Raw genomic sequence first — 52181 nt, 5'->3', positions numbered from 1 at the left:
ACCTTGAGTTCCCTGAAGGGCCGTCGAAGACTACGACGTTGATAGGTTGGGTGTGTAAGCGCTGTGAGGCGTTGAGCTAACCAATACTAATTGCCCGTGAGGCTTGACCATATAACACCCAAGCAATTTGAGTCGAAAGGCCAGATTGCGGTGTGTGAAGACGCAATGAACCGAAAGTTCGACGTTCACAAAACACCGAAAGCTGTCACATACCCAATTTGCTGAAGCGAGGCCTCTGGTCACGACTCAGTACCCGAATTTCTTGACGACCATAGAGCGTTGGAACCACCTGATCCCATCCCGAACTCAGAAGTGAAACGATGCATCGCCGATGGTAGTGTGGGGTTTCCCCATGTGAGAGTAGGTCATCGTCAAGATTAAATTCCGAAACCCCAATTGCGAAAGCAGTTGGGGTTTTGTTTTGCCCGAAGGAAAGTTTTTGCTCGCGTCAGCGAGCCCGTTGATGTTTACCATGAGCCTCCGTTCGGCAGGAGGCAGGCCATGCAACTCAAGTTCAGTCACGTCGATGTACTCGTCAACAACCTCGAAGAGGCCTGTGCGTATTACGCGAAGATTTTAAAGGCGAGAATCTCCAGGACGCTGGTGTGGGAGCGGGGCGGCCTGCATGTGCGTTATGCGATTGCGTTGATCGGGCAGGAGCGTTTCATGCTGGTTCAGCCATTGGCCGGGAATCTGCGGGAGCTCCTGGATAGCGCAGGCGAGGGCATGATCTACCGTCACTGCTATTCGACCCCCGACATCGAAAAAGCCTACGACGAACTGGTCGCCGAAGGCGTGCAGCCAGAAGATGAAAACGGTAAACCGCTGGCCCGCGAACACCTGCAATCGCCGTCAGGGGCGCGCATCATCTGGCTGCCCAAACGCTTTGGCCACTTCTCGATCGAAATCCTCGAAGAAAAAACGCTGGAGGCGTTTATCGAGGAGGCGTTTGCCTGACGTTTTTCCTCTTGTGATACGCCACGACTACCCCGTATAAGAGCGACTTTCACTTCCGATATAAGAAAAGGGTGCACGCATGAGCAATGCCTGGAACGAGGGATATTTCACGGACGAAGGCTACACCTACGGGTATAGCCGGGAAATCAATCCGGTTTTCCAGCGTTATTGTCTGCTGTTGCGCGGTTTCGCCACGCTGGAGAGCACCGACGGTTACCACTGTGAACTGGGCTTTGGTCAGGGCGTTTCGATCAACATCCATGCCGCAGGCAATCCGGGTTCTTATGTCGGCACCGACTTTCACCCGGGTCAGGCGTCCCATGCCATCGCACTGGCTAAAGACTGGGGCAGCGATGCGCGACTGTATGACGACAGCTTCGAGCAGTTGTTGGCCCGCCATGACTTACCTCAGTTCGACAGCATCAGCCTGCATGGCATCTGGACCTGGGTCAGCCGCGACAACCACAAGTTGATCGTCGAGTTCGTCCGTCGTCATCTCAAGCCTGGTGGTCTGCTCTACGTCAGCTACAACTGCTTCCCGGGCTGGTCGCCTCAGGCACCGTTGCGCCAGCTGTTTAGCCTGCACGACCGTTTCGCCAGTCAGGCCTCTGCGCGTCCTGATCAGCGTATTGACGCCGCGTTGCAATTTTCCGAAGCGCTGCTGGCTGCAAATCCTAAATATGCCAACTCCGCACCGAGTCTGGACGCCAAGCTCCAGAGCATCAAGGGTCAGGACCGCCAGTACGTCGCCCATGAGTATTTCAACCGCGACTGGAACTGCATGTATTTCACCGACGTGGTTGATGCCCTGGCACCCGCCAAGCTCGATTACGCCACGACAGCCGTGCCGCTGGACTCCGTCGACCCCCTCAACCTGAGCGCGGAAGGCATGGACTTTTTGGAAGGTATCGACCATCCCGTCATGCGCGAGCAGGCGCGTGACTACTTTGTGAACCAGAGTTTCCGTCGGGACCTCTATGTGCGTGGCGCCAACAGGCTGTCGGCCTCCGAGCACCGCGAGCGCATGCTCAGCACGCGCTTCGTCCTGTTGCAGGCGGCTGAAAGCGTGCCGGCCAATGTCACCGGTCCGGCAGGCGCAGCCACGTTGCAGGCAGAGATCTATGGCCCGGTGCTTGCGGGATTGGCGGATGACGCCTATGTGTCGAAGACCTTGCGGCACTTGCTGGATCTCGTGCCCTCGTTGACCTATGGCGATGTGGAGCAAGCCCTCAACGTGCTGATCGGCATGGGCGTCGTGGCGCCCTGTCAGAGCGAGGCGGCCGAAAAGCTCGTGCAGGCCCGCTGCAATACCCTCAACCTGCAGCTGTGCAAGCGTTCGTTGTATGGCAACAAGATTCAGACCCTGGCGAGTCCGGTGACCGGTGGTGGCGTGACGGTCAGCCGCTTCCAGCAGTTGTTCCTGATATCGATCAAGCAAGGCAAAAAGCACCCGGCTGAATGGGCGCAACTGGCATGGGGCATCATCGGCGGCCAGGGCGAAGGTCTCCTCAAGGATGGCAAGGCCTTGACCACCGCGGAAGAAAACCTTGCCGAACTGACCGTGCAGGCCCAAGCGTTTGCCGAGAGTACGCTGGTGATTCTCAAGGCTTTGAAAATCGTCTAGTCGAGACGAGGGACGGCGCAGCGGTCGTGGCGCAAATAATCCTGAAACGCTTGGCGCAAGAGCCTATCGCTCACCGGACCAGTCCATTCGACCGAGTGAGTGTGAGCATCGGCATTGCGGCCGCCACAGGGTCGCAACTGGACACGGTACAAGGCCTGATCGCTGCGGCAGATCAGGCGCTGTATCAAGCCAAAGGGGCGGTCCGGAACGGGCTTGCAAAAAGTGTTGGCAACGAAAGCTACTCTGCGTACACCGGGTAATTCACATAGCCTTCGGCATCACCGCCATACACCGTAGCCGGGTTCAGCGAATTCAGCGGCCAGTCATTGGCGATGCGCGCGGGCAGGTCCGGATTGGCCATGAACGGACGACCGAAAGCCACGAGATCCGCCAGTCCTGATTCCAGCAAGCGTGCACCGCTTTCGGCGTTGTAGCGACCCGCGTAAATGATCGCGCCGCCGAAGGTGTCGCGCACCGCTCGACGGAAGGTTTGCGGCATCACTGGCGCGTCGTCCCAGTCGGCTTCTGCAATAGACAGGTAAGCAATGCCGACGTCTTGCAGCACCTTGATCGCTTCGATGTAAGTGGTGTGCGGATCTTCCTCGACCATGCCCAGGTAAGTCCGCGCTTCATCGGTGGTGGTGAACAGCGGCGCGAAGCGCACACCGACTTTTTCCTTGCCGATGCACTTGGCGACCCCGGCGACTACTTCGCGCAGAAAACGCAGGCGATTGTGCAACGAACCGCCGTACTGATCGGTGCGCAGGTTGCTGTGGGCGGAGATGAACTGGTTTACCAGATAACCATTGGCGCAGTGCAGTTCGATACCGTCAAAACCGGCGTCCATGGCATTGCGCGCCGCCTGGATGTATAGCTGAACCAGTTCCTGGACTTCATCGGTGGTCAGCGCTCGAGGCGCGGACGGCGGAACCAGAGCGCCCACACCGGGCGCGGTTTCGATGAACACACTGACCCGGTCGGTGGCGATGGCGGAGGCCGACACCGGTGCGTCACCATTGGGTTGCAGGGCAGTATGGGATACGCGACCGACATGCCATAGCTGCGCGAAAATCACGCCGTCACTGGCGTGGACAGCCTCGGTGACCTTGCGCCACCCGACGATTTGTTCGGGTGTATGAATGCCTGGAGTCCAGGCGTATCCCTGCCCACGAGGCTCGATCTGGGTGCCTTCAGTCACCAGCAAACCGGCACCGGCACGTTGCTGGTAATACTCGGCCATCAATTCATTGGCGACATTGCCCGGTTGGGTGCTGCGCTGGCGGGTGAGGGGTGGCAGGACTATGCGGTTTTTGAGGATGTGGCGGCCCAGGGTGACGGGTGTAAAGAAACTGCTGTGGTTCATGGAAATACCTTGTTCATGGTCTTATTAGACCAGTCGACTATTAAAATGGCGAAAAAAGAACACCGTGCAACGCACACACGGTGTCCGAATCAGTTGTTCGAGGATGTAGCGGAAAGCTCTAGCCCAGCAGCTTCAGCAGTTTTTCGGCGACAGCTGCCGAACTGGCAGGATTCTGGCCGGTCACCAGTTTTCCATCTGTCACTACATGAACCTGCCAGTCGGCAACTTTGGAATAGCGACCGCCAAGACGCTGAAACTCGTCTTCGATCAGGAAAGGTACGACATCCGTCAAACCGACGGCCGCCTCTTCGGAATTGGTGAAACCGGTCACTTCGCGATGCTGGATCAGCGGTTTACCGTCTGCGTCGACGACATGACGCAGCACCCCCGGCGCATGGCAGACGAAGCCATGGGGCTTGTTGCTGCGTGCGAAGGCTTCGATCAGGGCAATCGAATGCTTGTCTTCGGCCAGGTCCCAGAGCGGGCCATGGCCACCTGGATAAAACACGGCATCGAAATCTTCGGCGCGGACGTCGGCCAGGCGGCCGGTGCTCGCGAGTGCCTGTTGGGCCGCAGGGTCCTGGCGGAAGCGATCGGTTTCAGCCGTCTGAGCGTCGGGCTCGTCGCTCTTCGGATCAAGCGGCGGCTGGCCGCCAGCGGGCGAAACCAGTGTGACGTCGGCACCGGCGTCCTTGAAGGCGTAGTAGGGGGCGGCGAACTCTTCGAGCCAGAAGCCGGTTTTCTTGCCGGTGTTGCCGAGTTGATCGTGGGAAGTCAAAACCATCAAGATTTTCATAGAGCACCCTGGGTTGGTCTGGCGGCGTTCATGAGCAAGGGATTCGCACAGGATCGACACCGGGAAAAGGTTTGTCGGGGCGCAGCATAGTTTCCAATTAGACCAGTCGTCTAGTAATTTTTTCTTCGAAGGTTTTTCATGGACAGGTGTGGCAAACTCGCGTTCCTTTGAGATAAACGACTGGTCTATTGCCTGGTAATTCGTGCCCCATGAAACCGACCTACGACGACACCCGCCAACATTTGCTCGACACCGGCCACCGGATGATGGCCGAGAAAGGCTTCACCAGTGTCGGCCTGAACGAGATCCTGCAGACCGCCGGCGTGCCCAAGGGCTCGTTCTATCACTACTTCAAATCCAAGGAACTGTACGGCCAGGCCTTGCTCGAGGATTACTTCGTCGACTATCTGGCCGACATGGAGCGACGCCTGACGCTGCCCGGCCTGAGCGCCCATGAACGGCTGATGGATTATTGGCAAGGCTGGCAGGATCGCTGCACCCTGGAAGGCCATGGCGACGAATGCCTGGTGGTGAAACTCAGTGCCGAGGTGGCTGACCTTTCCGAAACCATGCGCCTGACCTTGCGTGATGGTGCAGAGCGAGTGGTGGCGCGCATCAGCGAGTGCATCGAACAGGGCCAGGTCGAAAAAAGCCTGCCACAGGGCGATGCCCGAGAACTGGCCGAAACCCTGTATCAGCTGTGGCTGGGGGCCAGTTTGCTGAACAAACTGCAACGCACAGGACAGTCGTTGAGTACGTCAATGGCGACCACGAAACGCCTGTTGAGCGTGTGAGAAAGCGATAGACGCAAGAGGTTGAGAGTCAGCTGCACAAACGAATGGGAATGCCTATCAATTGCGCGGCGGGTGGTATACCATCCGCCGCGTTTTGCTGGCAGTTACCCCCTTCGTTCTGGCCTATCTGTAAGGTTCTCCCCTCATGCGTCGAACTCTGCTGTCCATCTGTGTGTTGCAAACGTTGTCTCCCTTTGCGTGGGCCGAGCCATCCGATTCAACGGTGTCAGCGCTGGAGCTGGAGGCAACCGATGTGGTCGGTACCGCGGATTACGAAAGAGCGGACGGTCCAGTACACGGATATCGCGCGACCCGTTCGGCCAGTGCCACGCGGACCGACACCTCGATCCATGAAACCCCGCAGTCGATCAGTGTCGTCACCAAAGACGCGGTCGAAGACCTCGGTGCTACCCGGCTGCAGGACGCGCTGGATTACGCGGGCGGCGTAGGGCGAGCCAACAATTTCGGCGGCCAGGGACTGACCACGTTCACCGTGCGCGGATTTACCACCGGCGAGTTCTACCGTAATGGTTTCCCGATCAACCGCGGTTATCCGAACATGCCGGATGCCAACACCATCGAGCGTCTGGAAGTCCTGCGCGGGCCGGCGACCATGCTCTACGGCCGTGGTGATCCGGGCGGTACTTTCAATGTCGTATCCAAACAACCGTTGCCCGAGCGCACGGTCACACTCGGCAGCCAGCTGAATGAACAAGGCATGCGCCGCGGTACCCTGGATGCTTCCGGTCCGCTCGATGAAGAGGGGCGTCTGGCCTATCGCCTGAACGTGGTGGGCGAGGGCGGCGATACCTTCCGCGATCACGTCGAAACCGAACGCTACGGCGTGACCCCCGTGCTGACCTGGCAAGCCAGCGATGACACCCGAGTGATCTTCGAGGGTGACTTCATGCGCAACAATCATCCGCTGGACCGGGGCGCGACGCGTTATCCCCGGCAGATCGGCACTGCCTCCCGTGACACCTTCTTCGGTGAACCGGACGCTGGCAAATTGCACAACGACAACAACATGGCGCAATTGCGCTTCGAGCATGTGCTCAATGAGGACTGGACGCTCGGCGGTGGCTTCCAGTGGCTCGACGGTACCTTGCAGGGCAATGCCATTGAAGCCAACGGCATTGCCGCCGACGGCCGGACCCTGGGACGAAATTTCAACTACCGCAAGCTGGAGTGGACCGACAAGGACACTCAGCTCAACCTGACCGGTCACTTCTCCACCGGCGGCCTGCAACACACATTGCTGACCGGTATCGAATACGAAGATTACGACTACCAGTCGATCATCCAGCGCTCCAGCGGCGCGGTGAGTGCCTATCCGATCGATATCTTCAATCCGGTCTATGGGCAGCCCCGTCCGGCACTGACGCGCACCCCGACCCACGACAAGGAAAATCTCAAGACCTACGCCGCGTTCGTACAGGACCAGGTAGCGCTTACCGATCGGTTGAAAGTGCTGGCCGGCGCACGTTTCGAACGCTTCGAACACGACTACGAAACCTACGTGCCCGGCGGCAAGAACTGGCAGGCCAGTGACAATGCCGTCACGCCCCGCGTCGGTGTGACCTACGACCTGACTGACACCCTCGCGATTTACGCGGACACCGCGCGTTCCTTCAAGCCCAATACCGGCGCAAGCCGACAGGGCGGCGGCTTTGAACCGGAGAAAGGCAAGTCCTGGGAGATGGGCGTCAAATGGGAAGCGCTGGATCATCAGTTGAGCGTTGACGCGGCGATCTATCAGATTGAAAAGCGCAATGTCCTGACCACTGATCCGGTGGACTCGACTTTCAGCGTGGCTGCCGGGGAAGTGCGCAGCCGGGGATTTGACCTCAATGTCGCCGGCAACCTGACTCCCGAGTGGCGTGTCATCGGGGGTTACGCCTACGTCGATGCCGAGGTGACCAAGGACAACGTGATCCGCTCCGGCACGCGACTGATGAACATCCCGAAAAACAGCTTCAGCCTGCTCAACGTCTATGAGTTCCAGGACGGTGCCCTCAGTGGTCTGGGTCTGGGGACAGGCGTCAAATATGTCGATGAGCGCGCGGGGCAAACGGCGAACACCGCGTTTTCGATGGGGAGCTATACCGTTGTCGATCTGCTCAGCTACTACAAGGTCAATGACAAGGTACGTCTTAATCTCGACCTGAAGAACCTGTTTGACCGGGACTACGACGAGGGCGCATTCGGTAACGTCTACGCCTATCCAGGGGCACCGAGAACGGTGCAGGTCGGCATTTCCTACACGTTGTAATCCGATCGGGTCTGAAATCCATCATCGGGGGCAGCGGCCCCCGATGACTGTGAGGCTCAGCCGCTCACACATCCTTGCGGAGTCTTTCCGGCGAAACTGTCCACCAGGCTCGCCACTACCATCTCGCCCATGCGGGTGCGGGTCTGCAGGGTCGCGCTGGCGCGATGCGGTTGCAGCACCACTTGTTCCTGGGCAAACAAGGCTTCAGGCACGTTAGGCTCGTCGACGAAAACATCCAGTGCCGCACCCGCGATCTCGCCAGCCGTCAGGGCCGCCACCAGATCGGTTTCGTTGACCAGTTTTCCTCGGGCGACGTTGATCAGGTAGCCGCCCTTGCCCAGAGCCTGCAGCACGGAGGCATCGATGATGGCCTCGGCCTTGTCGGCGGCTGCCGCGAGAATCAGGGCATCACTGTCGCGGGCCAGTTGCTTGAGGTCGGCAATGAAGGTGTGGCTGACATCGCTCATCGGTTGCAGATCGGTGTAGCTGATCGGACAGCCAAACGCGGCTGCCCGGGTGGCGACCGCTCGGCCGACCCGGCCCATGCCCACGATGCCGATACGCATGCCGGACACTTGCCGCGCCAAAGGCAGCGGTGCCAATGGGGTCGGGCTTTGTGGCCACTGGCCCGAGCGAACGTAACGGTCACTGGTACACAGCCCACGACACACGGCGATCAGCAAACCGATGGCCAGGTCGGCCACGTCTTCGGTCAGTGCGCCGATGGTCGCGGTCACGCGGATTCCGCGATCCCTGGCGTAGGCCAGGTCGACCGCATCGGTGCCGACACCGTTGACCGCCACCACTTCCAGTTTGGGTAATTGCGCCATCAACGCCTGGCTGATCCCCGTGTGCCCACCCGTGATGACGCCGCGAATGTTTTCGCCGTGTTCCTGCAAATACGCCGCTTTGTCGGCCTGCTCGAAATAACGCCTGATCGTGAACAGTTCGCCGAGACGGGCATTGATTTGCGGAATCAGGATCGGGCTCAGCTGCAAGACTTCTGGCTTCATGTAAACCTCACTTACGCAATAAAAAAGCCGGCTCAACCGCGGCCGGCAAACGGCATGGCAGTGGCCATGACGGTCATGTTCAGGACGTTGGCCGACAGGGGCAGACCGGCGATGTAGCGCACGGCGTCGGCGACATGCTTGACGTCGACCATCGGCTCCACCGCGATGCTGCCATTGGCCTGGCGCACCCCTTTGGTCATGCGTACCGACATTTCGGTCAAGGCATTGCCGATATCGATCTGGCTGCAGGCGATATTGAATTCCCGACCATCCAGCGCCAGCGATTTGGTCAATCCCAGTACCGCGTGTTTGCTGGCGGTGTACGCGCTGCTGAAAGGACGTGGGGTGTGGGCCGAAATCGAACCGTTATTGATGATGCGGCCACCCTGTGGCTGTTGCCGGCGCATGAGCCCGAACGCGCCACGGGCACAGAGGAAAACCCCGTTGAGGTTGGTGTCGATCACGTTTCGCCACTGCTCGAACGTCAGTTCGTCCAGCGGCACGGCAGGGGCATTGACCCCGGCGTTGTTGAAGACCACGTCCAGGCGTCCGTAGACTTCGGCAATGGTTGCAAACAGCTGGTCGACACTGGTGGGGTCGCGTACATCGGTAGGCACCGCCAGGGCTTCGCGTCCTTCGCCGGCCGCCAGATCGACCAAGGCCTGCAGGGGTTCGGGCCGGCGCCCGGCCAGCACCAGGGTGTAACCGTCGGCCAGCAGGCCTAGGGCTACCGAACGGCCGATCCCGCTGCCGGCGCCGGTCACCAGGGCCACTTTCAAGGATTGAGTGTCAGACATTTTGTTGTTCTCCTTTTTTCCAATCACTTAAGGACAGACTCAAGGCCGGGGGCCGACGCGCATTTCGAGTTGGCCGATGCCGTCAATCCCGGCGCTGATGACGTCGCCGGGTTGCAAGACGTCAACGCCGGCGGGGCTGCCGGTCATGATCAGGTCGCCGGCCTTGAGTGTTACGGATTGCGAGATGCGGCTGATGACTTCACTCACCGACCAGATCTGGCTGTCGAGACGATCGCGCTGGCGTTCTTCACCGTTCACGCTCAACCATAATTCCCCTTCGAGCCGACCGGCCCGAGTGACCGGCACAATGGCGGTCATCGGTGCGGCGCCGTCAAACACCTTGGCACCTTCCCATGGCAAACCGTCGCGCTTGGCCAGGCGCTGTACGTCACGACGGGTCAGATCCAGCCCGGCGGCGTAGCCCCAGACATAGGCCAGCGCCTGGCTCTCGGGAATATGCGAGCCGCCTTCGCCGATGGCCACGACCAGTTCGATTTCATGGGCGAACTCTTCGGTCAGTGACGGGAAGATCACTTCGCCGGCAGCGTCGACGACACTGCTGGCCGGTTTCATGAAGAACACCGGTGGCTGACGCGGTTGGCCCAGCGTGTCCGGCCACGGGTAGATGCGGCCGACGCAAAACACGCGTCCGACGGGAAAGCGTTGCTCGCTGCCGACAACCGGCAAGGTCACTGGCAGATCCGGGGTAAAGACGTACTCGGTCATGTTCATCCTGGTGCAAGTCCTGTGTGAAAGGTCAGCGTACGGCGGCAATCGTTGGCGAAGTTGGACGAAAGCCGCCTCCTGTTGGAGAAAACGGTGATTCTTGCTTCAGCGTGTTTTCAACTCGATGCGGTACAGGCGGCCGAGCAGCAATGAATAGGAGAGGGTGCCGATCAGCGCCACGGCGCCGATGAACCAGAACGCATAGGCGAACGAGCCGGTGGCGTGGACGATAGCGCCAATCACGATCGGGGTGACGATCCCGCCAATGTTGGCAGCCAGGCTGGTAATCCCGCCGGTGAGTCCGATCAGTTCCTTGGGCGCGACCTCCGACACCGCCGCCCACGAAGACGACGCGATGCCCTGCGCGAAGAAGGCAATGGTCAGCACGGCGATGCAGATGACGTTCGAGTCGGTGAAGTTCACCAGCACGATCGACATGCCCAGCATCGATCCGACCACCAGCGGCAGTTTCCGGGCGAAGGACATTGAGTAGCCACGACGGATCAGCAGGTCGGACACGATGCCGGCGAGCAGGATGCCGACCGTTGCGCCCACGAAGGGCATCACGGCAAAGATCCCGGCCTTGATTGTGGTCAGATGGCGTTCTTCGATCAGGTAGGTGGGGAACCAGGTGAGGAAGAAGTACAGCGCCGATGTACTGGCGAACTTGCCGATACAAATGGCCCAGACCTGGCGATAGCTGAACAGCTCGGCGATCTGCCGCCAGTTGAAACGAGTGCGTTCCTGGCTGCTCTTGACCAGTCCGCCACCGGCCTCGATGTATTTCAACTCTTCTTTGCTGACCTTCTTGCAGTTCAGCGGATCGCGATACAGATACAGCCACAGCACACCGAAGACGATGCCGAGCGCGCCGGTGCTGTAGAAGACATGGCGCCAGTCAAAGGTTGTGGCCAGCCACAGCAGGGCACCGGTAAACAGTGCCGTTCCCAGGTACTGCCCGCAGACGTAAATGCTGCTGGCCAGTCCCCGTTCCCGCGCCGGAAACCATACGGTTACCGCACGGCTGTTGGCCGGAAATGCCGGCGCTTCCATCGCCCCGACGGCCAGGCGCAGGCCGAACAGCGAAGCGAAACCCGTGGCGAAGCCTTGAAACACCGTGACGGTCGACCAACTGATCAGTGAAACTCCGTAGGTAAAACGCGAACCGAAACGGTCGGCGATAAACCCGGCCGGCACCAGCGCCAGTGCGTACGTCCAGGCAAAGGCAGAGAAAATCAGCCCCATTTCGATCTTGTCCAGACCCAGGTCCTTGGCCATGAACGGGGCGGCGATCGAGATGTTCACCCGGTCGATGTAATTGATGATCGTCGCAATCAGCAGCAGCGAGAGCATGAACCAGCGTCGCCGCGTCGGCAGTCGCCGGGAAGAGACGGCGTCTCTGTCGCTGGCAATCAGCGGCGGGGCGGTGGTCGGGGAGGTGTGCGAATTCGACATGAGTGGACCTCGTTATTGTTAGAAGTGTCGAGTTGTTTGCGGACAGCCGACGCCGTTGCCCGCTGTCCGGGGGCAAGGCAATCGAAATTGAAACGAATGGCACAAACGGCCAGGGTCAGACGTTCAGTTACGTCTCCCGGCTGGCATCGTCGGTAAAGGCTGGGGAGGGGCGGCGGGGAGCAATAGCGGATTCATGACGTGCGCACCTTCTGTTGTTTTTGAAAGAGGTTGGGCGTGGGAAATACAGTGGTCGTACAACCTCTTGAAATCAATCAAGGTGTTAGATCATTTTTTCCGGAGAAGGCAGCGCCAGATAAACCTGTCCAAAAAAAACCACACAGTGGATTTTTAAGGTGCTCTCTGATTTGATTTCTATCTATCTGTTTTTAAATGGAAAAAACGATGGCTGTCCGGTCTGTTTTTTTGGACAGGCATCATTGGTAATGGAAGTGCAGAAAATCCACTGAGCTTGATGTCATCGTATGACTGCTTGAAGGGCTGGCGCCGAACCTTCAAGATGAGCAATGCCGATTGCTCGGCAACGCCAGGAAAACCTGCCCAAGTACCTGTCGAGGATGTTCAACAAATGACATCACAATGCCGTGTGCCCACCTACGTCATGCAGCAACGCAGCGAGATGATGGACTTCTATATTCGTGACAAAAAAGGTCGCCGCGCCGAGACCAGCCCGCATCGACACGAATACTTCCAGATCCAGATCAATCTCGGTGGCGACACGGTGCAGCACATTGGCAACGCGGTTCGTCCGTTTCCGCGTAACGCACTGGCATTCATCCTACCGCACCGTGTGCACGTGATCCCGCATCCGGCGGACAGCAATTTCATGGTGATCAACTTTTCCCAGACCTTTCTGTTGCCGCATTTGCAGTGCGACCCGATGGATCTGGAGGAGGTATCGATTCTCCTGGCGCCCGAACTGTCGCCTTTCCGCTTTCAGGAACATCTGGATTTCATTCTGGGGAATGAGGATTTCAACGAGGTCTGTGGCCTGATCGAACAGATGCGCAGCCTGGACGAGAATCGTCAGTTCGGTACACGCGAAGTGCTCAAGGGATTGCTGCTGCAACTGGTGGGCAAGGTGTGCGTCCTGTATGCCGAACCGCTCAAACGCCTGGCGGAAGAAAACGCAGCACAGGCCAGTCGACGGGATGCACTGAGCCGGATGTTCGAGTACCTGCGCAAGAATATTGCCGACCCCGATCTCAATCTGATCAAGGTGGCGGCGGCGACCTACCTGTCACCGACTTACCTCACGCACTGGCTGCGCAAGGAAATCGGCAAGACCTTCACCGAGCTGGTGCTGGAACGCAGAATGCACGCGGCGCGCAATTACCTGCTCAATGGAGCCCGGCCAGTGGGCGAGGTGGCGAGGCTGTGTGGTTTTGCGGATGAAGCTTATTTCTCCCGGCGCTTTCGCCAGATCCACGGCCAGCCACCTGGACAGTTCCGCCGTCGGCAACTGGACCCCGACACCCCGCAGTCACCTGTAGATGCCTGATCGACTAATGCGACGAAACATAAACCGAGGCCGACGTCGGCGCAGGCAACGCATACGTTGCCTTCATCCACTCGATCTCCGCCTGCGGCGTTCGGCCGAAGAACCGTTTGAACTCGCGGCTGAATTGCGAAGCGCTTTCATAGCCGACACTGAACGCCGCCGCTGACGCGGTCATGGCGTGGCGCAACATCAACAGTCGCGCCTGATGCAGGCGTGTCGACTTCAGGTATTGCATGGGCGAGGCGTCCGTCACGCTGCGAAAGTGCAGGTGAAAACTGGGCACGCTCATGCTCGCTTCGCGGGCCAGTTGCTCGACGTCCAGGCGCTCCTGATAGCTGCTGTGGATCTTGCGGATCGCCCGCGTCACCTTGCCAAAGTGTCCCTGTCGATTGAGTGCGGCGCGCATCGAGCCGCCTTGTTCGCCGGTCAGGATGCGGTAATAGATTTCCCGCAACAGTGACGGCCCCAATATCTGCGCTTCGCCCGCATTGCTCATGGCTTCGAGAAAACGTAGCGTCGATGTGTGCAGGCGGTCGTCCATCGGCGAGGCAAACATGCCCTTGGGTGGCGCATCACTCGGGCCGTGAACCTCATCCACCTGCTGCATCAACTCGCTGGCCACCTGGAAATCGAGCTGCATATAGATCGCGAGCATTGGCTCGTCTTCAGAGGCGTCGGTCTCCATGGTGAAGGGGATCGGAACCGACACCACCAGGTAATGCTGGGCGTCATAGACGTAGACGTCATCGCCCAGATACCCGCGTTTGCGGCCCTGACAGAGAATCACGATGCCGGGGTCGTACAGCACCGGCGTGCGGGTCAGTGGCCGGTTCGAGCGCAGAAAGCGCACGCCCTCCAGCGCGCTGAGGTTGTAGCCCTCCACCGGTGCCAGCGTCTCCATGAGCTGCACCATGCGCGAAGTGCTTGCGTCGGCCTGTTTCATTGCGTTCTCTCTGTGGGCCGTTCAATGGTCGGTGGAACGGGTCAGCGTTTCCCATTGGTCGATCTCGCTGGCGGCACGTTTCAGCTTGTCGCGCACCAGACTCAATGCATCGCTGCCCAGCAACAGATGCGCTGGCGGAGCAGGGCTGGCGATGATCTGCAACATCGCCTGCGCCGCTTTGCGCGGATCACCGAGCTGCTTGCCGCTCTTGTCTTCGCGCGCCTTGCGCACCGGATCGAAGCTGGCGTCATAGTCGGCGATGCTGCGCGGCGTGCGCTGCATCGAGCGACCGGCCCAGTCGGTCCGAAATGAACCCGGTGCGACGGCGGTCACGAAGATATTGAACGGCGCCAGTTCCTTGCTCAGGGTATCGGAGATGCCTTCGAGCGCAAACTTGCTGCCGCAGTAGTACGCGATACCCGGCATCGTGATCGTGCCGCCCATCGACGTGATATTGAGAATATGACCCGCCCGCCGCTGGCGAAAGAACGGCACAAACGCCTTGGTCACCGCGACCGCGCCGAACACATTCACGTCGAACTGGCGGCGCATGTCCTCCAGCGGCGATTCTTCGAAAATGCCTTCGTGCCCGTAACCGGCGTTGTTGACCAGCACATCGACCGGGCCGTGTGTCGCTTCGACGGTTGCCACGACGCTATCGATCCGGTCGAAGTCCGTGACATCCAGCAGCACGCCGTACGCGTTGTCGATGGACAACGCCTGAAAGGCTTGCAGGTCGGCTTCGCTACGCACGGTGCCGATGACGTGGTGTCCGGCGGCCAGTGCTTCCTTGGCCAGCGCGTGGCCGAAGCCGCTGCTGACGCCGGTGATGAAGAGGGTTTTGGTGTGGTGCATGACGTACTCCGCAAATCAGGTGTGCCGTCATGGTAGCCAGCGAGAAATCGTTCACCTATGCCGGTTTGTCTTCGAGCCTTGCCTAATCCTCTCAGCGGCGATCAGCCCCGCAGTTGTTATCGCGGGGCTGATCAAAGGACTCACGCCTGATCCATCGCCTCGGCCACGCCCTGATCCTCACCCAGAAACCCGCCACTCTGATGCTGCCACAGCCGCGCATAGGTGCCGTTTTTCGCCAGCAGTTCGGTGTGGGTGCCTTGCTCGATGATGCGCCCTTCATCCATGACGATCAGTCGATCCATCGCCGCAATCGTCGACAGTCGATGGGCGATGGCGATCACGGTCTTGCCCTGCATCATTTCATCAAGGCTTTCCTGAATGGCGACTTCGACTTCGGAATCCAGGGCGCTGGTAGCTTCGTCCAGTAGAAGGATCGGAGCGTTCTTGAGCATCACCCGGGCGATAGCGATGCGTTGGCGCTGGCCACCGGAAAGCTTGATGCCGCGTTCGCCTACCAGCGTGTCGTAGCCGGTGTGGCCCTGACGGTCGCTGAGCTGGTTGATGAAACCGTCGGCCTGGGCGTTGGCGGCAGCGCGCTGGATTTGTGCGTCAGTCGCGTCCGGTCGACCGTAGGCGATGTTGTCGCGAATCGACCGGTGCAGCAGGGACGTGTCCTGAGTGACCATGCCGATCGCGCTGCGCAGGCTGTCCTGTGTCACCTGCGCGATGTTTTGCCCGTCGATGCGAATCTCGCCGCGATCGACGTCGTAGAAGCGCAGCAGCAGGTTGATCAGCGTGGATTTACCGGCACCGGAACGGCCCACCAGACCGATTTTCTCCCCCGGCTGGATGCTCAGACTCAAGCCATCGAGCACCTGGCGTTCGCCGTTGTAGTTGAAGCTCACGTTGTCGAATTCCACGGCGCCGCCGGAAGGCACCAGCACGCCGGCGTCCGGCGCATCCTGCACCTTGGGGCCACGGGTCAGGGTGTCCATCCCGTCCTGCACGGTGCCGATGTTTTCGAACAGCGACGTCATCTGCCACATGATCCAGTGCGACATGCCATTGATGCGCAACGCCATCGCCGTGATCGCCGCCACCGCGCCGGTGCCGACTTCGCCCTGATGCCACAGCCACAGCGCGTAGCCGCCGGCGCCCATGATCAGCCCGACCACCAGCGCCTGATTGACGATTTCGAACTGGCTGACCAGACGCATCTGGCGGAAACCGGTCTGCTTGAAGTCCTCCATCGCCGCCCGCGCAAAGTGCGCTTCACGTTTGGAGTGGGAGAACAGTTTCACGGTGGTGATGTTGGTGTAGGCATCCGAAACCCGGCCCGTCATCGATGATCGCGCATGGGCCTGTTCCTGCCCGACCTGGCCCAGGCGTGGCACGAAATACAGCATCGCCAGCCCGAACAGCGCGACCCAGGCAATGAACGGCAGCATGAGTTTCAGTGCGAAACCGCCGGCCAGGGCGATGATCGCAATGAAATAAACGCCGATGCCCGGTGCGATTTCGATGACGGTGAACAGCACCTCGCGCACGGCCAGCGCTGTCTGCATCACCTTGGTCGTGACCCGGCCGGAGAACTCGTCGGAAAAGAACGAAAGGCTCTGCCGCAGCATCAGTCGATGGAAGTCCCAGCGCAGACGCAGCGGCAGATTGATCGCCAACACCTGGTGCTGAACCATAGTGCGCAGCGCCACCAGCCCGACGCTGGTCAGCAATACGATGCCGATGCCCCACAGCACGCGGCTCTCCTGGCCGTTCACATCGCCGCCGGCCTGCCAGGCCGAGAGCAGGTCCACGACCTGACCCAGAAAGGAAAACAACCAGGCTTCGTAGATCGACACACCGGCACTGAGCAGCGCGAGCGCGAGGATATAACCGCGAGCGCCGCGGGTGCAGGCCCACAGGAATCGCGCCAGACCGACCGGCGGTGGCGGCGCTTCGTCGGGCGGGAAGGGGTCGAGCCGTTGTTCAAACAGGCGAAGCATTGGGGGTCTCCGAATTCATCAGTTGCGGGGATTCTGCCACTTATCGATCACATTGAGGGGCTGCAGGTTCAGCGCATGATTTTTTGAGGGAAAACCCTCATTGTTGTAACGCTGACGCCTTACTAGCATGAACTCCGACATTGACCCACTCGATGGAGAGCACCATGGCTACCACGCAGACTGACGACAAGCGCCCAACCCCCGATCCTGCCGAGGACAACGCGTTTTTCCCCTCGCCGTACTCCCTCAGCCAGTTCACTTCGCCCAAATCCGATCTCAGTGATGCCGAGTACCCGAACCATTACAAGGGCGGGCGCTGGAAGATCCTGATGATCGGCGCGGACGAGCGCTATCTGTTGACCGACAACGGCACGATGTTCTCCACGGGCAATCACCCGGTTGAAACGCTGCTGCCGATGTATCACCTGGACAAGGCCGGTTTCGGCTTCGATGTCGCGACGCTGTCGGGCAATCCGGTCAAGTTCGAATTCTGGGCCATGCCCTCGGAAGACGCCGAAGTGAAAGGCTTCTACGAGCAATACCGCGATCAGTTCAAGCGCCCACTCAAGCTGTCCCAGGTGATCGAAGAAGCGCTGGGCGAGAACTCCGACTACATCGGCGTATTCATCCCCGGCGGCCACGGTGCGCTGATCGGCCTGCCGGAAAGCGAGGACGTGAAGAAGGTCCTGCAATGGGCCGTCGCCAAGGACAAATTCGTCATCACCCTGTGCCACGGCCCGGCGGCGTTGCTGGCGGCCGGCCTCGGTGAAACAAAGGAGTCGTGCATCTTCAACGGCTACCGGATCTGCGCGTTTCCCGATGCCCTGGACGCGACCACCCCTGACATCGGTTACATGCCCGGCCACCTGACCTGGAAGTTCGGCGAGCAGTTGCAGGCGCTCGGAGTGGAAATCACCAATCAGGGCATTTCCGGGGCGACGCTTCAGGATCGCAAACTGCTGACCGGTGACAGTCCGCTGGCGGGCAACGCGCTGGGCAAACTGGCGGCGGCCGCGCTCCTGAAAGAGGTCGCGTCGGGGTGAGCCCCGCACCTGCCGAAGCCCTCTTGCGCGCCGCCCTCGACATTGAGGCGGCGCCCACGCTGGAGGCGATCCAGAAGGCCGTCCGCAGTTTCGCCGGGGCCTATGGTTACGATCGATTCGTTCTGTTCTCCGCCACCTCGGCGTCGGAGGACGTGGTCGAGCGCATTTACTGGGTGGAAGGCGACTGGTTTGGCGACGGCATCGCTGTCGACGCCCAGACCTACGTTCAGCGCTGCCCCGTGACTCGCCACCTGCTGGACACCCGCGAATCGTTCTTCTGGAGCAAGGTGCAGGAGGAGAGCGGCGAACTGTATCGAGTGGTTCGCGTGCCGAGTGGCCCGGGCGTGCATGGCTTGCAGATTCCGGTCTTCGGCCCGCAGGGGCTTGAAGGCGCCATGAGTCTGGGGGGCGAACAGATCGATGCCTCGGCGCGGGTTCGTCTGGCACTGGGCATGCTCGCCACAGTGGCGTTTTCCTCTGCACGACGCTTGCTCGAAGCGCCGCTGGACGAGACGGCCGGAAAACTCTCGACCCGCGAGCGCGAAGTGCTGGCGTGGGTCGCTGCCGGTCGCCGGCAGGCCGACATCGCTGCCACCCTCGGTCTGTCCGGGCGCACGGTGGAAAATCACCTGCGTTCGGCCCGTCGGCATCTGGGCGTGGCAACCACCGCCCAGGCCATCAAGATTGCCATTCGCAAGGGTGAAATAAAGGGGTGAGGTTCTCAGTCTGCCGGTGCCGTGCTTGAACGGCGGTGCAAAACTCCTATGATGCAAAGGGCCTGCGCCGGCTGTCTGTAACCGGCGCCGCCCCCTACGTTTTTTAGAGAGATCGATCCTCGTGGAGTCTTTTCCGGACGCATTGCACGAATCCCTCACGACCCAATTCATTTTCGGTCCTTTCTGTGTCGTTCCAGGCAAACGGCTGCTGACCCGCAACGGGGTGGCGGTCGAGATCGGCGGGCGGGCGCTGGATCTGCTGATCGCCTTGCTCGAGCAACCGGGACGCGTGCTGTCCAAGTACGACCTGATCGACAAGGTGTGGCCCGACAGCGTGGTGGCCGAAGGCAGCCTGCGCTTTCATATGACTGGGCTGCGGCGGATTCTCGGGGATGGCGAGGAGCAGGCGCGTTACATCGCGACCCAGGTGGGCGTGGGCTATGCCTTCGTCGCGCCGCTGGAAAGAAAGCAGACCGCTGTTCAACCAGCGCCCATCTTGACCCGAGCCATCGAGGGCGTGTGCAGTCTGCCGCCCCGGGCCAAACTGATCGGCCGAGAAACCGATCTGCAACTGGTCATCGACCACATGCATCAACCGAGGCTGTTCACCATCGTCGGCCCCGGCGGCGTCGGCAAGACCAGCCTGGCCATTGAGGTGGCGCACCGCATCGCCGCGCAAGGCTACGAGCGCGTCAGCTTCGTCGATCTGGCGCAAGTGGAAGACTGCGCGCTGGTGCCGTCGGCACTGGCCCGATCACTGGATATCCCGGTGCAGGCGGAAGACCCGATGTTTGTCCTGCTCGCGCATTTGCGTGAACAGCGGTTGATGCTGGTGATCGACAACTGCGAACACCTGATCGACGCGGTATCGACCCTCCTGGAGCAGATCAGCGATACCGCGCCGGATGTCGGGGTTCTGGCGACCAGTCGCGAACCGCTGCGGGTACGTGGCGAATACGTGCACTGGCTCAATCCGCTGGAATTTCCCCGTGAGCCGCAACACCTTTCCGTTGAGGAACTGCTGGCATTCCCGGCCATCAAGCTGTTTGTCGAACGCGCGTCTTTGAGCAATGCTGCGTTGCTGCTGGAAGCGGACGGAGGGCAAATGATTGCGGACATTTGCCAGCGGCTGGAGGGCATGGCGCTGCCGATCGAACTGGCGGCGATGCGAGTCGCCAGCCACGGACTGAAGGCCACCCACGCGCTGCTCGGCGAGCGTTTCTCGCTGGGCTGGTCGGGGCGCAGGACGGCGGTGCCGCGCCATCAGACCCTGCGCGCCATGCTCGACTGGAGTTATGACCTGCTGTCGCCGCAAGAGCGTCTGGCGCTGGAGCGGTTTTCGGTCTTCGTCGGGCCGTTTTCCCAGGAAGCGGCCGCTCAGGTGGTTGCCGAATCGCAACACGAAAGCGCCACGGCGGCCGCGATCCTTGATGATCTGGTGTGCAAGGGGCTGGTCACGGTCGATCACAGCGACTCGACGGATTCGTATCGGTTGCTGGAGATGACGCGCGCCTACGCCCGGGAGAAATTGACGGCGCGGGGAGAGGCCGAGGTCAATGCGCTGGCGTTCCGGCACGCGGCGTTTTACATGGACCTGCTCGGCCATCTGGGGACTTCGCCCGACGAGATTTTCCGTCATTCTGCGCGTCTGGCCAGCCAGTTGGGCAACGTTCGCGGTGCGCTGGAATGGAGCTTCGGCCCCCACGGCGATCCGGGTCTGGCGTTGCCGCTGGCGGCCGCGAGCGCGCCGTTGTTCCTGCATTTTTCATTGCTGGTCGAGTGCCGAACCTGGTGTTCCCGGGCGGTGGAGCTGCTGGAACTGGGGTACTACGGCACGCCCACCGAAATGGAACTGCAAGCCGCGCTCGGTCTGGTGCTGATGTTCACCCGAGGCAACAGTGAAGCCGCGGAAAAAGCCTTGCTCCGGGCGCAAGACATTGCCGTCGCGCTGAACGACTACGGCTCACAATTGCGACTGCTGGGCCGCTTGCAGATCTTCTACGAGCGCATCGGTGATTTCCCTTCGTCGCTGGCCTGGGCAGAGCAGGCAGCGGTGGTCGGCAACATCCTCAACGAGCCCGCCGCCATCGCGATTGCTTCATCGCTGACCGGCATCTCCCATCATCTGCTCGGCAATCAGCGTCTGGCCCGCCAGGAACTGGAAAGCTCTTTGCGCAACAGCTTGCCGTCCCATCCCAGCAACACGATTTACTACGGCTTTGATCACCGCAATCGCACGGGGCTGGCACTGGCGCGTTCACTCTGGCTGCAGGGTTATCCCGATCAGGCCCGGCGCTGGGCGGAGCAGATAGAAGCCGAGGCCTCGGCGCTGCAGCATCCGGTCACCTACTGCATCGCCATGGTCTGGATCTTGTGCATCTATATCTGGACCGGTGATCTGGCGAAGGCCACCGCGAGCCTCGAGCGGTTCAGCGCCATCGCCGAAACCAACGCGCTCGGCCCCTACATTGCCGCCTGTCACGGGTTGCGCGCGGCGATCGCCATCCGCGCCGAGGAGCCGGGGGATGCAGTTGCCATGCTGGAGGAAAGTCTGGCGCGGTTGCGTGGGATGCGTTACGAACTGCTCACGACCTCATTCGAAATCGCACTGGCCGAAGGCCTGATTCTGGTGGGCCAACACCCAAAGGCACTGACCCTGGTCGAGGGCACCATCGATCATTGCCGGCGAAGCGGTGACGCCTTTGCACTGCCGGAGTTGCTGCGAATCAAGGCCGGTATTCTCAAGGTGATCCAGGCCGACGGTGTTCAGGCCATGCTGGCGGTTCTTGAGGATTCCATTGCGCTGAGCCGAGAGCAGGGCGCCTGGGCGTGGGAGTTGCGGTCATCGATGGATCTGGCCCGGTTCTGGCTTGAACAGGGTCAACCGGATCAGGCCCGGACGTTGCTCGGTGCCTGCCGCGAGCGGGCTTCGGAAGGCTTCGACAGCCTTGATCTGCGTCGGCTGGAAAGCTTCTGGCAGAGCCTGCCGGTCACGCCGGCGTAATCAGGGCGGCCATTTTCACCAGGTCCGCCAGCGAGCGGGCCTTCATCTTGCGCATCACCTTGCCGCGATGGGCCTTGACGGTGATTTCGCTGATGTTGAGGTCGGCGGCAATCAGTTTGTTCAGCCGCCCGCTGACCACCGAAGCCATGATCTCCTGTTCGCGCGGCGTCAGGGTCTTGTAGGCCTCGAGCAATGAACGCAGGTTCTTTTCTCCCTCCAGCGCCACACGACTGCTTTGCAGCGCATCGGCCATGGCGGCGAGGATCACATCGTCATTGAACGGTTTGGTCAGAAACTCCACCGCGCCGGCCTTTAAGGCCCGCACCGTGCGCGGGATATCGCCGTAGCCGGTGATGAAGATGATCGGCATGTTGTGGCGTTCGTCGGCAAGGGCGGTCTGCAGATCCAGGCCGCTCAGGTCCGGCAGGTTGATGTCCAGCACCAGACAACTGGGCACCAGCGTTCGGGGCGCGTCGAGAAAATCCTGCGCGGACTCGAACAGCCGTGGCTGCCATCCGGCGAAGCGGATCATCAGCTCCAGCGACTCGCGCACGGAAATGTCGTCATCGACAACGAATACGACGGGCGTGACATCACTCATCGGTAATGCTCCACGGGAAGGGGCGATTGCGTTGTTCGCGTTCAACATGTCGATTCCTTGTTCTGTTCGGCTTCACACTCAGTCGAGGGGCAGGGCGGCGCTCAGGGCCTTGAGCAATTGGGCTTCGCTGAAGGGTTTGAACAGGCACTCCACGGCGCCACTGTTCAGCAGCTTCGCCTGTTCGCTGTCGTCGCCGTGCGCGGTGATGAAAATCACCGGAATGCGATAGTCGCGGCGCAGCAGCTCCCGTTGCAGATCCGGGCCCGACATGCCCGGCATGGCCACGTCGAGAATCAGGCAGTGCGTCAGGTCCAGATAGGGCGATGCCAGAAACGCCTGCGCCGAGGCAAACGCCTGGACGGCAAAACCGAATTCCTTGATCAGGTCAGGCAGGGATTCACGAACCGATTCGTCGTCATCGACCACCGATACGAGCAAATGCGTACCCATCAATCATTCTCCACGGTGCGATCGGCGAGGTCGCGGTTATCGGTTTGCGGCAGGTCCGTCGAATTCGGGATGGCAAAGGTAAACGTCGTACCCGGGCCGTCGTTGGCGCTGGCCCACAGCTTCCCGTCGTGGCGCTCGATGATCGAGCGACTGATGGACAGACCGACGCCCATGCCCGAGCTTTTGGTGGTGTAGAACGCATTGAAAATGCGCTCGATGTCCTGCGGATCGACGCCGTTGCCGCTGTCTTTCACCGCCAGGTAAACGCTCTCGTCCGACCCAAGGCCGGTGCTGACGATCAATTGCCGGGGCCGACCGTGGATCGCGCTCATGGCCTCGGCGGCATTCATGATCAGGTTGAGGATCACCTGCTGAAGCTGAACCCGGTCGCCCCTGACCAGCGGCAGCGCTTCGGCAAATTGCGGGTGCAGCACCACGCCGTTGCGTTGCAGCTCGCCCAGCAGCATGGCGATGACTTCCCGTGCCGCGTCATTCAGATTGACGTCTTCAATCGTGATGCTTTTCTTCGAGAACAGCGCCCGCAGTCGGTTGATCACATCGGCCGCGCGATTGCCGTCGCGAATGGTGCGGCGCGCGGTTTCTCTGGCGCCATCGACATTCGGTGGGTCCGCACCGAGCATTCGCAGGCAGGTGCTGGCGTTGGTGATGATGCCGGCCAGCGGTTGATTGACCTCGTGGGCGATCGACGCCGTGACGGCGCCGAGGCTGGCGACTCTGGCCAGGTGCGTCAGCTCCGAGCGCGCCTTGCTCAAGACCTCTTCGGCGAGCCGGCGCTGGGTGATGTCCTGCAGGGCGGCGATGTATTCGAAACCGTCCGGCGCATGGGGGATCGAGTGCGCCACCAGCCGCACGTATTTCACCGTGCCGTCGGGCATCAGCAGCCGATGTTCGTGTTCGAAGTCGCGCCCCTTGCGACGTTGACGCTTGACCATTTCCCGATGGCTGGAGATGTCGTCCGGGTGCACGCGGCGATAGATCGCCTCGAAGCCGGGCGGGGTGTCCGGGTCCAGTTCAAGGATGCGGTAGACCTCGTCCGACCAGGTGATCTCGTCGGTACTCACCCGCCAGGAAAACGTGCCGGTGGCGCTCAGGCGTTGAGCCTTGGCCAGAAAGACTTCCGCCCGCTTGCGGTCTTCGATGTCGGTGTTCTCGCCATACCAGCGCACGAGCCGCCCGGTGTCATCGCGTTGGGGCACGGCGCGGATCAGAAACCAGCGGTAAATACCGTCGAAGCGTTTCAGTCGGGCCTCGTACTCACCGGCGCTGCCCGATTGCAGAATCCCTTGCCAATAGACTGCCAGGCCCGGTGCGTCGTCCGGGTGGATGGACGCCGTCCAGCCATGGCCGCAGGCCTGTTCGAGGGACATGCCGGTGTAGTCGCACCAGCGTCGATTGACGAAGCCGACGCTGCCTTCCGGCGAAGCACTCCAGACAAAACCGGGCACGGCATCGATGATCCCGCGCAGACGTTCTTCCGACGCACTGACTTCGGCGAGGGCACTGGCGATCAGGACCTTGTCCCGCCGGCGTTCATCGATATCGACCTGCAGCACGCACCAGCGTGTGATGGTGCCTTCGCTGTCTCTGATCGGCAGGCCGCGCACATGGAACCAGCGATAGACACCGTCGGCGCGACGGATGCGATGCTCGATCTCATAGGGTGTGCCGGTACCGACCGAATGCATCCACGCGGCGATGACCGAGGGCAGGTCGTCCGGGTGCACGGTCTCGCTGGCCTGCCAGTTTTTCAGCTCGTGGAGCGGGGCGCCGATGTAATCCAGGATGGGCCGGTTGACCTGTTCCAGTTCACCGGAAGGCGTCATGAAGGCGACCATGGCCGGGATGCTGTCGATGATGGCTTCGACCCCCGGCATGGGCATGATCTCGTCACTGGCGCGGTCTGGACCGTCCTCGATGACGCGCTCCTGCTCGTTCGTCATACCGATTCTCATTGTGTGCAGTCACCGTTGAACAAAGATGCGCCTTCTGCTGGCACTCGCCCATCATACTTTGGTGTCGCCTGTAGCGAATATCGGCTGCCGTCGCACACTGCGACGGGCATCACAGTGGCGCTTTTGTAAGCCACTGTATCTACGGCCCTTCGAGCCATACAAGCATGCAAATGAGCCTGTTCGCGAAATGGCGCGGATACACCACCCGCTCACTCTTGGCCCTGGTTTCAACGTCCTTCGATGTTGAGTGAAAGCAACGTGACGTCCGCGCTCCTGCCACCCGAAAGGCAGCAGGACCGGTCGTCCCGATGACAGGGCAGAACATTATGAAAGCAGTGGTAATCGAGGCCTTTGGCGGGCCCGAAGTCTTGACGGTGCAAGACATGCAACTGGCAGAACCGGGGCCCGAGCAAGTCCTGGTCAAGGTCATGGCGGCGGGCATCAATTTCATGGACACCGGTGTCCGGCGCGGGCTCGGCGCCGCCTGGGAGTTGCCGCTGACGCCGGGGGCGGAAGGCGCCGGCATCGTCCTCGCCACTGGCCCGCAGGTGACGGAGTTCGGTGTGGGTGACCGCGTGGCCTGGCACTACGTGCCGGGCAGCTACGCCGAACAGGTGATCGCCCCGGTCAGCCAGTTGGTGCCGTTGCCCGATGAGATCGACTTCGCCACCGCCGCCAGCCTGATGATGCAAGGCCTGACAGCCAGCAATCTGGTGGACAAGGTGCATGCGATCCAGCCGGGTGACGTGGCATTTGTGCACGCGGCGGCAGGGGGCGTGGGGCTGATGCTGACTCAGATGATCAAGCTACTGGGCGGTAAGGTCATTGGCCGGGTGTCTCACGCCGACAAGGTGGAGGCAGTACTCGCGGCCGGGGCTGACTATGTGGTGATCGGGCGGGCGCACAACATTGCCGGACAGGTCATGCGCCTGACGGAGGGACAGCGGGTGAATGCGGTGTACGACGGCACCGGCGCGGAAGGCTTCGCCGACTCGCTGGAGATGCTGGATTATTTCGGCACCCTGGCCTTGTACGGGCCATTCATGAACCCGATCCCGCCGATCGATATCTTCAGCGTGCCGCGCAGCATCAAGCTGACGTATCCCTCGGTCATGCACTACGTGCGCAACCGCGAGGTGCTGCTGGAAAAGTCCCGGCAACTGTTTGCGTGGGTCAGCACCGGCAAACTGAAAACCTTTATCGGCCAGCGTTATTCACTGGAAGACGCGCAACAGGCCCATCGCGATATCGAGTCGCGCAGCACGACGGGCAAGCTGATCATTGTTCCCTAGTGCCGCGCCAGATCAGCAGGGCCGCCAAGAGCTGACTACCGGCGAAGAAGGTGAACAGCTCTTGCGCGGTCCATCGGGCATCCAGCAGAAACCCGGCGACCACCGGCGAAATGATCGCCCCCAGACGCCCCATCGCCAGCACCACGCCGACGCCGGTCGTACGTACCGAGGTGCAGAACGCCTGCGGGGCCAGAACATACAGGGCGGCGACCGCACCGTTGAGCATCAGGCCAAGCGTGACGGCCACGAGTGCCGCCAGACCGGGCACGTGCGAGGCCGGCACCATCAGAGGCAACAGAGCGGCGTTGAGCAGCAGGAAACCCGACAACAATCGTCGGCAGCCGAAACGATTGGCCGCCAGTCCCAGCAGCAGGGCGCCGAGCATGCCGCCAAATGCCAACAACACCCCAATCCGGGCGCCTTGTTGGTCGGTAAAACCGTTGTGGACCAGCAGGCTCGGGGTCCAGCTCATGACGAAGTAAAAGCAGAACATCAGCAGAAAGAGTGCCAGTGCCAGCGATAGAGTCTGTTGCCATTGACCGGGCGAAAACGGCCGGTCAGCGATGTCCGGCGACAGTGGAGGAACAGGCGCGCGCTGTTCAAGTGCCAGAAATGACGGCGATTCTCGCAGCCAGAAGACACCGACCAATGCCGCCGCCAGCGTGATGCAACCCCCGGCCAGAAAGACATACCGCCAGCCCATCAAATCATTGAGTACATGCGCCAGCACACCGCCCAGACTGGCGCCCATGGCGAAGGCGAGGGATTGCAGTGCGATCGCCAGATTGCGCCGCTGCGGGCTGGCGTGTTCGAACGTCAGCACGTTCGCCCCCACCAGCACCGCCCCCGTGCCAATGCCGGTCAGCAAACGCAGGAACATCAGCACGTGATGATCCGGACTCCAGAACGACAGCAACATACCCAGGCCACTGAGCAGCAGGCCGGCGAGCAGTAACGGCCTGCGCCCGAAGCGGTCGGCCCTGGGCGCGGCCAGCAGCGAACCGAGCGCCATCCCGACCAGGCTTGCGCTCAACAACAGGCCCAGTTGCGCGCCGCTCAACGCCCATTCGGCCGCAACCCGGCTGGCGGTGAAGGCCATGGCCATGACGTCCAGCCCGTCGATCACGTTGAACAGCATGCACAGCCCGATCACCCACCACTGCGACGTGGTCGATGGCCTACTGCTCAGGCGTTCGAGCGCTGTCTCCCCACGCATCCGCAATCCTTGTTCCGCTCTGTCATTCAAATGGGCCGTTTCCCCGCGGCATTCTGCCCGTTAACCGCTGCTGAATTCGAGCGCGATTTTGCGCACCGGGCCAGCGCGTCATACCAAGGTATCGACCGACACCATCGTGTAATCGCCCCGGTGCCAGCGCAGTGGTCTGATCCGATTGGCGATGCCTTTCGAATAATGACTACAAGGAGATCCATCATGGTTGCGCTTTCGTCCGGTCTTACCTGGCGCCATTGCCTGGCGTCATCCATCAGGGTCGGCGTGCTCGGCCTTGCCGTACTCGCTGGCAGCAGCGGGGTCTGGGCCGCGGATCCGTCGCAAGCCATTCGCCCGTACACCATCCATGTGGACGAAGCGAAGTTGAGCGACCTGCGCAAACGCATCGCCGACACCCGCTGGCCGGACAAGGAAACGGTCAGCGACGTCTCTCAGGGCGTGCAACTGGCGCAGGTCGAAGCACTGGTCAAGTACTGGGGCAATGGCTATGACTGGCGCAAGGCCGAAGCGAAGCTCAATGCCTTGCCGGAGTTCGTGACCACCATCGACGGCGTCGACATCCAGTTCATCCATGTGCGCTCGCGCAATCCCAATGCGATGCCGCTGATCCTTACCCACGGCTGGCCGGGTTCGCAGTTCGAATTTCTCAAGACCATCGGCCCGCTGACCGACCCCGTGGCGTACGGCGGCAAGGTCGAGGACTCGTTCGACGTGGTGATCCCGTCGATTCCTGGCCATGGTTTTTCCGGTAAACCGACCGAACTCGGCTGGGGCCCTGACCGGGTGGCGAAGGCCTGGGATGTGTTGATGAAACGTCTGGGCTACAGCCATTACGTGTCCCAGGGCGGCGATCACGGTTCGGTGATTTCCGACGCACTGGGTCGTCTGGCGCCGCCCGGTTTGCTGGGCATCCACCTGAACATGCCGGCCACCGTGCCGCCGGAACTGGTCAAACCGATCAACAGCGGCGACCCGGCCCCGGCAGGGCTGACCGCGCCGGAGGTGACGGCCTTCAACGCGCTCAGCCAGTTCTTCGGCCGCAACGCTGCCTACGGCGCAATGATGGTGACCCGGCCGCAGACCATCGGTTATCTGCTGGCCGATTCGCCCGCCGGTACGGCCGCGTGGATGTATGAAAAATTCGCCGCGTGGACCGACAGCGACGGTCAGCCCGAGAAAGTCCTGAGCCGCGATGAAATGCTCGACGACATCAGCCTGTACTGGCTGACCGACAGCGGGGCGTCGTCCTCCCGTTTCTACTGGGAGAACAACAACAATAACTTCAGCGCCGCCGCGCAGAAGACTGCCGACATCAAGGTGCCGGTGGCGATTACCGTGTTCCCCCACGAAATCTACCGGGCGCCGAAAGTCTGGTCGCAACGCGCCTATCCGTCGCTGGCCTACTTCAGCGAAGTCAGCAAGGGCGGTCACTTCGCGGCATGGGAGCAACCGCAACTGTTCAGCGAAGAACTGCGCGAAGCCTTCCGGCCACTGCGCGCGGCCGCGCAGAAAACCGCTGCGCAGGCAGCGCGCTAGCCCTGCAATCCGCAAGCACTTTAACCCCAAGCCCTTCAATCCAAAGTCCGGAACCGCCGCCCGGCGGTTCACGAGGGAGACCCGGCATGACTGACTCTAACGCTGTAACCCCATCCCGGCGCGTGCTCGCCGGTTCGATCCTGGCGCTTGCGCTGGGCATCGCCTCGGCATACGCCAGCGCCGGCGAAGTGCCCGCCGGCAAGATTGACGCCATTACCGCCGGCACCCATGTTTCGTTCGGCGCGCTGAAACACGTCAAGGCCGGACTGCTCGACGTGTCCTACGCCGAAGTCGGTCCGACCGACGGCCCGGTGGTCATCCTGCTGCACGGCTGGCCCTACGACATTCACAGCTACACCGACGTGGCGCCGGCGCTGGCGCAGAAGGGCTATCGGGTGCTGATTCCTTACGCGCGCGGTTATGGCGACACGCGTTTCCTGTCTGCCAAAACCGTGCGCAACGGCCAGCCGGCGGCGCTGGCGAAAGATCTGATCGACTTCATGGATGCCCTGAAGATCAAGCAGGCCGTACTCGGCGGCTACGACTGGGGCGCGCGCACCGCTGACATCGTCGCCGCGCTCTGGCCCGAGCGAGTGAAAGCGCTGGTGGCGGTGAGTGGTTACCTGATCGGCAGCCAGGACGCCGGCAAGACGCCGCTGCCGCCGGCTGCAGAGCTGCAGTGGTGGTATCAGTTCTACTTCGCGACCGAACGCGGTCGCCTGGGTTACGAAAAGAACACCCATGACTTCGCCAAATTGATCTGGCAGCTGGCCTCGCCGAAGTGGAACTTCGACGACGCGACATACGACCGTAGCGCCGCCGCGTTGCAGAACCCGGATCACGTCGCCGTGTCGATCTTCAACTACCGCTGGCGCCTGGGCCTGATCAAAGGGGAAGCGCAATACGATCCGCTGGAGAAAAAACTGGCGGCATTCCCCTCGATCGGCGTGCCGACCATCACTCTCGAAGGGGACGCCAATGGCGCGCCGCACCCACCGGCCGAGGCCTACGCCAAACGCTTCACCGGCAAATACGAGTACCGGCTGATCAGCGGCGGCATCGGCCACAACCTGCCGCAGGAAGCACCGCAGGCGTTCGCTCAGGCGGTGATTGATGCCGATCATCTCTGACTGCTGGCCTGAGGGGATCCGACGATGAAACTCAACCATTGGGCCGTGTTGCCAGCGGCCATTGCGCTCGCGGCACTGGCGGCCACCGGTGTCGCGTTGGGCGAGGCCGATGAGGGCGACGCCTCGCCGATCTACGGCGTGAAACTGCCGAAAAACTATCGCCAGTGGGCGCTGATTGCCCCGGCCCAGGAAGCCGCGCCGCTGGATGAACTGCGCGCGGTGCTGGGCAATGACCGGGCGATCAAGGCTTACCAGAGCAAGACGCTGCCGTTTCCCGACGGCACGGTGCTGGTGAAGCTGGCGTGGAAACACGTGCAGTCGCCGGAGTTCGAGCCAGCCTCGATTCCGGGGGCGGCCACCACCGTTCAGGTGATGGTCAAGGACTCGCGCAAATACGCTTCGACCGGTGGCTGGGGATTCGGCCGGTTCATCAACGGCAAACCCGCCGATGAAGCCCAGCACCAGACCTGCTTTGCCTGCCATCAGGCGCGGGTGCAGAACCACGATTTTGTCTTCACCCGATACGCCCCCTGAATCCGTCATACGAGGAAATCCAAATGAAAAAAACACTGACCGCACTGAGCATCGCCGTTGGCCTGTGTCTGGGCGCCAATGCCTTCGCCCAGACCGCCAAACCCACGGTCGTGCTGGTGCACGGCGCGTTTGCCGACGCGTCGAGCTGGAACGGCGTGGCGAAGATTCTCGAAAAGGATGGCTATACGGTGATCGCCGCCGCCAACCCGTTGCGCGGCGTCAAAAGCGATGGCGCAGCGGTATCGGCATTGCTGAGCAGCATCCAGTCGCCGGTGGTACTGGTCGGTCACTCCTATGGTGGCAACGTCATCAGTGATGCGGCCAACGATCATGCCAATGTCAAAGCGCTGGTCTACGTCAGCGCGTTTGCACCCGAAGCCGGTGAAACCGTCGCCGGGCTGGCCGGCAAGTTTCCCGGCAGCACCCTCGGGCCAACGCTGGCGCCACCCGTTGCGCTGGCCGATGGCGGCAAGGACTTGTACATCCAGCAGAGCAAGTTCCACGATCAGTTCGCCGCTGACGTCCCCGCTGCACAAGCGGCCCTGATGGCCGCGACCCAGCGCCCGGTCACCGAAGCGGCGCTGAACGAGCAGTCCGGCACGCCGGCCTGGAAGCACATTCCGTCGTGGTACATCTACGGCGACAAGGACAAGAACATCCCGCCTCAGGCGATGGCGTTCATGGCCAAGCGTGCGGATGCCAAGGCGGTCGAGGTGGTCAAGGGTGGCTCTCACGTAGTGATGGTGTCGAACCCGGCACCGGTGGCGCGGCTGATTGAAAAAGCCGCTGCGGCCAACTGAAAGCCTGCGACGTGCCGAAGCACGTCGCAGGCTTGTCACTCCCGGCTCAGGCAACGGACACCTTCGGCGAAGTTGCCGGTGCCAGTCTGAGCAGGGGCGTGATGCCGAGCATCAACAGCAATACCGCGAACAGCAGGGTGTACGCCGGGCCATAGTGTCCGGCGTATTCGCGCAGGGCACCGAACAGCAGCGGCCCGAGCGCGGCGATCAGGTAACCGATGAACAACATGAACACCGTCCACAATCCGGCCTGTTCGCTGGTGCTGGCGTGATCCAGCGGCAAGGTCATGGCCACGGTGAAACCCATGCCCAGGCCGATGGCCGCGAGCACCACGTACAGCATCGGCCAGTACGCCGGCAGAAACGCCATGCCGCCCACCCCGAGCAGGGCCAGCAACGCCGACAGCCCGAGCAAACCGCGCCGGTCGTGGGCCTTGCCCGGAATCAATCCCGCACCCACGCTGGCCACGGCGAACACTGCCGTAAAAATGCCCAGCAGGACGCCCGGGGAAACACTCGATGTGGCCGCTTCCACCGACGCTGGCGCCATCCAGGCGAAGAGGGCGTAGACCACGAATTGACCGGCACCGAAATTCAACGCGATCAGCCACGCTTGCGGATTGCCCCAGGGCAGACGTTTGCTCGGGTTCGACGGCGATTTCACCGCTGGCGCCGGGGTCGCAAAACGCCGCGCCATCCATACCCAGCTGGCGATGGCGGTGAGGCTCAGCACGCTCCAGATCCCGGCGCTGACCCGCCAGTCTTGCGCCAGCTCGGCAATCGGCGCGCTGAACACCGCCGCGAGAGTCGCGCCCAGGCTCAGGCCGCCGGCATAGATGCCCATGAACAGCGCCGGTCGTTGCGCAAAGTGGGTCTTGATCCACGCGCCGGTCATCGCACCGGCAACGGCAATGCCGATGCTGGCGAAGAACGTGCTGCCGAGCAGGAAGAATGCACTCGGCGAGATTGCCCGCAACAAGGTGGACGAGCCCAGCAACGTCAGTGCGACCACCACACTGCGATCGATCCCGAAACGCCTGGCCAGGCTCGGAACCACCAGCGCGAACACACCCATGCAGATGTCGGGAATCGAAGTCAGCAGCGCGGCCTGGGTATAGCTCAACTGGAAGTGCTGCTGGATCAACAGCAGAATCGGCCCCACCGAAATGATTGGCGGGCGCAGGGCGATGGACAGGATCAGCAGGCCGATCACCGCCGTGACGCTCTGTTGGTGGCCGGAGAGATTGCGGGTGATTGCCATGGGAAAAGCCTCATTGATGAACCATGAGCGCAAGACTAACAATGGGCCGGCCATGGAAAATGCCAGGGTTTGTCGCCAAAGTGACAATCGCCGCTTTAACACGATCAAGGTCTGTTTTCAGGAGACGCCAGCCGATGAAACGAGAGGTGCGCAAGGTCATCGCCCGGCGTGAGTCCGCGCCGCGCAGCGAACGTTATCCCGACTATCAGGACGTGCCGCGTGTAATGACCGTGCTGGTGCGCGATCAGGCCACCGGCGAATACAACGAGCCGCACGTGCATCGGCACGGACAGTTGCTGTATGCCTCGAACGGGGTGATGCGGGTGGCCACCGAGCGCGGATTGTGGATCCTGCCGCCGAAGCGGGCGCTGTGGATTCCGCCCGGGATGATCCACGACCAGTTGATGCTGAGCGCAGTCAAGATGCGCTCGATCTACATCGAGCCGCAGGCCTGCGCAGGGCTGGGCCATCACTGCAAAGTGCTGGAGATCCCCGGACTGCTGCGTGAGTTGATTCTGGCCCTGGCCGAGCAGCCGATCGAATACCCGCAGGAAGGCCGTAACGCACACATCGTGGCGTTGATACTCAGTGAGTTGCAGGGAGCCCGGACGTTGCCGATCGAAGTGCCGTGGCCGGTCGACCGGCGACTGGTCACGGTGTGCGAGGCGATTCTGCAGGATCCGGGACAAGACCATTCGATCGGTTACTGGGCTGACCGGGTCGGTGCCAGTTCGCGCACGCTGATTCGCCTGTTCGTCAATGAAACCGGCCTGAATTTCCGCCACTGGCTGCAGCAGGTGCGGCTGGCGACCGCCATCGATCGGCTCGACAAGGGGCAATCCGTCGGGGTGATTGCCCGGGACCTGGGCTACGCTAGCCAAAGCGCCTTCAGTGCGATGTTCAGACGGGTGATGGGCGAATCGCCCCGTGAATTTCTCGTCCGCGATTAGGGTGTTTTGGCGATTCCGATACCTTCGTATTCTGTCGTTGAAGGGAGGCGGGTGGTATCAATGACGCTGCTGTTGCAGGTGCATTGAACACCCACCCGCGTTCCGCGAGGAACCTTCGAAGAGTGAGAATCCTGATGCTTTTATACCTATCGACCTGGTCCGAAATAGCGCAATTCCTCGAACGCAGCCGCACCATCGTCATCCCGATCGGCTCCAACGAACAGCACGGGCCGACCGGTCTGCTGGGCACCGACTGGATGTGTCCGGAAATCATTGCCCATGAAGCGCAGAAAAGCGCGGACATCCTGATTGCCCCGACTTTCAACATCGGCATGGCGCAGCATCACCTCGGGTTTCCCGGCACCATCTCGCTCAGGCCTTCGACCTTCATCGCCGCCATCGCCGATTGGACTCGTTCGCTGGCCGCCCACGGCTTTGAAAAGATCTTTTTCCTCAATGGCCACGGCGGCAACATCGCCTCAATCGAAGCAGCGTTTTCGGAGCTGTACGCCGAAGCGAGTTTCGCCCGACGCAAGGCCGGGTTCGCCCTCAAGCTGTGCAACTGGTGGGATCTGGAAGGGGTGAACGAGCTGGCGCGTGAGCAGTTCCCGACCGGACATGGCATTCATGCCACGCCTTCGGAAATCGCCGTGACCCAGTGGGCGTATCCCGACTCCATCAAGTCGGCCGATTATTCGCCGCAGATCGCCAACTGGGGGCCGATCCGTGAAGCGGCGGATTTCCGTGCCCGTCATCCGGACGGCCGCATGGGCTCGGACCCGGCCCAGGCTTCGCCGGAAAAGGGTCGGCAACTGGTGGAAATGGCCGCTCGCGGTCTGGTGCAGGAGGTGCAAGCCTTCAGCCGCGAATCGTTACCCGACTGAAGCGTCGCCCTGATCAACGCCCGGATTTTCCGGGCGTTGCTGTTTCAACACCTTGGGAATATCGCCATGTGGACTATCCGTCACAGCTACATCGATGGCGCGTTCGTGCCCGTTCAGGGCAGCGAAACGATCAAATGCATCAACCCGGCGACGGAGTCCGTCATCGGTACGGTCACCCTGGCCAATCGCGACGATGCCAGGCAAGCCATCGCCGCCGCAAAGCGTGCGCAAGCCACGATGGGCCGGACCTCGAAAGCCGAGCGCATCGACATGCTCAGGCGCCTTCAGGCGGCGGTGCTGGAGAGCAGCGAAGACATACGCGACACCGCCATCGAGGAATACGGCGCACCGTTGGCCCGTGCGCAGTGGGTCAGCCAGTACGCGTCGCAATCCTTTGCCAACGCGGCGCAGGTGCTGGAGAACTATGAGCTGGTCCGGCCTGTGGGCCGTGCAAGGGTAGTCATGGAACCGGTCGGGGTGTCGGCGCTGTTCGCCCCCTGGAACAGCACCGCCGGTACGGTGTGCAGCAAACTGGCGGCGGCGATTGCCGGCGGTTGCGCATCGGTCATCAAACCGAGTGAACTCAGCCCGTTGCAGACCCAGGTGCTCGCGCTCGCCTTGCACCGTGCGGAACTGCCCAACGGGGTGATCAACATTGTCCTGGGCCGTGGGGGCGATGTGGGCGACGAGATCAGTACCAGCCCGTACGTCGCGAAGGTCTCGTTTACCGGCTCCACTGCCACCGGAAAACTCATCGCCAGCGCCGGCATCGAGACGATGAAACGGGTGAGTCTGTCGCTCACCGGCAAGTCGGCGTCCATCGTGCTCGACGATGCGGATCTCGAAGCGGCCATCCCCATGGCACTGAATGCCGCCTTCATGAACAACGGCCAGGCCTGCGTCGCCGGCACGCGGCTGTTGGTGCCGCGCGCGTTCTTGCAGCAGGTGATCGAACGGGTGAAAACCCTGGTCGACGCGACCGTGGTCGGCGATCCCCAGGACCCGACTACCGCCATCGGCCCGTTGGTCAACCAGGCGCAGTTTGATCGCGTGCAGGGTTTTATCCGGCGCGGGCTGGAGCAGGGCGCGCGATTGATCGTCGGCGGGGAGGGCAGGCCTGCCGGCTTGAGCCAAGGCTATTTTGTGAAGCCCACGGTGTTTGCCGATGTCAGCAACGACATGGACATCGCCCGGGAAGAGATTTTCGGCCCGGTGCTGTCGATCATGGCCTATGACGACGAGGAAGACGCCATCCGCCTGGCCAATGCCAGCGTCTACGGTTTGCAGGCGTATGTGTTCACCCGCGAGGTCGAACGTGGCCGATGCATCGCTGCGCGGCTGGAGGCCGGTTCGGTGCTGATCAACCGGATCGCACCGGAGTTGCTTGCGCCGTTTGGCGGGGTCAAGCAGTCGGGGATCGGCAGGGAATTCGGGGTGTCGGGGCTGGAAGCATTTCTTGAAGCGAAAAGCATCGTAGAGGACTGATAACGGCAGCAGGGCAAACAGGATCTTTCCTGGTTGCCCTGCCTACGTCAATGCGGATCAGCCCAGCGCTTCGATGGCCTGCGCAACGCCTGCACCGTACGCCGGATCGGCGCGGGTGCAGTTATCGATGTGGCGTTGTCGGGTCTGGGCGCTGGCGCCATGGATCGAGCGCGCGGTGTTCTCGAACAAGACCTGTTGCTGGGCGGGGGACATGGCGCGGAACAGCGCGCCCGGTTGCGAGAAGTAGTCGTCGTCCTCGCGGTGATTCCAGTGCCCGGCGCTGCCTTTCAGGGCCAGCGGTGGCTCGCTGAAATCCGGTTGCTCGGCCCACTGGCCATAGCTGTTGGGCTCGTAGCCGATTGTGCTGCCCGCGTTGGAGTCGGTGCGCATCTGGCCGTCCCGGTGATAGCTGTTGACCGGGCAGCGCGGGGCGTTCACCGGGATCTGATGATGATTGACGCCGACGCGATAGCGCTGCGCATCGCCATAGGAGAAAAGGCGCGCCTGGAGCATTTTGTCCGGTGAGAAGCTGATGCCGGGCACCACGTTGGCCGGGTTGAAGGCCGCCTGTTCGACGTCGGCGAAGTAGTTGTCAGGGTTGCGGTTGAGTTCGAGCATGCCGACTTCGATCAGCGGGTAATCCGCGTGAGGCCAGACCTTGGTCAGGTCGAACGGGTTGATCGAGTACGTGTCGGCGTCCAGCTCTGGCATCACTTGCACGTAGAGCTTCCATTGCGGGAAGTGGCCTTCCTCGATGGCGCTGTACAGGTCGCGCTGGGCACTTTCGCGGTCATCGCCGATCAGGGTCGCGGCTTGTTGGTCGGTGAGGTTCTCGATGCCTTGTTGGGTCTTCCAGGTGAATTTCACCCAGAATCGTTCGTTCGCCGGGCTGATGAAACTGAAGGTGTGGCTGCCGAAACCATGCATGTGGCGGTAAGTGCGCGGCAGTCCACGGTCGCTCATGACAATCGTGACCTGGTGCAGCGCCTCCGGCAGCAAGGTCCAGAAATCCCAATTGTTGCGGGCGCTGCGCATGTTGGTGCGGGGGTCGCGTTTGACCGCATGGTTGAGGTCGGGGAATTTCAACGGATCGCGCAGAAAGAACACCGGCGTGTTGTTGCCCACCAGATCCCAGTTGCCTTGCTCGGTATAGAACTTGATGGCGAACCCGCGGATGTCACGCTCGGCGTCCGCCGCGCCACGCTCGCCGGCCACGGTCGAAAACCGGACGAACACATCGGTGGTCTTGCCCACGCTGGAAAACAGTCTGGCCTTGGTGAAACGGCTGATGTCGTGGGTGACCGTGAAGGTACCGAAGGCGCCCGAACCCTTGGCGTGCATGCGCCGCTCGGGAATGACTTCCCGATCGAAGTGCGCCAGTTTTTCCAGCAACCAGACGTCCTGCAACAGCATCGGGCCTCTCGGGCCGGCCGTCTGTACGTTGTTGTTATCAACCACGGGCGCGCCCGCAGCAGTCGTCAGCTTGTTCATGCGCAACTCCTGGCTTTTGTCGGTTTCCCGCCATCACATCAAAAGCCTTGGGCGCGATCTATTGCACCATGGTGTCGCCGGATAGCACCAAGGTGTGGTTGGAATGGATTGCGTTTTGGTGTCGGCAAAAGACGGATCAGGCGAGGGTGATGCTGACCTTGATGTTGTTGCGCGTGGCCTTGGAGTAGGGGCAGTTCTGGTGCGCTGCGTCGATCAGTTGTTGCGCCACTTCGGGTTCGATCTCCGGCAGTGACACAGCGAGTTGAGCCTGCAGGAAAAAACCTTGTTCCCCGTGGACCAGGTCGATTTGAGCATCGACCCCGGCCGTTGTCGGAAAACCGATCTTGCGCGCGTTGCAGGCATGGCGCAGCGAGCCGAGGAAGCAGGCCGACCAGCACACGGCGAACAATTGCTCGGGGTTGGTTCCGGTGCCCGGCGCGCCGGGTGGAGAAAGCTTGAGATCCAGTCGGCCATCGTGACTGCGTCCTGTGCCCTCGCGACCTCCTGTGGTGCAGGTATGCGCGGAGTATAGGGTTTTTTCGATATCGATCATGGGCATTCCCTGAAGAGCATTTCACAGCGAAAAGGGCGGTTCATGTTGCCCGTGTGGGTTCATGACATTCACGTGCAGACGCACCCGCCAGCGCGTCGGCCGTGGCCACGGCGTCAGTGCCGCGATGGCCCAGGTTGTCGAGCAGGATCGTGCGGGCGATCTCGATCAGCCAGGCGCGAAACGGAAAGCTCGGGTCATGGGCGGCCTGTTCCTGATAGAGCGCCCTGAAGGCTTGCTGAACGAGGCCGCCGGTGTCTTCGCGACGGATCCGCCCGGCCTGCACCTGACCTTCGTAAAAGGCGATGAGCAACGGCGTCACCGTCGCGAACAGCTGTTGCGCCTCACCCCGGCCATGCCTGACGGCGCCCGCGACCAAGGCATACAGTTCGTCGTTGCCGAGCCGGTCTGACTCGCACAGGCAAGTGTGGCGATAACCTTCAGCCATGGTCGAATCCCTCGCAAAACCGTCGTTCGACTGAGCGCGGCTGCCGAAAAGATTTGCAGGTGGCCTGGCGTTCAGCGGTGAGATTCAAGCCTGCCTTCACAGCCGAATGACTGCCAGTTATGCGTTGTTAGCGCTTGTTAGCGCCCGGCTATCGAGGTAGGTCGCGTGGTGACTTTTTCGCTGGCCACTCAAGACGCTGCAGCGGTTTTCGATGCCCGTGGCCTGCAGGAAACGGCGGTACGGTGTACGAGCATTTTTGACATCCCTGTCCCTTTGCCATCGTCACAACCATGTAGGAAACGTCCGATATTTATTTAGCAAATTTCCTACATTTTGTTTGCCTCCCTAACAAAAAACGTGGTTATTATCCGCCGGCGCTTCGGGTCACAAACCCGGCGCCAGAAGATTGCCGTGTGTCTACAGACCCGGCAGTCGCAGCCGATCGGGACCACCCTGGCGCTGTCATCCCCGCGCAGGTTGTTCCTCGTCGTTGACCCTCAAATGGAAGTCGAGGTTTCAATTGGTCACGCGGTTTGCAATCGTCGATGCAATGAACGGGGCGACGTCTGTCGCCAATGATCCGGCCCAATTTCCAGTTGCCTGCGCCGACCGCGCGGCGGCGTTTTTCTCCAGCCTGTCTCCCCCCGAATTTCTCCGTGTACCCGCGTTCAACGCGAGTCTGCACGCGCGCGCCGCGCCATCCTCCTGAATTCGAATGACCGTGCCGGCATCTGATGCCGGGGCCTGACTGGCGGGGCATTTCTGTCCCGGCCTGATCACAAAAATAAAGTAGTCATGGACGGTAGCCTCCGATGCTCGATAACACTTCCTTGCGTGGGACGAATCCCGCGCAGCCCGACGTTTCCTCCTCGAAACCGTTCGATGCAGACCTGTGCGTGCACGGTCTGTTTGAAGCGCAGGTGCTGCGCAACCCCGACGCGATTGCCGCGCGCTGGCAGCAGGAGGCAATCAGTTATCGTGAACTGAACACCCGCGCTAATCGCTTGGCCCATCACCTGCGCAGCCTCGGGGTCGGGCCGGACGTGCGGGTCGGGCTGTGTCTGGAGCGTTCGCTGGAGATGTTGGTCGGCGTACTCGCGGTGCTCAAGGCCGGCGGCGCCTATGTGCCGCTGGACCCGGCGTATCCGCAGGCGCGGCTGGCGCACATGCTGGCCGACAGCGCACCGCCGGTGGTGTTGACTCACGGCCAGGCGCGCGATGTTTTGCGGGTGGCGCTCGAACAGTCGGCGACTGCACCCGCGGTATTGGATCTGGCCGACGCCTCTGATTGGGCTTTGCTCCCGGCAGACAACCCCGACCCTCACGCGATAGGCCTGACACCCCGGCACCTGGCTTACGTGATCTACACCTCCGGCTCCACCGGCACCCCGAAAGGCGTGATGGTCGAACATCGCGGACTGGTCGCCGTGAGCGCCGACTGGGCGCAGCTCTATGCTCTGGGCGAGCCGATCAATCATCTGCAGATGGCCGGTTTTTCCTTCGACGTGTTCAGCGCCGACCTGATCCGTGCATTGGGTTTTGGCGGCACGCTGGTGCTCTGCCCACGCGACACCCTGATGGACCCGCCGGCCCTGTATCGCCTGATGCGTGACGCGCGCATCGGCTTTGCCGACTTTGTCCCGGCGCTGCTCAATCCACTGCTGGCGTGGGTCGAAGAGACCGGCCAAGACCTGTCGTTCCTGCGCACCGTGGTCTGCGGCTCCGACATCTGGACCGCTCACAGCGCGCGGCAATTGCGCAGGCTCTGCGGTGAGCAGGTGCAGATCGTCCAGGCCTATGGCGTGACCGAAGCGAGCATCGACAGCACGTGTTTCGAGTTCACCGACAGCAGCCAGATCGACGCGGTGCTGCCCATCGGCCGGGCACTGCCCCATACCCGGATTTACCTGCTCGACGCTGACGGCGCATCGGTTGCCGAAGGTGTTGCGGGCGAGCTGTACATCGGTGGCGTCGGTGTGGCGCGCGGTTATCTGAACCTGCCACAACTGACCAGCGAGCGTTTCATCGACAACCCGTTCGAGGCGGGCGAACGCCTTTACCGCACCGGGGATATGGCGCGGTATCGGGCCGACGGCCAACTGGAATTCCTCGGCCGCAACGACTCCCAGACCAAGTTGCGCGGCCTGCGTCTGGAACTGGGTGAAATCGAAACCCGGCTGGCGGACATCCCGGGCGTGCGTGAAAGCGTGGTGCTGTTGCGTCAGGACAGTCCCGGTGAACCTCGACTGGTCGCCTACTACTGCGACAAATCTGACACGACTTTGAGCCCGCGTTCACTGCGTGAACAGCTGCAAGTCAGCCTGCCGGATTACATGGTGCCGACCGCCTTCGTGCGGCTCAACGCGTTACCGCTGACCGCCAACGGCAAGGTCGATCGGCCAAATCTGCCGGCGCCCGACGCCGAGGCATTCGATCAGCAGGAATACCAGGCCCCCCAAGGCTCGCTGGAAACCGCAATCGCCGCGATCTGGGCCGATGTGCTCGGCGTCGAGCGGGTCGGGCGCCAGGATCAGTTCTTCGCCCTCGGCGGTCACTCGCTGCTGGTGATGCGCGTGCTGGCGCAGGTTCGCCATACGCTGGGGCTGGAAGTCGCGCCTTCGACGCTGTTTGCCGCGCCGGTTCTGGCGGCCTTCGCCGAACGGCTGCAAGCCAGTCAGGCTGCGGCTCGTCCAGCGATTGCGGCTCTTGAACGCACGGGTGCGCAAACGTTGTCGTCTGCTCAGCAGCGCCTGTGGTTTCTGGCACAGATGGAGGGTGGCAACGCGGCGTATCACATGCCGCTGAACCTGCGTTTGCGCGGTTCGCTGGACGTGCCGGCACTCGAGCGCAGCTTCAATCAACTGGTGGCGCGCCACGCTGCGCTGCGCACGACGTTCATCGCCGTTGAAGGGGAAGGGCGTCAACTGGTTTCGCCGCCGGCGCACAGCGTCCGGCTGACGGTGACTGAAGTGCAGGGGCACGATGCGCAAGAGCGCCTGAGCCGCTTGATCGACGAGGAGGGCGCCCGGCCGTTCGACCTGAGCCGTGGCCCGCTGATGCGGGTCAGCCTGCTGCGGCTGGCGGCGGATGACCATGTGTTGCTGCTGACCCAGCATCACATCATCTCCGACGGCTGGTCGATGGGCGTGCTCACCCGCGAGCTCGGTCAGCTGTACGCAGCGGCGTTGCTGGATCGCGACGATCCGCTACCGCCCTTGCCGGTTCAGTACGTGGATTACGCGGTGTGGCAAAAGCAGTGGCTGTCCGGCGACGTGCTGGAGCAGCAGAGCCGTTACTGGCGCGAAACCCTCACTGGCGCGCCGGTGCTGCTGGAGTTGCCGACCGATCACAAGCGTCCGCCCGTGCAGGATTACCTCGGCGGCTTCGTCCCGCTGGTCTTTGACGCCGCCCTGACCGCACGCCTGAAAGCATTGGGCATGCAACAAGGCACCACGTTGTTCATGAATTTGCTGGCCGGTTTTTCGCTGTTGCTGTCGCGCCTGTCGGGTCAGAGCGACGTGGTGATCGGCGTGCCATCGGCCAACCGTCCGCAACAGGAGCTGGAAGGGCTGATCGGATTCTTCGTCAACACCCTCGCGCTGCGCATGACTCAGTCCGGAACGCCGTCAGTGGCGCAATGGCTGCAACAGGCGCGGCGGGTGGCACTGGACGCTCAGGAACATCAGGACCTGCCGTTCGAGCAAGTGGTGGAGTTGCTCAATCCGCCGCGCAGTCTGGCCCATAGCCCGTTGTTCCAGGTGTTGTTTGCCTGGGAGCAGGATCAGGATTCCGACTTGCTGCTGACCGGGCTCGACGTGACGCTGGTCGAGAGCAGTCATCACGTGGCCAAGTTCGATCTGCAACTGGCACTCAGTGAGCGCAACGGGCAGATCGTCGGCGGTCTGGAATATGCCTCGGGCCTGTTCGAGCGCAGCACTGTCGAGCAGTTCGGTGAGTACCTGCGTCGGGTGCTGACGCAGATGGTCGAGGACAGCCAACAGGCGCTGGCGAGGATCAAGCTGCTGAGCGCCGAGCAACACCAGCAGATCGTTCATGACTGGAACCGCACCGCGCGCGATACCGCGTCGTTGCCCGGTTGCGTGGTGCGTTTCGAAAACCTTGCCCGGCAAACGCCCGATGTCGTGGCGCTGCTCGCTGACCGTGAGCAACTGAGTTACGGCGAACTGAACCGTGCCGCCAACCGCCTCGCGCATTACCTGATCGAACAAGGCGTCGGCCCCGAGCATCGCGTCGGCCTGTGTCTGGAACGCTCGCCGCACATGGTCATCGGCCTGCTGGCGACCCTCAAGGCTGGCGCGGCGTACGTGCCGTTCGACCCTGCTTATCCGAGCGAACGTCTGGCGTTCATGTTCAGTGATGCCGCGCCCACCTTGCTTTTGACGCAATCGAGCCTGATGGCCGGGCTGCCGGCCAACGAGGCGAAGATCTGCTGCCTGGACACAGACGCAGCGCAATGGGCGCAACACCCGACGGATGATCCGCACGTCACGGTGAGCCCGGAACACCTCGGCTACGTGCTCTACACCTCCGGCTCCACCGGACGCCCGAAAGGCGTGGCCCACAGCCGCCGTGCGCTGGACAACCTGATCGCCTGGCAACTCGATCAAGCCACTGCACCACAACGCGTGCTGCAATTCGCCTCGCTGAACTTCGACGTCTCGTTCCAGGAAATCTGCAGCACGCTCTGCCAGGGCGGCAGCCTGTTGCTGATGACCGAGGACAGCCGCAAGGACCTTGCCGCGCTGCGCCCGACGCTGGTGGCCGAAGGCGTGCAGCGGGCGTTCCTGCCGTTCGCTGTGTTGCAGCAACTCGCCGGCCTGACCGAGGCCGATGCACCGATGCCGGTCGGTGGCTGCGAGATCATCACCGCCGGTGAAGCCCTGCAAATCAATGACGAGCTGCGCGGGTTTGTCCGTGGGCTCGGTGGCGGGCAACTGCACAATCAATACGGGCCGACCGAAACCCATGTGGTCAGCCAGTTCAGCCTTGACTGCAACGAGGCCGAATTTTGGCCGGACGCGCCGCCCATCGGTCGTCCCATCGCCAATGCGCGGCTCTACGTGCTGGACGAGCATCTGAATCCGGTCCCGGTCGGCGTGGCGGGCGAGTTGTACATCGCCGGCGCCTGCCTGGCTCGTGGCTATCTGAACCGCCCGGACCTGACCGCCGAACGCTTCCTGCCGGACCCGTTCAGTGCCGAACCGGGCGCGCGGATGTACCGCAGCGGCGACCTCGCGAAATTCCATTCCGACGGCAACGTGCAATACCTGGGACGCATCGACCAACAGGTGAAACTGCGCGGCTTCCGCATCGAACTCGGCGAGATCGACAGCCTGCTGCATCAACAACCCGGTGTGCAGGAAGCCGCTGTGTTGCTGCGCGAGGACGTGGCCGGAGACAAGCGTCTGGTGGCCTACGTGGTCGGCTCCGCGACCAGCGAATTCTTGCGCGCCGAACTGCAACGCCAGTTGCCCGAACACATGATCCCGAGTGCCTGGGTGCGGCTCTCTCAATTGCCGCTGACCCGCAACGGCAAGCTCGACCGGCAGGTGCTGCCGGCGCCGGAACGCAGCGCCGGGGCGACTTACGAGGCGCCGCGCAACGACACCGAACGGCAAATGGCCGAGATCTGGGCCGAAGTGCTCAAGTGCGAGCGGGTCGGCATCCACGACAACTTCTTCGACCTCGGCGGCCACTCGTTGCTGGCGACGCGGATGATCTACGCGATCAACCAGCGCATGGGCGCGCAACTGTCCCTGAGCAGCCTGTTCCAGACGCCGGTGTTGCTGGATCTGGCGGCGCAGGTTTCGTGTGAAGAGCAGAGCGCTGAACCGGCGTTCATCCAGATCGAGCCGGATCGCGCTAATCGACATGAACCGTTCCCTCTGACCGATATCCAGCAAGCCTACTGGTTCGGTCGCGAGGCCACGGTCAGCCTCGGCGGCGTCAGTGCCCACGGTTACGAAGAACTGCGTATTCCCGAATTCGACGCCGAACGTTTTGAACAAGCCTTGAACCGCATGATCCAGCGCCACGACATGCTGCGTGTGGTGTTCCTCAGCGACGGCACGCAACAGGTGCTGGTGCAGGTGCCGACCTATCGCATGCCCCGCAGCGATCTGCGCGGTATGCCTGCCGACGTGGCGCAGCGCACGCTGGAAGCGACCCGTGAACGTCAGTCCCATCAGGTGCTGGACGCCAGTCGCTGGCCGCTGTTCGAGTTCAGCCTGTCGCTGCTCGATGACGGCATCACTCATCTGCACATCAGCCTCGACGCGCTGATCGTCGACGCCGCGAGCACGCAGATTCTCGCCCGCGAACTGATGGCGTTCTACTTCGATCCGAACCTGGAACTGGCGGCACCTGGCCTGACTTTCCGCGACTATGTGCTGGCCGAACAACAGCTGCGCAATGGCCGCCGCTACGAGCAGGCGCTGGGTTATTGGCGCGACCGAGTGACTACTTTGGCCCCTGCGCCGGACCTGCCGCTGGTGCGCCAGCCCGAAAGCATCGCCAACCCGCACTTCACCCGCCGCGACCGCGACATGTCGGCGGCGCAGTGGACGCAACTCAAAGCCGTCGCCAAACAGTTTGCGGTGACGCCGTCGGTGATGTTGCTGACTGCGTTCAGCGAAGTGCTGGCGCTGTGGAGCCGCACGCCGCGTTTCACCCTGAGCCTGCCGCTGTTCAACCGTATGCCGCTGCACACCGATGTCGACGAAATCATCGGTGATTTCACTTCGCTGGTGCTGCTGGAAGTCGGCATTGACGGAACACAAACTTTTACCGACAAGGCCCGCGCCGTGCAGGCGCAACTGTGGCGCGACATCGACCATTCGGTGGTCAGCGGCGTGCGGGTGCTGCGCGAATTGTCCCAGGCCCGGGGCGTGCAGCAGACGGCGATGCCGATCGTGTTCAACAGCACGCTGTCGGAAGCCGCGCCGGAGTTGGCCGAGTTCAACCTCGCCGAGGCGTTGAACGCCAGGCACATGCACAGCATCACCCAGACCCCGCAGGTGTGGCTCGACCACACGTTGCTGGAGCTGGAAGGACGCCTGCTGTTCAACTGGGACAGCATCGACGAACTGTTCCCGCAAGGCATGATCGAGCAGATGTTCGTCGCCTATAACGCGCTGCTCGACAGCCTCTGCGAACCGGCAGCCTGGAGCGCGAACACGCCACAACTGCTGCCGCAGGCACGGTTGCCAGCGCCGGTCGACATTCAGCAAACCCTGCCGCTGATGCACGAACTGTTCGAACGTCAGGCCCTCGCCACACCGGATGCACTGGCGGTGATCGGCACGCGACAGCTGACGTACGCCCAGTTGCGCAACGAGGCCCGGCAACTCGGTGCCCGACTGCAGGCGCAGGGTGTGCTGCCGAACCGGTTGGTCGCGGTGGTGATGGAGCGCGGTTGGGAGCAAGTGGTCGCGACCCTGGCGATTCTGTATGCCGGCGGCGCTTACCTGCCAATCGAACCGACCCAGCCAGCGGAGCGATTGCGGCATATTCTGGAGCGGGCCGAGGCGAATCTGGCCCTGACCCAACCGGCACTGCTCGACAGGATCGAATGGCCGGCGCAGGTCACAGCCATCGCCGTGACCGATGATGTCTCGAACGATGTCTTGCCACTGCAACCGGTGCAGGTGAACGAAAGCGACCTCGCTTACGTGATCTACACCTCCGGCTCCACCGGTCAGCCGAAAGGTGTGGTGATCGACCATCGCGGCGCGGTCAACACCTTGCTCGACATCAACCGGCGCTTTGCCGTCGGCCCGAGCGACCGCGTATTGGCGATCTCGTCGCTGAGCTTCGACCTGTCGGTCTATGACTTCTTCGGCACGTTGGCGGTGGGCGCGGCGGTGGTCATCCTCGACCCGCAACTGACCCTCGATCCGGCGCACTGGCTCGAATTGATCAAGCGCCATCACGTCAGCCTGTGGAACTCGGTGCCGGCGCTGCTCGGCATGCTGGTCGAGTACGTGGAGGGTGAGGACGGCGCGTTGCCTGCCAGCCTGCGAGTGGCGATGTTGTCCGGCGACTGGATTCCGTTGACCCTGCCCGAGCGGGCCTGGGCTTTGCAGCCGGAGTTGCAGTTGATCAGTCTGGGCGGCGCCACTGAAGCGTCGATCTGGTCGATCTATTACCCGGTGCAACAGGTCGATCCGGCCTGGCGCAGCATTCCCTACGGCAAGGCCCTCGATCATCAGCGTTTCTACGTGCTGGATGAAGCGCTGCAAGTGCGCCCGACCTGGGTCGCGGGGCAGCTGTACATCGGCGGCATCGGTCTGGCGAAAGGTTACTGGCGCGATGAAAAACTCAGCGCAGGCAGTTTCTTCGATCATCCACTGACCGGCGAACGGCTGTATCGCACCGGTGACCTGGGCCGCTTGCTGCCCGACGGCAACATCGAATTCCTCGGTCGCGAAGACAATCAGGTCAAGGTCCAGGGCTATCGCATCGAGCTGGGCGAGATCGAGGCCGCGCTCAATCGCCATCCCGGCGTGCAGAGCGCGGTGGTTCGGATTCTTGGCAGCACGCTGGGCGAGAAACGTCTGGCGGGCTATGTGCTCAAGGCCGATCCGGCGTTGCAGGCCAGCGATTTCAGCGCCTACCTGAGCGACAAACTGCCGGCCTACATGATTCCGGCGTCGTTCACTTTCGTTGACGCCTGGCCGTTGTCGTCCAACGGCAAGGTCGACAAGAAACGCCTGCTGGAACCGGAGCACATCGAGGAGCAAGGTCCGGCGCTGGAAGTCGACGGGCCGCAGGAACAGCGACTGGTGGAAATCGTGCAGGACGTGCTCAAGCGCGAATCCATTGCCGCCAATGCCAACCTGCTGAACCTTGGCGCGACTTCGATCGATATCGTGCGGATCAGCAACGCCTTGTCCGGCGCCTTGCAGTTCCGTCCGCACGTGGCGCAACTGCTGGCTCAGCCAACGTTGCTGCATCTGCTCGACATGTACCGCCAGAACCGGGCGCGTCAGGATCTGCTCGGCAACGTGCAGCAGGCCCCGGAGCCCGCGCAGGACATCATCGAGGATCCACAGCAGCGGGCGCAGTTCAAAGCCGAACAGCGTGGGCGCCGCGACTTCGCTCAAGCCTTGCCGGCAGTGGCACTGGATCTGCCGCAGGACCCGGTCTTCACCCGGCGTTTGAGCGATTACCGCTCGGTGCGTCAATACGATCTGCAACCGATCACCACCCAGGCCTTCGCCCATGTACTGGCGGCGCTGGCCCAAGGGCAACTAGACGGTGAAGTGAAATACCAGTTCCCGTCGGCGGGCGGGCTGTACCCGATTCAGGCGTACCTCTACGTCAAAGCGGATCGGGTGCTCGGCGTGCCCGGCGGCGCGTATTACTACGATCCCCGCCAGCATCGCTTGCTGGCGCTCCAGAGCGGATTGCTCGACCCGGACACCTACGACTATTTCGTCAACCGTCCGGTGTACGAGAACGCCGCGTTCTCGCTGTTCTTCATCGCCGACATGGCCGCGATCCGCCCGCTGTATGGCGAGCGCAGCCGCGACTTCTGCCATATCGAAAGCGGCGCCATGGCCCAGTTGCTGAGCATGACGGCCGTCGAACACGGCCTGGGTCTGTGCGGCATCGGCTCGGTCGAGGAACAACAACTGACGACGCTGTTCGATCTGGGGCCAAGCCATGAATTGATCTACTCGATGATCGGCGGGCTGCGCACGGCCGATGAACAACACCGCGCGCCGGTCGAGGCGTTTGCCATCGAGCCTGTGACCGCAAGCCTGGACGACGAAGACATGGAGGAGTTCGAAGTATGAATGCCGATCAATTGCTGGCGTTGTTCGCTCGCCATGGCGTGGTGCTCGAAGTGGACGGTGACAAGTTGCGCTGCAAGGCGCCGCGCGGGTTTCTCACCGAAGAACTGACCCAGGCGCTCAAGACTCACAAACAGGAACTGATTGCCTTGCTCGGCGGGCACGATGACGCGGCGATTCCCCGCCGCGCCGGCGAGCACGCGTCCTGGCCGTTGTCGTTCTCGCAGCGGCAACTGTGGTTTCTCGATCAACTGGAACCCGGCAACCCGTTCTACAACGTGCCCACGGCGGTGACGCTCAAAGGGCAGTTGAACGTCGCGCAGCTGGAACAAGCGCTGAACCAACTGGTGGCCCGCCACGAAGTCCTGCGCACGACGTTTTGCAGCGTGGACGGTGAACCGCGTCAGGTGGTGCACCCGTCGATGCGGCTGTCATTGTCGGTGAGGGATCTGCGCCAGTTGTCTGCCGACGAGCGTGAGCAGCAAGTGCGAACCGCCGTCGAACAGGACGCCCGGGCGCCGTTCGATCTGGCCACCGGTCCATTGCTGCGGGCGTCGCTACTGCGCGTTGCCGACGATGAATACCTGTGGCTGTACAGCGTGCATCACATCATCGCCGACGGCTGGTCGATGGGCGTGATCCTGCACGAAGTCGCCACGCTGTACGGCGATTATCTGCGTGGCGAAACCCCGACGCTTGCGCCGCTGCCGGTGCAATACGCCGACTACGCCTGCTGGCAGCAACAGCGCGTCGGCGGTGCGGCGCTGGACGCACAGCTCGATTACTGGCGGCGCACCCTGGACGACGCGCCGCTGTTGTCGACCTTGCCCGCCGACCGGCCGCGCCCGCTGGTGCAGCGCTATGTCGGCGCCACGTTCAGTTCCTCCGTCGATGGCGGCACCTTGCGCGAACTCACGGCGCTGGCCCGGCAGACTCAGGGCACGTTGTTCAACGTGTTGCTGGGCACTTTGGCGGTGTTGTTGTGGCGCCACAGCGGTCAGCAGGATCTGTGCATCGGCACACCGTTCGCCAACCGCAATCGTCCGGAAGTCGAGCCGCTGATCGGCCATTTCGTCAACACGCTGGTGCTGCGTCAGCGCCTGAATCCGCAGCAGACCTTCGCCGAACTGTTGCGTGAGGTGCGTGGCCAGATGCTTGACGTTCACGCCCATCAGGACGTGCCGTTCGACCGCGTGGTCGAGGCCGTCAATCCGCAGCGCGATCCCGGTCATTCGCCGTTGTTCCAGGTGATGCTGGTGTTGCAGAACACGCCGGGCAACGCGGTGCAGATGCCTGGCCTGGAACTGGCGCCGTACGGCACCAGCAGCGCCACGGCCAAGTTCGATCTGGCGTTCGAATGGGTCGAGCGGGCAGGGCGGCTGGACTTGCTGGTGGAATACAACACCGACCTCTACGACGTCGCGACCATCCAACGCCTGAGCGGGCACTACCGCCACTTGCTCGAACAGATCGCCGCTGATGCCAAGCAACCGATCAATGCCTTGCCGTTGATGAACGAGGCTGAGCGTCAGCAGGTGCTGGTGGATTTCAACCGCGCCGCGCCACTGACGCAAACGGCGCCCTGCGTGCATCAACTGGTCGAAGCGCAGGCTGCGAGCAACCCTCAGGCTTGCGCAGTGGTATTCGAAGGCGAATCCCTGAACTATGCCGAACTCAATGCCCGGGCCAACCGACTGGCGCGGCATTTGCGCACCTTGGGCGTCGGCCCGGACGTGCGCGTGGCAGTGTGCATCGAGCGTTCGCTGGAATTGCCGGTGGCGCTGCTGGCGGTGCTCAAGGCCGGTGGCGCCTACGTGCCGCTGGATCCGGATTATCCGTTGGGTCGCTTGAGCCATATGCTCGGCGACAGCACACCGGCGGTGCTGCTGACCCTCGGTTCGGCGCACGGAATCTTGCGTCAGGCCGTGCAAGGATCGAATTGGGAAGCGCCAATCCTCGACCTCGAAAAGGACGCCGCGAGCTGGTCGTCGTTGTCTGCCGACAATCTCGATCCACGCAATGTCGGCGTTAACCCTGACCATCTCGCCTACGTGATCTACACCTCCGGCACCACTGGGTTGCCCAAGGGCGCGATGGTCGCTCATCGTGGCTTGAGCAACCTGCTGCTGTGGTGTTTGCAGGTCTGCGGCGAAGCGGGAGCGATGCTGCACAAGATCCCGTTCGGTTTCGATGCCTCCGCGTGGGAGACGTTCTGGCCGCTGGCAACCGGCGGACGGCTGGTGATCGCACGGCCCGGCGGGCATTACGAACCGGCGTATCTGGCCCGCGAGGTGCGCGAGCAGCAGGTTACGGCGCTGGTGTTCGTACCGGCGATGTTGCAGCTGTTTCTGGAAGTCGACGAGGTCAGCCAGTGTACGTCGCTGACCGATGTGTTCAGCGGCGGCGGTGAACTGCCGCCAGCCCTTGCGAGGCGCTTTCAGGAACGTCTGCCCCATGCGCGGCTGCACAACGTCTACGGCCCGACCGAAACCACGGTGATCAACAGCATCTGGACCCTGGAGCCCGGCGCCGAGGTCCCGGCCCGGCAACTGCCGATTGGCCGGCCGATTTCCAACAACCGCTTTTATGTTCTCGATGACCGCGATGAACCGGTGCCGGTGGGCGTGACCGGGCATCTGCATATTGGCGGCGTCGGCGTGGCCCGGGGTTATCTGGGGCTGGCGCAGCTCAGCGCCGAACGCTTTATCGACAATCCGTTCGTGGCAGGCGATCGCCTCTATCGCAGCGGCGATCTGGCGCGTTACCGCCCGGACGGTCAGCTGGAGTTTCTGGGTCGCAACGACTTCCAGGTCAAGCTGCGCGGCGTGCGTCTGGAGCTGGGTGAAATCGAAGCCCGGCTCGAAGCGTTTCCCGGCATCCGCAGCGCCGTAGTGTTGATGGTCGGTGAAGCGGCGCAGGATCAGCGGCTGGTGGCTTGTTGCGTGGTGGCCGAACCCGTGGACGAAGCAGCGGTGCACGCCCATCTGGCGACGACGTTGCCCAGAGCGGTGATCCCCGGCAGCTATCTGTGGCTCGACGCCTTGCCGCTGACCGCCAACGGCAAGGTTGATCGCGCCTCGCTGACGGCATTGGCGGACGAAGAAATGGTCAACCGTCAGGTCAACCTGAGCAGCCCGCGCGATCACATCGAACTGGCGCTGTACCAGATCTGGAAAAGCCTGTTGCTGGCGCCGCAGATCGGCATTCGCGACAACTTCTTCAATGTCGGCGGCACCTCCATTGCTGCTATCAAAATGGCCCATGAAATCAGCCAGCAGTTCGCGGTCGAAGTGCCGGTGCGCGTGGTGCTCAGCTACCCGACCATCGAGGCGCTGGGCGGCTGGTTGCGGGTCGGGGCCAATCCGGCGTTGGCCCAGAGCAACCTGATCGAATTCCGTCGTGGCAGCGGCCAGCACAACGTAGTGTGCATTCACCCGGCGGGCGGCACGGCGTTCTGTTACCTGTCGCTGGCCAAGGTGCTGCCGGATGAAACCGGCGTCTATGGGGTGCAATCGCCGGGGCTGAATCCGGGGGAGAGCACCGAGCCGACAGTCGAAGCGATGGCCGAGGCCTACTTGCGCCAGATCGAGCCGCTGACGCAGCAACCGCTGATCCTCACCGGGCTGTCGTTCGGTGGCCTCGTGGCCTATGAAATGGCGCGGCGGTTGACGGCGGCGGGGCATCGCCAGGTGACGGTGGTGTTGCTCGACACCCAGGGCAGCGACGATCCGGGTTTCCGCGAGCAGATCGGTACCGTGGACATGGCCGAGTTCCGCGACAAGCTGGTGCGTTTCAACGGCATGTACCCCGGCATCGAAGACGCCCAGGTCGAACGCTACTTCAACATCTACAACCACAACCGGCTGGCCA

Annotated in this window: 35 protein-coding genes, 2 rRNA genes and 1 pseudogene (1 of these 38 only partly in view); 21 read left to right on the top strand and 17 right to left on the bottom strand. The window is 62.2% G+C overall.

Annotated elements, in window-relative coordinates; genetic code table 11:
* The 5 genes and pseudogenes from K5E37_RS07700 to K5E37_RS07680 all read left to right on the top strand — a co-directional run.
* Positions 1–111: ribosomal RNA gene (locus K5E37_RS07700) — 23S ribosomal RNA — on the top strand; the annotation flags it as partial.
* A gap of 150 nt (positions 112–261) precedes the next feature.
* A 5S ribosomal RNA gene (rrf, locus tag K5E37_RS07695) occupies positions 262–377 on the top strand.
* Between the two features lie 124 nt (positions 378–501).
* Positions 502–957 carry a VOC family protein gene (locus K5E37_RS07690; protein ID WP_085605079.1) on the top strand — a complete coding sequence of 152 codons (456 nt, stop codon included), beginning with the start codon at positions 502–504 and terminating at the stop codon, positions 955–957.
* Positions 958–1036: 79 nt separating this feature from the next.
* A complete protein-coding gene (locus K5E37_RS07685) occupies positions 1037–2581 on the top strand; it encodes a class I SAM-dependent methyltransferase (protein WP_221533528.1) in 1545 nt (514 codons plus the stop codon).
* 17 nt (positions 2582–2598) lie between these two features.
* Positions 2599–2841 (top strand): annotated as a pseudogene (locus K5E37_RS07680) (GGDEF domain-containing protein); the annotation flags it as partial.
* Here the strand turns inward: K5E37_RS07680 and K5E37_RS07675 are convergent.
* Both K5E37_RS07675 and K5E37_RS07670 read right to left on the bottom strand, forming a co-directional pair.
* The gene (locus K5E37_RS07675; RefSeq protein WP_085605073.1) at positions 2820–3944 is read right to left on the bottom strand and encodes an alkene reductase; all 1125 of its coding nucleotides are present in this window, start codon (positions 3942–3944) and stop codon (positions 2820–2822) included. The pseudogene K5E37_RS07680 and the gene K5E37_RS07675 sit on opposite strands and share 22 nt — an antisense overlap.
* Before the next feature lie 118 nt (positions 3945–4062).
* On the bottom strand, positions 4063–4740 hold the full coding sequence (locus K5E37_RS07670) for a type 1 glutamine amidotransferase domain-containing protein (protein ID WP_221533526.1): 678 nt from the start codon (positions 4738–4740) through the stop codon (positions 4063–4065).
* A gap of 209 nt (positions 4741–4949) precedes the next feature.
* On the opposite strand from K5E37_RS07670, the gene K5E37_RS07665 reads away from it, so the two are divergent.
* Together K5E37_RS07665 and K5E37_RS07660 are read left to right on the top strand one after the other, a co-directional pair.
* Complete coding sequence (locus K5E37_RS07665; protein ID WP_085605067.1) at positions 4950–5534, top strand: TetR/AcrR family transcriptional regulator; 585 nt, start codon at positions 4950–4952, stop codon at positions 5532–5534.
* A 145-nt stretch (positions 5535–5679) separates the two neighbouring features.
* Positions 5680–7806 carry a TonB-dependent siderophore receptor gene (locus K5E37_RS07660; RefSeq protein ID WP_085605064.1) on the top strand — a complete coding sequence of 709 codons (2127 nt, stop codon included), beginning with the start codon at positions 5680–5682 and terminating at the stop codon, positions 7804–7806.
* A gap of 56 nt (positions 7807–7862) precedes the next feature.
* On the opposite strand, the gene K5E37_RS07655 is transcribed toward K5E37_RS07660, so the two are convergent.
* The 4 genes from K5E37_RS07655 to K5E37_RS07640 form a co-directional block, all read right to left on the bottom strand.
* Entirely contained in the window at positions 7863–8819 is a 957-nt protein-coding gene (locus K5E37_RS07655; RefSeq protein WP_221533525.1) for a 2-hydroxyacid dehydrogenase, read from the bottom strand.
* 32 nt (positions 8820–8851) lie between these two features.
* Entirely contained in the window at positions 8852–9616 is a 765-nt protein-coding gene (locus K5E37_RS07650) for an SDR family oxidoreductase (protein ID WP_085605058.1), read from the bottom strand.
* Positions 9617–9655: 39 nt separating this feature from the next.
* Complete coding sequence (locus K5E37_RS07645; RefSeq protein ID WP_221533524.1) at positions 9656–10348, bottom strand: fumarylacetoacetate hydrolase family protein; 693 nt, start codon at positions 10346–10348, stop codon at positions 9656–9658.
* Between the two features lie 99 nt (positions 10349–10447).
* Positions 10448–11797 (bottom strand): MFS transporter, encoded by a 1350-nt coding sequence (locus K5E37_RS07640; RefSeq protein WP_221533523.1) that lies wholly within the window; start codon positions 11795–11797, stop codon positions 10448–10450.
* 586 nt (positions 11798–12383) lie between these two features.
* On the opposite strand from K5E37_RS07640, the gene K5E37_RS07635 reads away from it, so the two are divergent.
* Positions 12384–13316: an AraC family transcriptional regulator gene (locus tag K5E37_RS07635; protein ID WP_127797741.1), complete on the top strand. Its 933-nt coding sequence runs from the start codon at positions 12384–12386 to the stop codon at positions 13314–13316.
* 4 nt (positions 13317–13320) lie between these two features.
* Here the strand turns inward: K5E37_RS07635 and K5E37_RS07630 are convergent, their stop codons facing one another.
* The 3 genes from K5E37_RS07630 to K5E37_RS07620 all read right to left on the bottom strand — a co-directional run bounded on the left by K5E37_RS07630 (position 13321) and on the right by K5E37_RS07620 (position 17114).
* Positions 13321–14259 (bottom strand): AraC family transcriptional regulator, encoded by a 939-nt coding sequence (locus K5E37_RS07630; protein ID WP_221533522.1) that lies wholly within the window; start codon positions 14257–14259, stop codon positions 13321–13323.
* A gap of 21 nt (positions 14260–14280) precedes the next feature.
* Complete coding sequence (locus K5E37_RS07625; RefSeq protein ID WP_221533521.1) at positions 14281–15114, bottom strand: oxidoreductase; 834 nt, start codon at positions 15112–15114, stop codon at positions 14281–14283.
* Positions 15115–15254: 140 nt separating this feature from the next.
* Positions 15255–17114 carry an ABC transporter ATP-binding protein gene (locus tag K5E37_RS07620; protein ID WP_007958527.1) on the bottom strand — a complete coding sequence of 620 codons (1860 nt, stop codon included), beginning with the start codon at positions 17112–17114 and terminating at the stop codon, positions 15255–15257.
* A 164-nt stretch (positions 17115–17278) separates the two neighbouring features.
* Between K5E37_RS07620 and hchA the strand changes: the two genes are divergently transcribed.
* The 3 genes from hchA to K5E37_RS07605 all read left to right on the top strand — a co-directional run bounded on the left by hchA (position 17279) and on the right by K5E37_RS07605 (position 21877).
* Positions 17279–18157 carry a glyoxalase III HchA gene (hchA, locus tag K5E37_RS07615; protein ID WP_221533520.1) on the top strand — a complete coding sequence of 293 codons (879 nt, stop codon included), beginning with the start codon at positions 17279–17281 and terminating at the stop codon, positions 18155–18157.
* Positions 18154–18873, top strand: coding sequence for a PA1136 family autoinducer-binding transcriptional regulator (locus K5E37_RS07610; protein ID WP_221533519.1), 720 nt, complete (start codon positions 18154–18156; stop codon positions 18871–18873). Before hchA ends, K5E37_RS07610 begins: the two co-directional genes overlap by 4 nt.
* Before the next feature lie 121 nt (positions 18874–18994).
* Positions 18995–21877 (top strand): winged helix-turn-helix domain-containing protein, encoded by a 2883-nt coding sequence (locus K5E37_RS07605; protein WP_221533518.1) that lies wholly within the window; start codon positions 18995–18997, stop codon positions 21875–21877.
* Here the strand turns inward: K5E37_RS07605 and K5E37_RS07600 are convergent.
* From K5E37_RS07600 to K5E37_RS07590, 3 genes are all read right to left on the bottom strand, one after another.
* A complete protein-coding gene (locus tag K5E37_RS07600) occupies positions 21864–22478 on the bottom strand; it encodes a response regulator transcription factor (RefSeq protein WP_085605028.1) in 615 nt (204 codons plus the stop codon). The two genes, K5E37_RS07605 and K5E37_RS07600, sit on opposite strands and share 14 nt — an antisense overlap.
* Positions 22479–22556: 78 nt before the next feature.
* The gene (locus K5E37_RS07595) at positions 22557–22928 is read right to left on the bottom strand and encodes a response regulator (protein WP_102686655.1); all 372 of its coding nucleotides are present in this window, start codon (positions 22926–22928) and stop codon (positions 22557–22559) included.
* The gene (locus K5E37_RS07590) at positions 22928–24889 is read right to left on the bottom strand and encodes a PAS domain-containing protein (RefSeq protein WP_260404044.1); all 1962 of its coding nucleotides are present in this window, start codon (positions 24887–24889) and stop codon (positions 22928–22930) included. The genes K5E37_RS07595 and K5E37_RS07590 overlap by 1 nt, the downstream gene beginning before the upstream one ends.
* A gap of 338 nt (positions 24890–25227) precedes the next feature.
* Here K5E37_RS07590 and K5E37_RS07585 point away from each other — a divergent pair, with 338 nt between their 5' ends.
* Entirely contained in the window at positions 25228–26193 is a 966-nt protein-coding gene (locus K5E37_RS07585; protein WP_260404043.1) for a quinone oxidoreductase, read from the top strand.
* On the opposite strand, the gene K5E37_RS07580 is transcribed toward K5E37_RS07585, so the two are convergent.
* Positions 26180–27409 (bottom strand): MFS transporter, encoded by a 1230-nt coding sequence (locus K5E37_RS07580; protein ID WP_221533515.1) that lies wholly within the window; start codon positions 27407–27409, stop codon positions 26180–26182. The genes K5E37_RS07585 and K5E37_RS07580 overlap by 14 nt on opposite strands.
* Positions 27410–27625: 216 nt before the next feature.
* On the opposite strand from K5E37_RS07580, the gene K5E37_RS07575 reads away from it, so the two are divergent.
* The 4 genes from K5E37_RS07575 to K5E37_RS07560 all read left to right on the top strand — a co-directional run bounded on the left by K5E37_RS07575 (position 27626) and on the right by K5E37_RS07560 (position 31424).
* The gene (locus K5E37_RS07575) at positions 27626–28960 is read left to right on the top strand and encodes an epoxide hydrolase family protein (RefSeq protein ID WP_221533514.1); all 1335 of its coding nucleotides are present in this window, start codon (positions 27626–27628) and stop codon (positions 28958–28960) included.
* A gap of 86 nt (positions 28961–29046) precedes the next feature.
* Complete coding sequence (locus K5E37_RS07570; RefSeq protein ID WP_221533513.1) at positions 29047–30090, top strand: alpha/beta fold hydrolase; 1044 nt, start codon at positions 29047–29049, stop codon at positions 30088–30090.
* 24 nt (positions 30091–30114) lie between these two features.
* A complete protein-coding gene (locus K5E37_RS07565) occupies positions 30115–30624 on the top strand; it encodes a cytochrome P460 family protein (RefSeq protein WP_108561375.1) in 510 nt (169 codons plus the stop codon).
* Positions 30625–30647: 23 nt separating this feature from the next.
* Complete coding sequence (locus K5E37_RS07560; protein WP_007958540.1) at positions 30648–31424, top strand: alpha/beta fold hydrolase; 777 nt, start codon at positions 30648–30650, stop codon at positions 31422–31424.
* Between the two features lie 46 nt (positions 31425–31470).
* Here K5E37_RS07560 and K5E37_RS07555 read toward each other — a convergent pair whose 3' ends face one another.
* The gene (locus K5E37_RS07555) at positions 31471–32685 is read right to left on the bottom strand and encodes a CynX/NimT family MFS transporter (RefSeq protein WP_221533512.1); all 1215 of its coding nucleotides are present in this window, start codon (positions 32683–32685) and stop codon (positions 31471–31473) included.
* 134 nt (positions 32686–32819) lie between these two features.
* On the opposite strand from K5E37_RS07555, the gene K5E37_RS07550 reads away from it, so the two are divergent.
* From K5E37_RS07550 to K5E37_RS07540, 3 genes are all read left to right on the top strand, one after another.
* Positions 32820–33635, top strand: a complete 816-nt coding sequence (locus K5E37_RS07550) for a helix-turn-helix transcriptional regulator (RefSeq protein ID WP_221533511.1) — start codon at positions 32820–32822, stop codon at positions 33633–33635.
* A gap of 134 nt (positions 33636–33769) precedes the next feature.
* A complete protein-coding gene (locus K5E37_RS07545) occupies positions 33770–34519 on the top strand; it encodes a creatininase family protein (RefSeq protein ID WP_011333687.1) in 750 nt (249 codons plus the stop codon).
* Positions 34520–34585: 66 nt separating this feature from the next.
* Complete coding sequence (locus K5E37_RS07540; RefSeq protein ID WP_221533510.1) at positions 34586–36004, top strand: aldehyde dehydrogenase family protein; 1419 nt, start codon at positions 34586–34588, stop codon at positions 36002–36004.
* 57 nt (positions 36005–36061) lie between these two features.
* Here the strand turns inward: K5E37_RS07540 and K5E37_RS07535 are convergent, their stop codons facing one another.
* The 3 genes from K5E37_RS07535 to K5E37_RS07525 all read right to left on the bottom strand — a co-directional run bounded on the left by K5E37_RS07535 (position 36062) and on the right by K5E37_RS07525 (position 38493).
* Positions 36062–37495, bottom strand: a complete 1434-nt coding sequence (locus K5E37_RS07535; protein WP_221533509.1) for a catalase — start codon at positions 37493–37495, stop codon at positions 36062–36064.
* A 136-nt stretch (positions 37496–37631) separates the two neighbouring features.
* Positions 37632–38048, bottom strand: a complete 417-nt coding sequence (locus K5E37_RS07530) for an organic hydroperoxide resistance protein (RefSeq protein ID WP_085604989.1) — start codon at positions 38046–38048, stop codon at positions 37632–37634.
* Between the two features lie 40 nt (positions 38049–38088).
* Positions 38089–38493 (bottom strand): hypothetical protein, encoded by a 405-nt coding sequence (locus K5E37_RS07525; protein ID WP_102686666.1) that lies wholly within the window; start codon positions 38491–38493, stop codon positions 38089–38091.
* A gap of 812 nt (positions 38494–39305) precedes the next feature.
* On the opposite strand from K5E37_RS07525, the gene K5E37_RS07520 reads away from it, so the two are divergent.
* On the top strand, positions 39306–48314 hold the full coding sequence (locus K5E37_RS07520; RefSeq protein WP_221533508.1) for a non-ribosomal peptide synthetase: 9009 nt from the start codon (positions 39306–39308) through the stop codon (positions 48312–48314).
* Positions 48311–52181, top strand: the 5' portion of a protein-coding gene (locus tag K5E37_RS07515; RefSeq protein WP_221533507.1) for a non-ribosomal peptide synthetase. It continues 242 nt past the right edge of the window; only the first 3871 of its 4113 coding nucleotides appear in the window; the start codon lies at positions 48311–48313; its stop codon lies off the right edge, out of view. The genes K5E37_RS07520 and K5E37_RS07515 overlap by 4 nt, the downstream gene beginning before the upstream one ends.

Source organism: Pseudomonas sp. RIT778, from assembly GCF_019718735.1.
Classification (GTDB): Bacteria; Pseudomonadota; Gammaproteobacteria; order Pseudomonadales; family Pseudomonadaceae; genus Aquipseudomonas; species Aquipseudomonas aphyarum.
This window is presented reverse-complemented; position numbering and strand designations above follow the sequence as displayed.

Excerpts from the sequence above, each read along its gene's own strand:
- K5E37_RS07580 (WP_221533515.1), bottom strand. The coding sequence starts at position 27,409 with ATGCGTGGGGAGACAGCGCTCGAACGCCTGAGCAGTAGGCCATCGACC.
- K5E37_RS07545 (WP_011333687.1), top strand. The coding sequence starts at position 33,770 with ATGCTTTTATACCTATCGACCTGGTCCGAAATAGCGCAATTCCTCGAA.
- K5E37_RS07575 (WP_221533514.1), top strand. The coding sequence starts at position 27,626 with ATGGTTGCGCTTTCGTCCGGTCTTACCTGGCGCCATTGCCTGGCGTCA.
- hchA (WP_221533520.1), top strand. The coding sequence starts at position 17,279 with ATGGCTACCACGCAGACTGACGACAAGCGCCCAACCCCCGATCCTGCC.
- K5E37_RS07640 (WP_221533523.1), bottom strand. The coding sequence starts at position 11,797 with ATGTCGAATTCGCACACCTCCCCGACCACCGCCCCGCCGCTGATTGCC.
- K5E37_RS07570 (WP_221533513.1), top strand. The coding sequence starts at position 29,047 with ATGACTGACTCTAACGCTGTAACCCCATCCCGGCGCGTGCTCGCCGGT.
- K5E37_RS07655 (WP_221533525.1), bottom strand. The coding sequence starts at position 8,819 with ATGAAGCCAGAAGTCTTGCAGCTGAGCCCGATCCTGATTCCGCAAATC.
- K5E37_RS07685 (WP_221533528.1), top strand. The coding sequence starts at position 1,037 with ATGAGCAATGCCTGGAACGAGGGATATTTCACGGACGAAGGCTACACC.
- K5E37_RS07560 (WP_007958540.1), top strand. The coding sequence starts at position 30,648 with ATGAAAAAAACACTGACCGCACTGAGCATCGCCGTTGGCCTGTGTCTG.
- K5E37_RS07620 (WP_007958527.1), bottom strand. The coding sequence starts at position 17,114 with ATGCTTCGCCTGTTTGAACAACGGCTCGACCCCTTCCCGCCCGACGAA.
- K5E37_RS07645 (WP_221533524.1), bottom strand. The coding sequence starts at position 10,348 with ATGAACATGACCGAGTACGTCTTTACCCCGGATCTGCCAGTGACCTTG.
- K5E37_RS07525 (WP_102686666.1), bottom strand. The coding sequence starts at position 38,493 with ATGGCTGAAGGTTATCGCCACACTTGCCTGTGCGAGTCAGACCGGCTC.
- K5E37_RS07650 (WP_085605058.1), bottom strand. The coding sequence starts at position 9,616 with ATGTCTGACACTCAATCCTTGAAAGTGGCCCTGGTGACCGGCGCCGGC.
- K5E37_RS07600 (WP_085605028.1), bottom strand. The coding sequence starts at position 22,478 with ATGAGTGATGTCACGCCCGTCGTATTCGTTGTCGATGACGACATTTCC.
- K5E37_RS07625 (WP_221533521.1), bottom strand. The coding sequence starts at position 15,114 with ATGCACCACACCAAAACCCTCTTCATCACCGGCGTCAGCAGCGGCTTC.
- K5E37_RS07670 (WP_221533526.1), bottom strand. The coding sequence starts at position 4,740 with ATGAAAATCTTGATGGTTTTGACTTCCCACGATCAACTCGGCAACACC.
- K5E37_RS07540 (WP_221533510.1), top strand. The coding sequence starts at position 34,586 with ATGTGGACTATCCGTCACAGCTACATCGATGGCGCGTTCGTGCCCGTT.
- K5E37_RS07630 (WP_221533522.1), bottom strand. The coding sequence starts at position 14,259 with ATGAAACAGGCCGACGCAAGCACTTCGCGCATGGTGCAGCTCATGGAG.
- K5E37_RS07555 (WP_221533512.1), bottom strand. The coding sequence starts at position 32,685 with ATGGCAATCACCCGCAATCTCTCCGGCCACCAACAGAGCGTCACGGCG.
- K5E37_RS07595 (WP_102686655.1), bottom strand. The coding sequence starts at position 22,928 with ATGGGTACGCATTTGCTCGTATCGGTGGTCGATGACGACGAATCGGTT.
- K5E37_RS07665 (WP_085605067.1), top strand. The coding sequence starts at position 4,950 with ATGAAACCGACCTACGACGACACCCGCCAACATTTGCTCGACACCGGC.
- K5E37_RS07635 (WP_127797741.1), top strand. The coding sequence starts at position 12,384 with ATGACATCACAATGCCGTGTGCCCACCTACGTCATGCAGCAACGCAGC.
- K5E37_RS07530 (WP_085604989.1), bottom strand. The coding sequence starts at position 38,048 with ATGATCGATATCGAAAAAACCCTATACTCCGCGCATACCTGCACCACA.
- K5E37_RS07550 (WP_221533511.1), top strand. The coding sequence starts at position 32,820 with ATGAAACGAGAGGTGCGCAAGGTCATCGCCCGGCGTGAGTCCGCGCCG.
- K5E37_RS07565 (WP_108561375.1), top strand. The coding sequence starts at position 30,115 with ATGAAACTCAACCATTGGGCCGTGTTGCCAGCGGCCATTGCGCTCGCG.
- K5E37_RS07690 (WP_085605079.1), top strand. The coding sequence starts at position 502 with ATGCAACTCAAGTTCAGTCACGTCGATGTACTCGTCAACAACCTCGAA.
- K5E37_RS07590 (WP_260404044.1), bottom strand. The coding sequence starts at position 24,889 with ATGACGAACGAGCAGGAGCGCGTCATCGAGGACGGTCCAGACCGCGCC.
- K5E37_RS07535 (WP_221533509.1), bottom strand. The coding sequence starts at position 37,495 with ATGAACAAGCTGACGACTGCTGCGGGCGCGCCCGTGGTTGATAACAAC.
- K5E37_RS07660 (WP_085605064.1), top strand. The coding sequence starts at position 5,680 with ATGCGTCGAACTCTGCTGTCCATCTGTGTGTTGCAAACGTTGTCTCCC.
- K5E37_RS07520 (WP_221533508.1), top strand. The coding sequence starts at position 39,306 with ATGCTCGATAACACTTCCTTGCGTGGGACGAATCCCGCGCAGCCCGAC.
- K5E37_RS07675 (WP_085605073.1), bottom strand. The coding sequence starts at position 3,944 with ATGAACCACAGCAGTTTCTTTACACCCGTCACCCTGGGCCGCCACATC.
- K5E37_RS07585 (WP_260404043.1), top strand. The coding sequence starts at position 25,228 with ATGAAAGCAGTGGTAATCGAGGCCTTTGGCGGGCCCGAAGTCTTGACG.